Here is a 57,671-nt window from a genome sequence, read left to right as displayed (position 1 = left end):
ATATATTTTGTTATTTAATTATTTACTTTGTTTAGGGGTTAGGGATATCGGACTTATCTGACTTTATAATGCTAATTGTCAATTGTCAATTATCAATTGTTAAAGCTTTCTCTTCCCCAAAAGAAAGGCGGTTCGATACCCAAAGCACGGAGGTAAGTATACCCTTGTCCGCGATGGTGACTCTCGTTTTCAATGAAGTATAATATCCATTGGGCAAAGCTGAAAGTCATTTGATAAATAGTGAATGGTTGGGTATAATCACCTACTTTTTGCCATTCACGGTCGAGAATTTCAGTAGCTCTATCCCACAAAGCCAATACTTCTGCTTTGGTAGTAGGAAAGGCTCCTTTTAAGAAAAGCGTGTGTTGCTCCTGAAATCTCTCTTTAAAAAGATAGTCCATAACTCTCAAAAACTCTTCTACCATTCCTGAAAACGGACGTAGGTTTGCAATGTTGAACTCAAAGAGGTCTTTCTCGGGGAAAGCCTCAATCACCTTGCGAGTGAGACCACGTACATCTTTTAGGTTAGTGAGCAATGCTTCGGGTGTAAGTAATTCTTTCATATTAATTGTTAGTGTTTAGTCCTTAGTTTTTAGCCTATATTTTATACTCTTCTTATCCTTTTCACGGCTTGTCCCTCTTCGGGGGTTCGGGGGTAATTTTCTAATTTTCACATTTTCTAATTCTCCAATTGCTTCACAAATTGGTCGAACAAATACGTCGCATCATTAGGACCAGGTGCGGCTTCAGGGTGATACTGCACACTGAAACACTTCTTGCCTTTCACTCGTAAACCCATCACAGTATTGTCGTTCAGGTGGGTATGCGTGATTTCCACATTAGGATTAGCTTCTGCCTCTGCTCTATTCACAGCAAACCCGTGATTCTGAGAGGTAATCTCGTCCTTACCTGTAAGCAAATTTTTCACAGGGTGATTAATACCACGGTGACCGTTGTGCATTTTGTAAGTGCTAATGCCGTTTGCCAGTGCAATAATCTGATGTCCTAAGCAAATGCCGAAGATAGGCAAATCTTCTGCTATCATCTGCTTTACTTGGGCAATCACCTCGGTGAGCGGTTCGGGGTCGCCAGGACCATTAGACAAGAAATAGCCATTGGGGTTCCACGCTTTAAGCTCAGCCAAAGGCGTGTTGTACGGAAATACTTTGATGTACATATCACGGGCTGCCAAGTTGCGCAAGATATTTTTCTTGATGCCGAAATCGAGTGCTGCTACTTTGTACTTCGCTTCTGGATTGCCAAAAAAATAAGGTTCAGTAACCGACACTTTCGATGCCAATTCTAAACCTTTCATATTAGGAATCTCATTTAAGCGAGCTTTGAGCAGTGCTAAATCGTCAGTTTCTGTGGAAATAACAGCGTTCATCGAGCCATTATCACGAATATAACTCACCAAAGCGCGGGTATCTACTTCACAAATGGCTACCAAGTGGTTACGGTCTAAAAAGTCTTTCAAGGTTTCCTCGGCAACAGCACGGGAGGCATCATAACTAAAATTTCTACATACCAGCCCTGCAATTTTCATACCATTCGATTCGTTGTCGTCTTCACAGATACCGTAATTGCCGATATGAGCATTGGTCATCACCATAATCTGACCAAAGTACGAAGGGTCAGTAAATATTTCCTGATAGCCCGTCATACCCGTATTGAAACACACTTCACCAAAAGCAGTACCTTCATAGCCAACGCTTTTACCATAAAAGGCAGTGCCATCAGCAAGGAGTAATACCGCTTTTTTCTTTTGTTGATACTTCATTGTGCTATTTCCTTAAATCGACTGCAAAGGTACAAAATATTTTTGAAATATAAATAATCAATGATATTTTTTAGCCTAAACCTATTAAAATTATTTCAATATTACCCTGAAATACAATCAATATTCATCTTATCTCCATCTTATCTCCTTCTTATCTTCACCTTATCTCCATTCATCGTTCGTTCATTCTTCGTTTATTGTTCGTTCTTTGTTCGTTCTTTGTTCATTTGCCCGTGCGGCTCGCACCGTTTTTTGTTCGTTCATTGTTCGTTGTAGAACCACTGTAGACCCACTGTAGACCCACTGTAGAGCCACTGTAGAGCCACTGAAAGACCACTCATTGTTCGATTATCCCATAAGCTTTGTATAATCCTCCCCCAATTTCACCATTAATCATTAACCATTATTTAAATATTCATAAAAAAAAGTTCCTATTTCCAAAAAAATATTATACCTTTGTCATTATTTTAAATTCTAAAGCTATGAAACAACTATTTATTGCATTTCTCATTGTGTTAGGATTGAGTGCTTGTACCAATCCTGAAGAAGCTATAAAAGCGTATCAGCAACAAAAAGAAGCTATAGGTTTGCAAACTCCCGAAAAGCAAAATGAACTTTTAGGGCAGAACCCCGTTGCTTTTCAGCAGAACCTACAAGCCATAAGTAAACAATGCGCTGAGGTATTAACTAACGCTAAAGGATTACCTTCTGATTTTATAGTTAAAGAAGAGAAAGAGAACCAATACGAACTCTTGTCTCTTACTTCTGCTTATTTACTGAATCATCGTAAATATACCGAAGAAGAAGCCCCTGTTATGAAAGCCTTGGAAGAATCTCTTAAAGATGTAGATTTAGATAACGCTACCGATTTCGATGCGTATAATGCTTATAAAACCTTAGTACATAATTGCTTCCAACTGAAAATCTATCGCTATCAAGTGCAATATGAGTTCAACGACCCGTGGGGTAAGATTTTAGCCGATTTCAATACGCTCAAATCACAAAATATTAAAGAAGACCTTACCCCTTTGCTCATCGAAGGCGTATCAGCAACCTCCGCTGAGACTACCAATGAACAGATTATAGCCTTAGTGCAAAAGGCAGTAAAAGACGACGAACTGTTAAACGCTCTTTCAGGACGCATTGCTACAGTAAACCGACTTAAAGCAGGACAACCTTTCCCTCTTTTTAAAGGTCTTACCGACCTAAACGATAAAGAAGTGAAATATGAGAGTTTACCCCTCAAAGGCAAATTGCTATTTGTAGATATATGGGCTACTTATTGCCCTGATTGCCGTAAAGAGTTGCCCGCCTTAGAAGCCTTACAGCAATCCTATAAAGGTAAGCCTATTGTCTTTCTCAGTATTTCAGTAGACCGTGATAAAGAAGCGTGGAAAGAGATGGTAAAGAATGATAAACTAAGCGGTATTCATCTGTATACCACCCCAGAAGTGAAAGATACTTATAAGTTTTTGTACGACTTGCGAAGTATCCCTCGCTATATGCTTATCGATGCGCAGGGTAATATCATCAACAGCAATGCACCAATGCCTTCCGATGAGAATTTAAAGAAACTCATAGATACCCATTTGATGGCTATTAACAATCCCAAAGCCAAGTAACTTTTTTAAACCATAAACATAACATAAAATGAAAAGAATTCTATTTTTAGTAGCTTTATTGATGGCAATTCCTGCCTCAGCTCAGTTGCTTCGTCATAATTTCGACGAAGAAGGCGACACTTTTATTCAAGGTATTGTGCGTGGACAGTTTTGGGCTCGCCTTACCGAAACAAACCCTGGTACTACCGTACAAGGTGAACCTGCCGATAAGGTATTCGACCTTTCTGTAAGGCGTTATCGCTTAGGCTTCTTCGCCCAAGTAGAAAAGAAATGGTTGTTCTATATCCTAATGGGAAATAATAATCTCAACCAAAGTACCCTCCAAAGCTCCGATTTTCGTCTGCTCGACGTGCTCGGTCAGTATACTTTTAGCGAAAAATTGAGCATTGGGGTAGCCAAGACCACCTTTGCAGGAGCTGGTCGTTTTTCCAACGCTTTCTCTAACGGCTCTATGCTCACTCTCGACCCTTCCGTTTATTATCTTAACACCCTTAATCATTTCGATGATATGGGGCGTAGGATAGGTGTTTACGCCAAAGGACAGTTAGGAAAGATTGATTATTTCGTGTCTTTGCAAAATTCACCTGCCCCCTCTGATAATGTTCGTACAGCTTTTAATTATAGCAAAGGGCAACCCAAAGTGCTTACTTCCTCTTACCTAAAATATGAGTTTTGGGACGATGAGAGCAACAAATTGCCTACTAGCGGAGGTAATGGCACTTATTTAGGAACTAAACACATAATGAATCTCGGTATTGGCTATGAATATCAAGCTAAAATGAGAGAAATTACTGATGGGACTAATACTTCCTATCGCGATTACTTCAATTTAGGAATCGACTTCTTTATAGATACTCCTATTTCTGAACGCAACGACGCTATTACCGCTTATTTAGGCTTTAACAGCACTCATTTTGGTAGTGATTATGTGAGAAGTGTGGGTGCTAATAGCATTTTTGGAGGAGGAACCTCTCTTAATGGGGCTGGTAATGCTACTCCCGCCATAGGTACAGGTAGTACCTTATTCTTGCAATTAGGCTATCTGCTTCCTAAGTGGGAAAATTGTAATATCCGTGTACAACCCAATGCAGGCTGGCGATTTGCTAACTATAAAGCCCTCAACAGCAACGTGAATATCTATTCAGTAGGCGTGAATACTTATTTTAACGGACAAAAAAGCAAACTCTCCTTAGGCTATGAGAACCGCCCTATCTTCGATGCTACTGATAAAAAGGTAAGTACTCGCTTAGGTACTTTTGTGTTGCAATACCAAATAGAGCTTTAAGAGAGAATATTGGATAGTGAAAAGTCGTTTTTCTATCATATATTCTCCCTTCCAATTATTTAATTTGCATTGTATATCACCTCCTAAAAAATAAAAGAAGGCTGTCTGTTTTATATCAGACAGCCTTCTTTATATTAATATTGACATTAACCACTAATCATTAATCATTAAAAAAAGTGTTTTTTACTTTCTCTACAAAGTCTAACTTTTCCCAAGTAAAAAGCTCTACTTCTATCGTTTTTGTCTTGTGATAAGGTGACGAGAACACTTTGGTTACCACCTTAGGTGTACGTCCCATATGTCCGTAAGATGCTGTTTCGCTATAGATAGGATTGCGTAGTTTCAGGCGTTGTTCTATATCATACGGGCGCAAAGGGAAGATTTCTTGTATCTTCTTCGCTATTTCACCATCAGTGAGGTTTACCTTAGCTGTACCATAAGTATTTACGTACACGCCCGTAGGTTCGGCTACCCCTATGGCGTAACTTACTTGCACCAATATCTCATCGGCTACTCCTGCGGCTACTAAGTTCTTAGCGATGTGCCGCATAGCATAAGCTGCACTGCGGTCTACCTTGCTCGGGTCTTTGCCGGAGAAAGCGCCTCCGCCGTGAGCTCCTTTACCGCCATACGTATCTACGATGATTTTACGACCAGTCAAGCCTGTATCGCCGTGAGGGCCTCCTATCACGAAGATACCCGTAGGGTTGATGTGGTAAATAATCTTGTCGTCAAAGAATGGTGCATATTGAGGATACTTTTTAATCACACGCGGTATGAGAATGTTCACAATGTCTTCTTTTATCTTTTGAAGCATCTTCTTTTCCGTGTCGAATTCGTCGTGTTGGGTAGAAATCACAATCGTATTTACGCGCAGCGGTTTGTTATCATCGCTGTATTCAAGGGTTACTTGGCTTTTCGCATCGGGGCGCAAATAGGTAATCTCTTTGTTTTCACGACGTAAATCGGCTAATTCTCTCAGCAAAGCGTGCGAGAGGTCTAAGGCAAGAGGCATATAGTTTTCGGTTTCGTTTACCGCATAACCAAACATCATTCCTTGGTCGCCAGCCCCTTGTTCTTCGGGGTTACCGCGGTCTACCCCCTGATTGATATCGGGCGATTGTTCGTGAATTGCCGAAAGCACACCACACGATTTGGCTTCAAACATATAGTCGCTTTTAGTATAGCCAATTTTCTCAATCACGTTGCGCGCAATTTGTTGTACATCTATGTAGGTGTTCGATTTTACTTCCCCAGCCAATATTACCTGACCGGTAGTAACTAAAGTCTCGCACGCCACCTTCGAATGAGGGTCGAAAGCAAGAAAGTTGTCGATTAGAGCATCGCTTATTTGGTCTGCGATTTTGTCGGGGTGTCCTTCAGAAACGGACTCAGAGGTGAATAAATATCCCATTGGTAATTATGATTTAGTAGAGGACGCAATTGTAAAGAAGAATGGGGAACCGACGTGAAAAGCAAGTAAAGATTACTGTTTTAGCATTTTTCGGGGAGTACCCCAAGAGGTTGCAATCAGTACAAATTTGTCCTCTTGTTATGTTTTTCGGTGCAAAGGTATAAAATAATTATAAATGAACAATTATAAATAAATAAATTTCTCTACTGTTCATTCGCTCACACCTGTTTGTCGTGCTAATTGCCTGTGTGGCTCGCACTTCACTGTGTGGCTCACACTAAAGTCCTATCACTATCCCAACACTCGGTATAAAACCACTACTGAAAACACTTTTGTCCTTCTTGTAGAGCACATTGTAGCTCACACCTATCTGTATATACACATTACCCCCCACATTTTGCATATAACCAGCTCCCACATACAAGGCGTCTTCCTCAGTATTGTATTTGTAATTGGTGCTTTTATGCTTCTGAGAGATAAAATAATGCTGATAAGAACTACTCACATACGCCACCCTACCTATGTAATAGGTTAAAGCAGGGCCTACGCCCACTAACAAACTGCGGTAGTATTCCGAGTTTTGAAAAGAACCATTCACTACAGCAGCAAGCTCCAAATCCTCAGTGATTTTGTACCCCAGGCGTGGCGATATATCAATCCCCAATCCATAAGTGGAGTAGCCAATGCCTATATTTCCCCCATAAGTCCAAGAGTTAGGACGGCTGTTTTGGTAATCAGGGTCTAAAATGTTAGGACTTTGTGACCAAGCTAAGTGGCTCATAACAAGGAGTGTGATAGCTGATAAAAAGCGCTTCATATTCATATGTTTATATTTTTCGGCAAAGATAATAAATAATTGCAAATAGCCAAATCTTACCTTATCAATAAGCAATGGCGTATTTTTCTATAAGATAATACTTTTTTAGAAAAACCAATAACAGAACATAAGTGTAACTACCTTATAGCGCTCAGTCAAGGTGTACAAAGGCTTTCAGTAACATTCCTATATCTATCTTCCAAGATTCGTTCAAGCTTCCTATAAGCTTCCTATAAGCTCCATATAAAAATTTTTTTACCTCAAAAAACGCTCATAAAAAATATATTCATCACATTTTCAGTATATAAACTCTCAAAGTTCTAAAAACGCCATTTTGTCAATAAATAGGCTATAAAACATATTTATTTTCTGTTTTGAGTTCTATTTTTAGAAAAATATTCTAAATGAAGAATCTCTTTTTTCTTTTGTTTGTTTTTTTCATTTTTTTTTAGAAAACTTTGCACTGAAAAATAAAGCGATTTATGAATTTGAAAAATTTATTAGTTTTTGTAGGTATTTTCCTTTGGGTATTACCTTCCTTAGCGCAAAATGTAACAATTAAGGGCTCGGTGAAAGACACTAAAGGTGAACCTATGATGGGTGCTTTTGTCTTTATAAAAGGCACCCAACACGGTACTTCTACTGACTTTGATGGCAACTATACTCTCAATGCCCAAGTAGGCGATGTACTCAAATATTCATTCTTGGGAATGAAATCCGTCGAAAAGAAAGTAACGGCAGGTGTAACCCAAATAGATATCGTCCTCCAAGACGATATTCAGCAATTAGAAGGTACAGTGGTAACTGGCTATGGAGGCAAAAAAATAGCCAGTCGCACGGTGGCTTCGGTAGCTACTGTAAAAGGCAAAGATTTTGCCGAAACTCCTAATGCTAATATCACCGATGCACTACAAGGTAAAGTGGCAGGTATGGTGGTAACTACCGAGTCCGGAAGACCAGGAGCAAGCTCTTCGGTACTCATTCACGGACTCAACACATTTATGTCAGTTTTTGATAAGACGATAGTCTCAGAACCTTTGTATATAATAGATGGTGCCCCTGTAAGTGGCGATATAATGACGATGTATAACCCTACCGATATAGAAAGCGTAACAGTACTCAAAGATGCTGCTTCTACTTCTATCTATGGAGCTCGTGCTGCCAATGGGGTGATTTTAATTACTACCAAAAGAGGTAAACGCAATGAGCGCACTCATATTACTATTAATCATCAGTTGGGCTTCTCAATGCGCACCAATGTAACTCGCAAATTTTTTGATAATATGGCGAGCCCACAAGAGTATATGGACTTTTGGGTAAAAAAAGACCCCAATGCTATTGTAGCTTTCGGTAGGCGTTCGGGCTACACTCAAACTACGGCAAGAGCTATCGCCGATAGTATCTTGGCGGCAAATCCTTATAATACACGTTGGGATAAAGTTTTCTTTCGCGATTTCGCTCCTATCTCACGTACCGATGTGTCTATTTCGGGAGGAAGTAATACTACTTCTTATTACATTTCGTTGGGCTACTTAGACCAACAGGGTATAAAGGCGCGTTCGGACTACAAGCGCTATAATCTCAATACTAATTTAGACACACAAATAACCGATTGGCTTAAAGCAGGACTTTCAATCTCCTTAGGAACTACCACTGCCGAAGGAGTATCGAATGCTGGTAGTGAAACCGATATATTGTCGCTTCCTATTTATTCTCCCAAAGAGAGCGATGGAAAGAGAAAGAATTACATTCCTTCTTTTATTAATCGTCAAAATGGCTTTTTTCACCCTGATTATATGGCTGAAAAATACCCTTCTATTGATTATACTGAGGATATATTGCCTATAGGGTATTTATTAATAGAACCTATCAAGAACCTGACATTTAAAAGCCAAGTAGGGATACAGTATAATGTAAATGAAACTGAAAGCAAAGGACCTCTGCCTTCTTATATAGATTATCGTTATAGTAATGATAGTAGCAAAACGGTAGCACAAACCTTTCGCTATCTCAATAAATACATACAGCGTACTTATACTAACCTATTGCAATACAAATGGAATATAAAGAACGTACACGATTTTGACTTTTTATTGGGGCAAGAATCTATCGAAACGCTGTGGCGCTCGTTCAACGCATCGTCTAAGGGGCAACCTTCTGATGCTTTATCAATGCTCAGTCACGGAACTAAAGAATATAATGTAGGAGATAGCCAGTCTGAATCAGGATTTAATTCCTATTTTGCCCGTTTGGAATACTCTTATAAATACCGTTATTTTATAGACCTATCAGCACGCCGTGATGGTTCATCAGCCTTTGGTTCAAATAATCGCTATGCCAATTTCTGGGCGATAGGAGGAATGTGGAAACTCAAAGAAGAGAAGTTTTTGCAAAAGGTAAATTGGCTTACCAGCTTAGATTTGCGTTTTAGCACTGGTATTTCGGGTAACTCTTCTATTGGTGATTATCGCAATAGAACCTTGGTAGATGCTTCAAAATTATATAAACAAACACCAGGTTATTTTATTGCGATGCTCGGTAATCCCGATATTATGTGGGAAGAACAACAGAAAACAACACTCGGCTTGCACATCGGTATCGCCAAAGGTACTACTATCAATTTTGAAGTGTATGAGCGTAATACCCATAAAACTCTTGCACAACGTTATATAAACTCAGCGTCGGGTTTTACTTCTATTCCGGATAATATAGGTGATATGCAAAATAGAGGTTTTGACCTTACTATTTCAACGATTGCGTATAGAAGTAAGAATAATGATTTAAGCATACGTCCTTATTTCAATATGAATTACAATGAACAGAAGGTAACCTCGCTATTCTTGAGCAAAGATAATTTTGTGAATAGACTTTTTAATAATGGATATAGGCTAAATGAACCATTACAATGGGCATTGCCAATATTTAAGGGTATCAATAAAGACGGAGATGCCGAATGGTATCAACGAAACGAAGATAACCCTATGATACAACAAAAAGACGACTCCAAAGTTACAACCCAATTCAGTGAAGACCTAATACAAACTACAGGCAAGAAAATGTTTGCACCTATCAATGGTGGTTTTGGGCTAAGTGCTACTTATAAGAATGTATCACTCGATTTGGCATTTTCTTATGCTTTGGGCAAATGGCTTATCAATGAAGACCGATACTATACTTTAAACCAAAGCACTTTTGGAGGTAAGAATTTCAATAGAGAATTGTTTAACTATTGGAAACAAGAAGGCGATGATACAGAGTTGCCTAAACTCAGTAGTGCTTATTATATGCGCAAAGATACCCGCTTACTCGAAAATGCCTCTTATATGCGCTTGAAGAGTATAAGTTTAAGTTATGCGCTTCCTCAGGAGGTAATAGACCAAATGAGATTCTTTTCAGGGGTACGCCTATATGCATCGGCACGTAATATTTTTACCATTACCAAATATTCAGGAGCCGACCCTGAGTTTTCTAATACGTTATCAAGAGGAGGTTATCCGCCTGCTCGTCAATTTACTATAGGTGTAGAACTTAAATTCTAAAAAGGGAAAATGAAAAAAATAATATATATAGCACTTTTATGTTCTTTTTTGGTGTCGTTGCCTACGGGTTGTGCTCGTTTGGATTTAGACCCCTATAATTACGCCAGTGAGAATACTAGCTTTAAAAATAAACGCGATGCCGAGATGTGGGTAAATGGGATGTATAACGCTTTGCGTGATTACAATCAGGGGCAACAGATGTATGCCTCAGACCTCCAAGCCGATTATCTCAACGCAGCTGCGGGAGCGATGGAAAAGTTGCCCGATATGCATCGGTGGTCTACGTTTGCTTCTTCAGAGCACGCTACTGCCTCTATATGGAAAGAACGCTTTCTTATCATTCAAGATATAAACACGGGTATTAAGGGCTTCCCTAATATACCTGAGCAATCAGAAATACAAGAACTTACAGGAGCTCTCTACTTAGGGCGAGCCTATTGCTTTACCTATTTGGTTACGCACTTTTGCAAACCTTATAACAGTAGTACAGCAACTACCGATTTAGGTTTACCTCTGCTTACAGCTCCTACGCTCAAGAACTTTCCTCCGCGAAGTAGTGTAGCCGAAACCTATGATTTTATACTCAGTGATATTCAGAAAGCCGAAACCTTATTGACAAACCAAACAGGAGTAGCAGGAGCTGATACTTTCACCCTCGATGCTGCCAGAGCTCTCAAAGCAAGAGTCTTGCTCTATAAAAATGACTGGGCACAAGCCTACCAAGTAGCAGTAGCACTTATCAATACTAATCGCTATCCATTGGCTACCTCTGCCGATGCTTTCAAGAAAATATGGACAGAAGATGATAATACCGAGAGTATTATCCAGTTATACGCAGCTGTCAATGCAGGAGTTTATGAAACTTCCGATAATACCAATGAGCTCTATTTAGGCGAAAGTGAAAGTTTCTTTTTCCCAGGACAGATAGACGCCAATCCTAATGTATTGCCCACTCAGGATTTTATAGATTTATTTACTACTGACGACTGGCGAAAAGATGTTTTCTTGAAAGAAGTAACCATAGGGTTTAGCTCTCTTTATGCTGTAAACAAGTATCCTCGAAATAGAGAATTAGAACCTATTGATAGTTATAATTTTTATTATGGGCATAAGGCTAAGCTTTTCCGCATAGCTGAAACTTACCTTATAGCAGCCGAAGCTGCCTATAAAAACAATGATGAAACTAATGCTAAAAAGTACTTAAACCTATTACGTGCTGCAAGAGGGCTCAGTGCTATTACTACCTCAGGAAGCAACCTTTTTGCCGACATACAAAACGAGCGCAATAGAGAGTTAGCTTTTGAAGATTTCCGCCTGTATGACCTTAATCGCTGGGGATTGCCTGTAAAAAGAGGCACTCCTCAGGATGTAACGGCTATTAGGAATACTCCTGCCTCTGATTATAGTGAACTCAATATTCAGGTAGGAAGTAATTACTATTACAAAATAGTATGGCCTATACCAGTAGATGATATAGACTACGAACAAGGCAATTGGAAACAAAATCCTAATTGGTAATCCTATAATTAGCAAATTAGTAAATGTGAAAATTTGCTAATTTGCTAATTTTCTAATTTATAAAAATATGGAATATTACGAATTATACAAAAAACTAAAAACAGTTTTCGATACCCAGCGCGATACCGAATTACCCGAGCTGGGTATTCGTATTTTGCATAATAGCTTCTTCTCCGAAGGGGCTAAGTATTACCTGCCAGGAAGTCCGCATTTGTTTTGTCAAGAACATAACTTATCGTTTCCTTCTCAGCTTAATGATGCGCAAGACGACCTTCATTGGGCTGACTATGATGTGGATTGTAATATTCATTTCCAGTATCATATAATACAACCTTTAGGAACTCCAAAAGCTGAAGGGGTGATTATTGTATTCCACGGACTCAACGAAAAGAAATGGGATAAATACTTACCGTGGGCTTATGGATTGGCAACACAAACAGGTAAGGCAGTAATGCTCTTCCCAATAGCCTTCCATATGAGTCGTGCCCCTGAGCGATGGAGCTCTCGCCAAGAAATGTACATTATTGCACAAAAGCGTATGAATGAGTTTCCGGATAATTCCGAAACCTCTTATGTGAATGCGGCGACTTCTACGCGTTTAGATGCCTTTCCTCAACGTCTCTTTTGGTCGGGGTTGCAAACATATAACGATATAGTACAGCTCATCACTGACCTAAAAGCGGGCTTGCTCCCTACCATTGCACCTACGGCTACGGTAGACCTCTTTGGGTATTCCATAGGCTCTTTCCTTTCTGTAATATTGATGATGGCAAATCCCCAAGGCTATTTTGCTAATTCCAAGCTCTTTTGCTTCTGCGGAGGTATGACTATCGACCGTATGTTCCCCATTTCTAAATACATAATGGACGGACGTGCAGCGATAACAATGCAGAAAACCTTTGCAGAACTGCTCAGCACCAATTTCAAAAACGACGACCGCCTAAGACATTATCAAGACAGTAACCTTCATTTTGGTGAGGGTTGGTTCAAAACGATGTTGCGCTACAACTATTACCAGAAAGAACGTGAACAGCGCTTTTTGCAGTTGGAGAAGCAAATCAAAGCTTTAGTATTGGAGAAGGACGAGGTAACACCTCCTATTGAGGCACTTAACACCCTTAAAGGAGGCTACAGAAATATCAATATAGAGGTACAAATAGAAGATTTTCCTTATCCGTATACCCATATGAGTCCGTTTGCTCTCACTACCAAGAATGCCCCCCAAGTAACCGAGGCTTTTGAGAGGTTTGTAACATCGGCAGTAGCGTTTTATTTAGGTAAAAGATAAAAGGTAAAAGGTAAAAGGTAAAAGGGAAGTACAGGAATAACGAATGACGAACAAAAGACGGTGCGAGGTCGTAGCACGACAGGCAGGTGCGAGCCACACGGGCAGATAAACAAAAGACGAAGGAAAGGTGAACGAAGAGTGGGTCTACAGTGGGTCTACAGTGGGTCTACAGTGGGTCTACAGTGGCTAAAGGACGAACAAAAGACGAACAATGAACGAACAAAAGACGAAGGAAAGACGAACAAATGACGAATCTATACCGAAAATAAGGCGAAGAAAGGTTATAGAAATATTGGCTATTAGGAGTTGCTCTTGTGATGTATTTAACCTATATAATTGTAAATAACTACTAAACACTAACGGCTGACAACCGATGATAGATACACATACACACTTATATTCAGAAGAATTTGATGCTGACCGTACTGAGATGATCGCACGAGCCAAAGCAGCTGGCGTAACCCGTTGTTTTATCCCAGCTATTGATGCGAGCTATACCCAGCGAATGTTTCAGCTGAAAAACGATTATCCTGACTACGTTTTCCTAATGAACGGTCTGCACCCTTGTAGCGTAAAAGAAAACTATCAGGAGGAACTTGCGCACATTGAGAATTTGATGCAATCGCATTTCTTTTGCGCTATTGGCGAAATAGGCATCGACCTTTATTGGGATAAAACTTTTCTCAAAGAGCAACAAGAGGCTTTTCAGTGGCAAATACAGTTGGCTAAAAAACATCAGTTGCCTATTGTTATTCACTGTCGGGAGGCTTTCGACGAAGTGTTTGAGATTTTAGAAACTGAAAAAAGCGACGACCTTTTTGGCATTTTTCACTGCTTTACGGGTACAGAAGCGCAAGCTCAGCGCGCTATTGCCTACGGCTTACATTTAGGTATTGGCGGAGTGGTAACTTTTAAGAACGGAAAGATAGACCAGTTTTTAAAAAATATAGATTTACAGCATATCGTTTTAGAAACCGATTCACCTTATTTGGCACCAGTACCTTACCGCGGGAAACGCAACGAAAGTGCTTATATAGTGAAAGTTGTAGAGAAATTATCGGATATATATGCTTTGCCCGAAAGCGAGATTATACGCCTTACTGACGAAAATGCTACAAATATATTTAAGATTTAATTAGGTATTATCAAATATATTTCGTTACTTTGCCTTTCGTTATCCAAAACAAGAGAATATAGAGTATCTGAAATGACCGATTATTTCAAGTCCATACGTCCGTTTAACGACAACGAAGTAGCACGTGCCTTGTCGCAAATTAAAGATAATCCTTTGATTCGAGCGATGATGGCTTACGCATTTCCTGATGAAACTCCTGAGGAGCGAGAGCGACGACTGCTTGCCTGCCAAAAGGTGTCCGATTTTCAGGAGGATATAATGTATCAAGTGGTTACTAAGGCGATTGAGAAAAGTATTTCGGAATTTACCTGTGATGGGTTTGACGGTTTAGACCCGCGCAAAGCTTATGTATTTGTTTCCAATCACCGCGATATTGTTTTAGATACTTCCTTATTAAACGTTGCCCTATACGATAATCACCTCTCGATGACGGCTTCGGCTATGGGTGATAATTTGCTCAGGAAAAAGTATTTGAAGATATTGGCGATGCTCAACAGAAATATCATTATATATAGGAGTCTGCCCCCACGAGAGGCTTTGGAGCATTCTAAATTGGTATCGGAATACATTTACCACTGCATTACAGAAGAGCATCGCAATGTGTGGATTGCGCAACGAGAAGGGCGTACTAAGAACGGCGACGACCGTACCCAGCAAGGGGTTTTGAAGATGCTCACCCTTAATGCTCCCGAAGATATATCACCTTTGCAGTACCTGAAGACACTTAATTTAGTACCGATGTCGATTTCCTATGAGTTTGACCCCACTGATGTGTTGAAGTTGCCCGCACTTATTGCCCAACATAACGGGGTAGAATACGTGAAATCTAAAAAAGAGGATTTTGAGAACATCATTCAAGGCTTGTTGGGACAAAAAGGACGTGTGCATATTTCGGTAGGACAACCGCTGTACGACCAGATAGACACAATAGAAGCCACACATCAGCATCTTAACAAGCAATTGCAAGCCTTAGCTGAATGTTTAGACAGAGCTATTCATCAACAGTACAAGTTGTTTCCTGCGAATTATATTGCTTATGATTTGCTGAACGACACCTCTATATATAAGGAATACTACAACGAAAAAGATTTCCGACGTTTTGAACGCCGAATGAACAACCGAAGCAATTCTGAAGACCTTTCACAAAAGAAGTTCTTAGAGATGTACGCTAATCCTGTAAAGAACAAATTCGATGGAAACCAATAATTCAAAAGTGCTCCTCATCTATACGGGGGGTACTATCGGGATGATAAAGGACTACCAAACAGGAGCCTTGCGTGCTTTCGAGTTTGATAATCTTTACAAGCGTATTCCTGAGCTCTCGCACTTAGATTGTGAAATCTCGGTGCACTCGTTTGAGAAAGTGATAGACTCCTCGGATATGAACCCCCAGCATTGGATTGAAATTGCTGAGGTGATTGAAAGAGAGTATAATCACTACGATGGTTTTGTAGTGCTTCACGGCAGTGATACGATGAGCTACTCGGCTTCGGCTTTAAGTTTTATGCTACAAGGACTTACTAAACCTGTAATATTTACCGGTTCGCAACTGCCGATAGGCGATTTGCGCACCGATGCCAAAGAGAACCTCATTACCTCTATACAGCTGGCAGCCCTAAAAGAAAATGGCGAGCCGGTGATACAAGAAGTAGGACTCTATTTCGAGTACAAGCTCTACCGAGGTAACCGCACTACCAAAATAAACGCCGAGCACTTTCAAGCTTTTGCCTCGCTGAACTACCCGCTGTTAGTAGAAAGTGGTGTACATTTAAAGGTAATGAAAGAGAACCTTTTACCCCGCAAGCAAAAGCAACACTTAAAAGTGTGGAAAGATTTTGAAACTAATGTAGCGATTATCAAGATGTTCCCAGGCATTACTGCATCTATACTGAATGGTATTTTCAATATCTCAAATCTGAAAGGGGTAGTGTTAGAAACCTACGGTTCAGGTAATGCTCCTACTGATGCTTGGTTTGTAGAGAGTTTGCAGAGTGCTATTGATAAAGAAATACACATAGTGAATGTTACCCAGTGTTCTGGAGGTAGTGTGATGATGGGCAAATATGAAGCGAGTGAAGCCCTCAAAAAGATGGGAGTGATAGACGGAAAAGACCTCACAACCGAGTCGGCAATCACAAAATTGATGCTTTTGCTTAAAAAAAATATTTCTCATAAACTATTCAAAATCAAGTTTGAAGAAAATATAGCTGGAGAAATTTAGCAAAAAATTAAGAAAAAACTTGTGGGATAGAAAAATAATTTGTTACTTTGGCATTCAGAAACAGCATAGAGAGAGGTGTCCGAGTGGTCGAAGGAGTACGCCTGGAAAGTGTATATACGCCACAAGCGTATCGAGGGTTCGAATCCCTTCCTCTCTGCTTCTTTCTAAAAAAAACAGAATAATTATTAAACATTAAATTATCAACTAACAATTTAAAAAGATTAAACAAATGAAAAAAATGTCATCTAAGCTACTTCTAGTAGCAATGTTAATTTTAAACGTGGCTATGGTTAGCGCTCAGGAAGCAACTGAAACGATGCAACAAAGCAAAGGCTTCCACCAAGTATTTAAAGAGCGTTTTATTGAAGGGGGTCCTATGTATATGGCTCCTATCTTGCTCTGCTTGATTATTGGTTTGGCAGTAGCTATTGAGAGAATTATTTACCTCAATATGGCGACTACCAATTCTAAAAAGCTAATTGCCGATATTGAAGAGGCATTGGATAGCAAAGGTATTGAGGCAGCTAAAGAAGTGTGCCGTAATACAAAAGGTCCTGTTGCATCTATTTTCTATCAAGGTCTTGACCGTTCATCAGAAGGTATTGATATGGTTGAAAAATCAGTAGTATCTTACGGAGGTGTACAGATGGGGCAATTAGAAAAGAACGTATCTTGGATTTCGCTCTTTATTGCTATTGCACCGATGTTAGGGTTTATGGGTACGGTAATTGGTATGATTGAAGCGTTCGATAAGATTAGTTCAGCTGGTGGTTTGGACGCATCATTGATTGCTGGTGATATCAAGGTTGCCTTGCTTACTACAGTGTTTGGTTTGATTGTAGCGATGATACTACAAGTATTCTACAACTACATCATTGCTAAAATCGACGCTATCGTAAATGATATGGAAGATGCTTCTATCTCATTGATAGACCTTTTAGTAGCAAGAAAAATGAAATAATTTATTCACCCATTAAACAACTTTAAGTATGTATAAAATAGCAAAATATGGAGCTCTTGCTTTGGGCGTAATTGGGGTAGTTCTATGGATTGTTTTGTCTTTCTTTACAAACGCAGAGGATCCCAATAACGGTACTATGCAAGCTTTGTTTGTGCTCACATATGTTCTTTTAGGAATAGCTTTGTTAGCAGTAATCATATCAGCGGCACAAAACATTTTAGCTTCACCAAAAGCACTTAAGAAAACGCTTATCTATACAGGAGGATTTGTGGTAGTTCTTCTTTTAGCTTATATCTTCTCATCAGGAGCTGTAGAAGCTAATGCCAGTGACGAAGTGAAGAAAGCCAGCGAATCTGTAAGAAGATGGGTAAGCACAGGTTTAATCGCTTTGTACATATTGGTAGCGGTAGCCGTAGTAGCTCTTATAGCTTCCAATGTGAAAAAAGCACTAATGAAATAAGAAATTATGGCAAGACGTTCCGCACCCGAGGTAAATGCAGGTTCAATGGCTGATATTGCTTTCTTGTTGTTGATATTCTTTTTGGTAACAACAACTATTGAGAGCAACTCAGGGATTACTGTAAAGTTACCTCCTAAACCACAAGAAAATACGCCACCACCTCCACCAGTAAAAGAGAAAAACGTATTGGTAGTGGTAGTGAACAAGTACAACCAGTTGTTAATAAACAACGAAGTTAAGGAACTTAAAGACGTAAAAGAAACAGCACTTAATTTCTTGGATAACAATGGAGATGGTTCTTGTACTTACTGTAAAGGTAAAAGAGACCCTCTATCATCAGACAACCCAGATAAAGCAGTTATTTCTTTGCGCAACGACCGTGAAACTTCATATCACACTTATATAGCTGTACAAAATGAATTGATTAAGGCATATAATGAGTTACGTGAGCGTGAACGCAGACGTTTGTTTCCTAACGAAGTACCTTACGTTCAGATAGAGGAAGAATTTAACGCAGCTCGAACTCCTAAAGATAGGAAAGATGCGTTAGAACCTAAAATCGTGAAATTACAGGAGCTATTCCCAAGAAAATTGCTTGAAACAGCACCTAAGAAACACTAAAATTAGAAGGATATGTCAAAATTTACAAAAAAGAAAAGTGGCGAAACGCCCGCTGTTTCTACGGCTTCTTTGCCAGATATCATCTTTATGCTTTTGTTCTTCTTTATGACAGTAACAGAATCTAAAGATAGTGATTTGATGGTACAAAATAAGTTGCCAGTGGCAGACCAGGTACAAAAATTGGACAAGAAAGACCCAGTTGTGTACATTTATGCAGGGAAACCACTTCCTAAGTATCAGGCTAAGTTTGGTGTAAACGCTAAAATTCAAGTGAACGATAAATTCATTGATGTTTCGGAGGTAAGCCACTATATATTGAATTATAGAGAAGGTTTACGCGATGCACTAAAAGATGTATTTATGACCGCTTTGAAAGTAGATGCTGATACCAATATGGGATTAGTGAGTGATATTCGTGAGAAATTACAAGATGTTAATGCCTTGAAATTGACTTATATCGCTCGTGAAGGTTCTCCTTTGAATCAAAAATAAATAAGAAACATATTTCTGTGTTAAAAAGACTACCTTAAAAATTAGGGTAGTCTTTTTTTGTTATTATGAATAAAAATATTACCTTTGCATTATTAAAACAAGTTAATAGTAATTATTTATGAGAAAAATCGTTTTACTTTTTGGATTACTCCTCAGTGCAGGAGTAGCTTCAGCACAGTCGTTTGGTGCTGGTGATGTACAAATTAACGGAGGTTTAGGCGTTTCAACTCCAGGGGTTATGGTATATGGTTCAGTGGACGTTGGAATTAATGACCAAATAACCGTAGGGGGAGAGTTATTTTACCGTGGTAGAAACTACAATAGCGTAAAATACAATAATATAGGTGTTTTAGCTACGAGTAATTACCACTTCAATAAACTCATAAGAAGACTTCCTTCAAACGTAGATTTGTACGGTGGTTTAAGTTTGGGATATTACAATTGGAATAATGATTATAAATATGACAATTGGGATCCTTATTATGACTCAGGATTTGCAGTGCGTCTTCAAACAGGGGGGCGTTACTTCTTTACAGAAAACTTCGGTGTGAATGCTGAGTTGTTTGTAGAACACAACTCTTTTGCAACAGGAGGTTTTAAAGCAGGTGTTACTTATAGATTTTAATAACTTAAAAAATGAAAAAAGGGACTTCTGAGGAAGTCCCTTTTTTATTATGTTTTTTTAGCTTCTTTTAGTAAGTAGGCTCTGAATAAACGCAGTTCGTCCCAACTGTATCTTTCTTCTGTCTTTTCATAAAGACTTTTCAGGGTAGTAAGTTCTTCGTTTTCTTTGAAAATTGTATTCAGTTCATTGATGGTTTCCTCAGAGAGTACTTCAGTAATAGCAATTTTGTCTTGTTCTATGCATTTGGCTATGTGAGAATAGATAGTAGCCTGTGATAGTGTACGCTCTTTGGCTATTTCGGCTACTGTTTTACCTTCTTTCCAAAGCTGAAGTGTAATATCATAAGTAGAGCGTTTTTCCTTCTTGGGTTTATCATCTTTGGAGAGAGGATATTCGCTTATAAAGAGTTTTTCGTTCTTTAAAATATTATTAATTTTTCCGGTGAGTTCAGTATACAAAGTTTCTAATTTGGCTGAATGTATCTTTTCTTTATCAAAGGGTTGGTCGGATTGTGCTAATTGTATCATTTGTTCTAAGCGGAAGAGCTTCTTTAGCGTTTCGGAAAGGCTATTGTCTAACTCTTTTAGTTCGGTGAAAAATTGTTTAACTTTTTTCTGATTAGCTATCTTTCCTTCAACTAATAGCACTTCGTACCACAATTGTTCTAGAAGCGGTGTAAAATAAGTGATACCTTTGGCTACGCGTTCGAAAATATGCTGAACATCGGTTGCATTATTGAAAAGTGTTTTGAGTTGTTTGATGAATTTCTCGGAGACGGTTACGAGTTCTTGCACTCTTACCAACTGCTGTGATGCCCAATCTTTATATAGGTTCTTATTGCCAATTTCACCTGAATAACTATTGCGGTGTAGCACCCATTCTTCTAAAAGAGTATTCCATTGGAAAGTGTTTAGAATATTCTCCTGCAAAAATTCGGTTTTTCCTGTATAACAAGCGGTTTGTACTTCTTTTTCGGAGGCTTTGTTCTCGGCATAACCTATCACTTCGCCATTGTTGTTGATACCATTAGCACTTACTGAGGATAGCAATACCAAGCCGTCTAACGAACGCAGGCGCGAAAATGCTACATAGGCTTGACCTGAGGCAAATACGCTTGCCAAATCTAAGATAGCTTTCTCGAAAGTGAGCCCTTGACTTTTGTGTATGGTAATTGCCCACGCCAAACGCAATGGGTATTGGGTAAACGAACCCAGGCGTTCTTCTTCTATATCTTTGGTTGTTTCATTCAGTTTATATCGCACGTTTTCCCATTCGTAGCGTTCGACGTTTATGACCCTTCCACCGTCTAATTTCACGGTAATTTCACCTTCGGAAAGAGAGACCACTGTACCCATCTTTCCGTTGAAAAACAGGTGTTCTCCTGAAATGTCATTTTTGATGAACATTACTCTTGCGCCTTCTTTTAGCTGAATGACTTTTTCGATAGGGTAGAGGTATTCCGGAAAATCATCAACAATATCAGCCTGATAAGAGAATAGGGGAGAGGAGAGGTTACTCATTTCGCGTTGGTTCATTGCATCGGCTTTGGCGTTGTGAGTAGTAAGGGTGATATAATCTTTTAGGTGTTTTTTAGGGAAATCTGGCTGTACATACTTTTCTAACTGTTTGATATCCTCAGAGGTAAGTTGGTTTTCACGTAAGTGATTTAAAATGGAGATAAACAGCTTATCGGTTTGTCGGTAAATGGTTTCGAGTTCTACATATAGCAAAGGATTTTGAGTTATGACTTCGGACTGAAAGAAATACATTCCTTTATAATAATGTTTGAGCACTTCCCATTCCTCTTGTTTAACTACGGGGGGCAACTGTAACAAATCGCCGATGAAGAGCACTTGTACGCCTCCGAAGGGTCGTTTGTCTTTTCGGATAAATTGCAACATATAGTCCATAGCATCGAGCACATCGGCACGGAGCATACTCACTTCATCTACAATTAGCAATTCCATATTGCGGATAACCTGCTGTTTATTTTTGTGCATTTGGAAGTGTTTGCGCAAAGAAAATCGGTTTTCGAAGCGCAAGAATTCATTTACAATAGGGGGATTGCTGAGTGTTGGTAAGAAAGAAGCAAAAGGGAGTTGGAACATTGAATGAATGGTTACTCCGCTAGCATTGAGAGCAGCAATACCCGTAGGGGCAACTACCACCGTATTTTTATAACAAGTATTGATGATTTTGTGTAGCAGAGTAGTTTTACCTGTTCCTGCTTTCCCTGTGAGAAAAATATTTCTATTTGTTTGATTTACAAGTGTAAGTATGTACTCTTCCATACCATTTGTTTGGTTGTTATCATTTAAAACGCAAAGATACGAAACTTATTTTAATTAGCAAATTAACAAATTAGATGTGAACTACACAGCCAAATTTTGGTAGGAAGGAGGGTAGGTTTAGCTTATAGAAAGCTTATAGGAAGCTTATACGAATCTTGGACGATTGGTATAGAAAGGGTATATAAATAGTTGAAAGTGAATGGTTAAGAGTGAACGTTTTTTTGTAAAAAAAGTGCTAAGAAGTAATTGTACAGGAGTGGATAAATAAATCTTTTTTACTTTTCTTTTGTTACTATTAATTTTTTTTGCTACTTTTGTCACATTAATAATCAACCTTTAAAAATATTCACAGCTATGATTAAAAAAATCTATCAAGTAGCCATAGGCATTGCTGTATGTCTTGGCTTTGTGGCTTGTAACTGCAATCAAGCTACTTCTAATGAGAATAAGAGTAGAAGTTCTTATCAAATTAAAGTAACTACCCCCCTCGTCCAGCTGGGCAAACAGATGTGCTAAATCTTACTACACCTAAAATGGATACGGTGCGTATAGGAATCATCGGTCTTGGAATGCGCGGACATAGTGCGGTAGAACGTTATATGCACGTGCCCGGAGCGAAAGTTACAGCTATCTGCGATATACGTCCTGAAATGGTAGAAAAAGCGCAACAAGTAATTGAAAAAGCAGGGCATAAGCGTGTAGCCCAGTACACAGGTGATGAAAATGCTTGGAAAGCGCTATGTGAGCGCAAAGATGTAGATATTGTGTACATTGTAACTGACTGGAAACACCACGTACCAATGGCGCTTTATGCTATGGAACACGGTAAACACGTGGCGATAGAAGTGCCCGCAGCTCTTGATATGGAACAGATTTGGGCATTGATTAATATGAGTGAAAAGAAACGTTTACACTGTATGATGCTTGAGAACTGCGTGTATGACTATTTTGAAATTACTACTCTTAATATGGCACAACAAGGGCTCTTGGGTGAAGTGATTCACGGTGAAGGTTCTTATATTCATAACTTAGACGACTTTTGGACTGAGTATTGGAACAACTGGCGTTTAGACTACAATGCTAAAAATCGCGGAGATATATACCCTACGCACGGTATAGGTCCTGTATGCCAAGCGCTTAATATTCACCGAGGAGACAAGATGAACTATTTGGTTTCATTTGATACGCACGCTTTTAGAGGTAAAGAAGTCTACAAACGCGTAATGGGCAAAGAAGATCCTAACTTCCAAAACGGTGACCTTACTGTTACAATGATTAAGACAGAAAAAGGGAAAACCATACAAATACAACACGATGTGGTAACACCACGCCCATATTCACGTATGTATCAACTTACTGGAACGAATGGATTTGCGAATAAATATCCGATTGAGGGTTATCTTATTCAGCCAGAAAGTATAGCAAAAGATGAAGTGCCTAATCACGAAAATCTTTCGGCACACAGCTTTATGCCCGAAGAGGCTAAAAAAGCAATGATGGAAAAATACAAACCACGTATTCTTAGAGAATTGGAAACTAAAGCGAAAGAAGTGGGCGGTCACGGAGGTATGGATTTCATTATGGACTATCGCCTCATCTACTGTTTGCGCAATGGTTTACCTTTGGATATGGACGTGTATGACCTTGCTGAATGGTGTTGCTTAGCACCTCTTTCTAAACTATCATTAGAAAACGGTAGTGCTCCTGTACAAATACCCGATTTTACTCGCGGAGCTTGGAATAAACAAAAAGGTTACAAACACGCGTTTGCTAATTAGAATCCCCACCCCTTTCCCTCCCCCAAGGGGAGGGGGTAGGATAATATATTTTCTAACTATTTATATTGTATTCTCTCTTCCTTGGGAGGGGGTGAGGGAGGATTATATAACTTATGTCAAACGTATTACGTCTTCCTGCGGAACAACTATATGCAAAAGAATTAGAAGCTCTAAAAGAAGAGGATAAAAAACAAGAAAAGCCCATAGGCTGGCAATTGTCGCCTAAAGCTGTGCTGAAATTTGTAACTGGAGGTACTGCTAGTGGGGTAGAGATTACCCCTAAGTACATCGGTCATAACCGCTTGGTGGAAATCGCTATTGCTACACTCCTTACCGACCGCTCTCTACTGCTTATAGGCGAGCCAGGAACCGCCAAATCGTGGCTTTCCGAGAACCTTACAGCAGCCATTTGCGGTGATTCGGGCAAAGTGATTCAGGGTACTGCGGGTACCAGCGAAGAACACATTCGCTATTCGTGGAACTACGCAATGCTCTTGGCTAATGGGCCATCGCACGAAGCCTTACTTAAATCACCTATTTATCGCGCGATGGAAACAGGGACTGTCGCTCGTTTTGAGGAGATTTCACGCTGTGCTTCCGAAGTGCAAGACGCACTGATTTCTATTCTATCGGAGAAGAATATTGCCATTCCAGAACTCAGTGAAGAATTACCTGCTCAGCGTGGTTTCTCTATTATTGCCACAGCTAATACTCGCGATCGTGGTGTAAACGAGATGTCCTCAGCACTTAAAAGACGTTTCAACATCATCGTGCTACCAGCTCCTGCTACTTTAGAAACTGAAGTGTCTATCGTAACCAAGCGCGTAGCCGAGATTTCTAACAACTACAAACTGAAAGCTGCCTTGCCAAGCAATGAAGCTATAGAGAAGATTGTAACTATTTTCCGCGAATTGCGCAAAGGAGCTACTTTAGACGAAAAACAGAAACTCAAATCTCCTAGCGGAGTTATTTCTACTGCAGAAGCTATTTCGCTTATCACCAATAGTATGGCATTAGCAGGCAGTTTTGGCAACGGCACTGTTACCGATGAAGATTTAGCATCAGGATTGCAAGGAGCTGTAGTAAAAGATGAAGATAAAGATAAAATGGTGTGGAAGGAATACCTTGAAAATGTAATGAAGAAACGCGGAGCATCGTGGCGTGAACTTTATAACCAATGTTCAGCAATGAGCAATTGATAATTGACAATTGATAATTGACAATTGATAATTATCACATTGGCAAATTGGCAAAATTGCACATTTCCACATAGTAATAAATAAGCGAATTGTATTCAGGGTGTGCTTGAATCCACTGATGCAAGATAGGTATAAAGGTGGCGATAATCTCTTTATCGCCGCTTTCTAATATACGTCTGCTATAAGCGATATAGATTTGTTCTGCCAAAGGCATAATAAGTATACCTTGGTATGACTTAGGTGCGAAATCCTCAGCGCACAGAAACGGCATCACGTCAGTAATTACTTCCAAATATTCCTCACGATCTTTATACGCTTTGTGCAACTGCTCTGCTAAGGCAGAAAACGCTTTTGAAGGCATCGTGAAATACATACCTTTCAAACTCTCGTACAGCACATCAATAAGCGCTATTTTTCCTGTTTTGCGCAACTGTGCGAAGAACTTCACGTATTGCCAAAGCAGTTGGTCGGTGATGAGCACTTCTTCAATGCTAAAACGCAGGTCTTTGAGTGCTTGCACATATTGCAGAAAAGTGTCTAAGTCGTTTTCGACTACTGCCCTCTTGCAAAAATCGTAATACACCCAGCCCAACGAATATTTGTTGATACTGCTATCGTTTTCCTTAAATTCCTCAAGAGCGATGCGCAACGCCTCTTCTAAGTCACCTGCTTTGCGCAAAGCCGTTACCTCACTTATCATCATTTCTTTACAAGTCTAAAAAGGGTGATTTTCTCATTGCCCGAAGCAACCATAGTTTGCTCATCTACAAAGAGTAGCGCGTGATAGACTTTATCTGAAAGTTGTTGCCAGCTCCTGCCTTGGTCGTTAGAGAAGAAAAGACCATTAGGCGAAGTTGCCACCAGAGCATTTCCCTCACTATTAGGAATGTATTGCACACAACTTGCATAGCCAATAGCCTTGTCGGTCGCGATAGGCTGCCAAGTTTTACCCCCATCAAAAGTGAGTGCGCCAGAGCCTTTGCGCTCTGTAGGTTGTTCATAATCGCCACCGAGAACAATACCCTGCTGGTCGTTGTAGAAAGCTATGGTGAAAGCCCCTTGAGTAGCTTGCCCTTGGGCGAGAGGTAGGGTAGCGAGGTCTTGCCATTTATAGCCCTTGTTGTCCGAGAACAACACTCTGCTCTTACTGCCACCTGTTACTACCCATAGTTTGTTGCCATAGTGCGCCAAAGCCGAGTTGCTAGCGGCAAATACACTTTCACCCTCTTCGAGTTTGGGTGATTGTGACCACGTGAGTTTCGTCCATTGTTGTCCGCCATTGTGCGTTGTTACTACCGATAGGCGATTGTCGATAGGGTCGCCAATAGCGATGCCAAATTGGTCGTCCGTAAAGCGCAATACATCGTAGAATACATCGCGGTGTTCCTCGCGATACACTTCCTCCATACCACTTTGTTCTGCTTTGTAAAGCAATGCAGGTTTACCGATAGAGAGCATAAAAAAGTTCTGAGTCGTTGCTGCCACTGCGCGGAAATCCGAAATCACCCCGCGATTCTTCAAGTTAGAAGTCGCAATAGTTTGGTTTTGTGTGTTGATAAAACCAAAGGTAGCATCGGAGCCTGCAAAAGCCACGTTTTTCTCTAAGAGCACCATTGCTCGCACGCTTATCTTCTCCAACGGAAAAGACTTTACTTCTACCAATTCAATAGTAGTGTCCTTATAAGGATTAGAGTGCTTACACGCCCCAAGGCAAAGTAATATAAAAATAATAGCAATATGTTTCATATCTCAGTGATAAACAAAGGCAAAGATAATGTTTTTGGTTGGAATAACAAAGAAAGGATATGTTTATTTTTCAAAATGTTGTATCTTTGTCGCATCACATATTTAATAATTTTCTTATTTTCTAATTACTTATGTATATCCGTTCCTTAAATATTACCACTGATAGAGTGCAAGGATTTCCTTATAATACTGAAGCTGTGCGCTATGCTAAACATATCAATCTTGATCAGCCCGTAACTTTCATTGTAGGTGATAATGGGGTGGGTAAATCGTCTCTTATTGAAGCTATTGCCTACAAACTCCGCTTAGCTCGTATCAACAATACGTTAGGCTTTCAAGAAGAATCGTTTGAACCTATTGCTGAGCTCGCAGAAGATTTAGAACTCGATATGATACGTGATGGTCGTGGTTTTCTCTTTCGTTCAGAGGACTTTGGCGATTATGTGATCAAAGGTAATATTTTTGATTCGTTCAAAAGTCAGAATCCTACCTATCAGAATATGATGTTCAACTACGGACAAAATTTAGCATCTTTTTCTCACGGAGAAGCCTTTTTGCATATCATTACCCAACGTGTAAAACGACAAGGAATCTATATTTTTGATGAGCCTGAAAGTGCCCTTTCGCCCTTACACCAATTATCACTCATCTACCTCATACGTGAACACCTAAAGAAAGAGCGTTCACAGTTTATCATCGCTACCCATTCTCCAATCCTAATGGCAATGCCTGATGCACTAATCTATGAAGTTACCAAAAATGGAATGCAAGCTACCCCTTTGCAAGAAGTAGAGCATTATATCATTACTAAAACTTTTTTGAACAATCCTAAGGCGTATTTTAGAGAAGATTAGAGAATCTTTATCACTTCTCCTAAATCCAAATACACTAAATATTTTCCTTTTACTTGCCAGCCTATGGCTGTTAGGTTTTGTTGGTAATGCTGTAGTTGGGTACGGTATTGGTCGTTGGGTTGTCCGGTTTTGTAATCTATGATATAGACTTCGCGAGTACTTGGGTTGTAGGCAAGTCGGTCGGGACGGAAATAGTTGCCGTTAGTGTCTATAAACTCGCGTTCGGTAAAATGTTCGTAGTCCTTGCTAAAGAAAGGCGCTAAAATATTGTTGTTGAGCAAACGTACCATTTGTGGTTGCAATAGCTCATATTGTTCGGCAGTGAGTGTGCCCTCTTGTAGTGCATCGTTGAGCACAGTATCAAGGTCGGTGGCATAAGTGATTTTCGAGAATAATTCGTGAATAAGATTTCCGCGCTCCAAGGCTTCTTGTTGGTGAGTGTCCCATAGCAGGGAAGCCCCTGTAGCAATCTTGTAGTTCGGATACTGCCAACCTTTCTGGAAAGGAATAGGTGATTCTTCTGTAGCTTCTTTCTCTTTCTTCTTAGGAAATACAGCACTTCCAAAGGTATATTCCACTACATCGCTATTCCACTGCCCGTTTTCTTCTAAAAACTCTTTAAAGAGTGTGCCATAAGTCTCGGCACTGCTTTTGGAGAGTGAGGTGATTACATAGAGAAATGATTCGGGGCGCGTCATCGCTACATATAACACATTTAGCTGGTCGAGGAGGTTTTGTTCGTGTAGTTGCATTATAAGCTCTTCGGCTTGTGCGTCGTAATTCACTAAACTTTTATTACTGTTTACCAGCAGATAGTCAAAACCGTTAAACTGTTCGTGGTCTACGGGAAACCAAAGTTTTTCAGTGTGAGTATCAATGAGTTTGCTATCGGCGAAAGCGTAGATAATCACGGGGGCAGAAAGCCCTTTGCTCTTGTGTACCGTCATCACGGTAATAGCGTTTAACCCTTCGGGCGAACTGATACTCAGTTTTTCTTGCTGGTCGTCCCAAAACTCCAGAAAATCGGCTAAGCCTCCTTTGCGCGCGTTCTTAAAATCGAATACAATATCCATAAAGTGAGTGAGATAAGCATCAGAAGGACGAGCGAGGTCAAAGCAATTCACCGCCAAAGCTACTCCTTCGTATAAAGAATATTGGTTGAACAACTCTATAGAAAACTCAAAATCGGCAAGGAAAGTATTTACGGGTTCCTCTACATATTTGCTGAGGAATAGGTGAGGGTCTTTAGTTTCTTTAAAACGAAGATAATCAAAGAGTAATTGCAGTTTAAGTTCTTCACTTTCGGGGTGATAAAGCAAGCGTAATAGGGTGACGAGAAATTGTACCGATGCCACGTTTTTCAGCAATAGCGAATCGGGGGAAATCACATTTCTTTGGTGTTCTGAAAGGAAAGAGGCAACGGCAGCTCCTTCGCGGTTAGTGCGCACCAATATAGTAATATCCTTATCGGCTGCCCCTGCTCGGTTAGCGTGTTCTATTTTCTCTAAAATCGCTTCACAATAACTCCGTTCGCGCGGTGAAAGTGCTACAACATTGCTATTGTCTTCTTCTGTAGGCACTTCTTCTTCTCCAACTTCTATAAACGAAAGATTGAAATAGCCTTCAGGTAGGAATTGGTCTTTTTTGTTTTTGGGATATTCCTGTGTAGAGTTTTTGTAAAGTTCTTTGTAGGTCTCACTTTGGAAAAGGTCTCCAGCAAACTTAAAAAAATGGTTGTTAAAATCGATAATGGCTTCTAAACTGCGGAAGTTTTCATTGAGGTCTTTCACTTCTCCTTTGATGCGGAAAGGGTTTACTTCATTGTTATACAGACTCATAAACTGTTCCGCTTTTCCTCCTCGCCAACGGTAAATCGATTGTTTGGCATCGCCTACAAGTAATACCGACCCGCACTTATTGTTCACCTCACTTTGCACTGCATTGAGGATAAGCGGTATAAAGTTCTGCCATTGCAGTACTGAAGTGTCTTGAAACTCATCGATAAAATAGTGGCGGAATTTCTCACCTATACGTTCGTAGATAAAAGGTGCAGGCTGGTTGCTGAGCTCTGAGGAAATCACTCCGTTGAACTCCCATATAGGCAAGATGTTTTCTTCTTCTTTAATGGTCTCTATTTCTTTTTGTATACGGTTGAGCAAAGCCAAAGGCACAACATATCTCAGCGCGTTGTTCGCAAAGGCAAGGGCACCAAAAGCTTTTTTGATTGCCAAAAACAAGTTGGCAATCATCTCTTGCAAACTATCTATCAGGGCAGTGTCGTACTTCTTAGCCGCTGAACCAGAATAAAGAGGTTCGCCTTCTAATAGATTGTTTTGCCAACCACTGCCCCACGAAGGTTCCTTAGGGTTGTCGGCAGTGAGGTTATCGAAGAATTTGTATAAATGTCCTCCATTAAAAGCACCTTTATCCAAACCGTGCTCACACATCAGTTGCATAAAGTCTTGGGCAGAAGTTTTAATGCTTTTCAGGGCATTGTTGCGTTGTTTGAGTAAGGTATTTTTAAGGATTAGAAAATCAGGTATTTCCTTGTCTTTCAGTGATTGTAATTGCTCGTAATGGTTCTCATTAGTAAGCATTTCGGCTACGCCTAATAATTCTTTAGTAGTATCCCAACTCTTGTCGTCGTCTATCTTTTCATTGGCGAAATCAATGAGCAATTGGGTAAGCTCGGGGTCGTTTCCTGCCTGATTCATCAAATTATCAACCGCTCGCTCTAGTAAAGCCTTGCTGTCCAACTGTACTTCAAAGAAAGGATTGAGGTGCAAATCCTGTGAAAAGTGGCGTATCAGTTGGTGATTGAACCCATCGATAGTACTGATATTAAAAGCTGCGTAGTTGTGCAGTATATGCTCCAAAGCCTTAGCCGAACGCGTTCTCAATTCTTCGTCGGGGAGATTCAATTCCTTTGCTAATTCACTAAACATAGCGTGAGGTTGGGTGAGCATTTTGTCCTCACTGAATACCCCCAATAACTCTATAATGCGGTTCTTCATTTCAAAAACCGCCTTATTGGTAAAGGTAATAGCGAGTAACTGCCTAAACAAATCGGGTTGCTTACTGCCGAGAATAATTCTCAGATAAGCTTTCACCAGACTGTAGGTCTTTCCAGAACCTGCCGAAGCGTTGTATATAGTATAATTTGCTGAAGGTGTATTCATTTTTTACCTCTTACCTTAAAACTGTGCAGCAGGAGCGGTATCGTTGTTGAGCTTCTTGTCTACCGAATTGTTCTTTCCTTTGGAGAAATCGTAGCTAACCCCTAATACAAACATATTGCGGTTGTTCTCTATGTAGGTATAGCTATGCTGGTTTACCAAACCTTCGTAACTGCTTTTCATCTTGTATTCCGAAGGCATTCCTAACCAAAACACACCACCTTTAAGTGTCCAGCTACCTAACTGGTATTCTATAAAAATATCATTGTTATTTTCATAAGTGCTCATAGTGTTGCCGTCTATGTAATAAATAGGAAAGTTGAAACTGTAATCTACCCTCAAATCTTTATAGGTAAAAGTAAGTGATAGGTTGTTATCGATATAATTATTGCGAGCGCGTAGTCCAGCATCAGTAACCAAAGTCTCATGTGTAGGGGCTATATTAGCTGAAAATACAAATAAATCATTCCTTAATGGTTTAAAAGTACCATCTAATGAAAAACCAAACTCCTCGTGATATTTACTGTTTTCATAAGTGCTGAGTATTCCATTGCGTACGGGGTCTTTGATATAAATATCAGTAATTACTCGTTGGGTGTTTTTGTAGAAGGGTTGAAGGTTAAAATCGGTGTACTCATTGTTGAAAGTATAAGAGAGTCCAGTCCAAAATATATGTTGTGATTTTAGGTAAGGATTTCCTGTCTCCAAGATGTTTGGTGCTTGTTGCGCTATATTGCTACTGAGTTCTGCACTACGCGGACTGCGGGGTACATAGTAACTTGTGAGGCGCAAACTCTGGTTATTAGCGAGTTCATAACCCAACACTACCTTCGGCGTAAATACCCATTCGGTAAAAGTGTTTTCGGCACTACGATTGTGGGTGTGGGTAAGCCCAGCACTGGCTCTGTACATAAAATTAGCCTTTTTGCCTACAAACTCGGTGTACAAATACTGATTGGTATAGGTAACATCGTAAGCCGAAATACCTGCCAAGTTACGTAAATCGTTGTCGATAAAAGTACTGCTAATGCGGTAGCCCGAATTGAGTTTGCCTATAGTAAACTGATGAGTATGTGCTACTTCACCTACCCAACCGCGTTGCTTTACTTTCAAATCCATATCATCGTCGTACACATTCTGATGGGTTGCGGTCTCCCATTCCTTTGAGAGGTTCTCTTTGGTAGTGTTATAATAGCTCCCCACGACGTTTACGCTCAATTCATCGCGTTTGCCTAATTTTTTAGAGAAGTATAGGTCTAATTTGGGGCGCAACCAGTGGTCGTGATTTTTACCTGATAATGTGTGATGGCTAACCGTTGTTCCTTGTGTAAATAGGTTTACGCCATTGCTATGTGCAGAGCGATTCAAAAGTTCCATTTCGGCTTTAGCTTGGAAACTATAGTTTTGTGGTACTACTGCGCTATAACGCACTGAGGCGTTGTGCGCATTATAGCTAAACCCCGATTTTGACTGTTGGTCGTTTGCATAACGCACACCCGATAGTTCGTAATCGGAGTGTTTTTCATAGTATCTATCGTTGTAATTGCGAAACTCCAATTTGTATTCCACTCCCAACGTATGTTTGCCTTTGGTGTAGTTACCATAAGCCGAAGCATCTACAAAACCCGTAGTAAGTGCCGAAAGCGCATCCACCCCTACCGAATACCCCTCTTCAGCCGAACGTGTGATGATGTCCACCACTGTGTCAGCCCTATTGCTCCAGCGCGCAGGCGGAATATCGTAATAGTCTATGCGTGCCACGTTTTGAGGGGCAATACCGCGTATTTGCAAGTCAGTTGCCTCTACACCGTTTACCAATACCAAGAGCGTACCCCTTTTAAGGGTAGCAATCTGGTTGGTTACAGGATTGAGGTGCAGGTTGGGCAAACTGCGCAAGAGGTCTTTGGCATAGCGAGCTTGTTCCACAGCTTTCTTTTCAAAGGTAAAACTCGCCTTATCGGTATATTGTGTTTTGCGCTGTGCTTTTACAATTACCTCATTGAGCACAATCGTATCCAAAGGTGTTTCAGGCACTACTTCTTGCGCTGTAGTGGTCATAAAATAAACTAATAGTAAGCTGGTTAAAAGGAGTTTCATATTTTATCCTGCAAACTCGTCTAACATATCCAAAGATGGTACAAAGAAAAGTGTCCCTGTTTCGGCAGTGCTGAAATCTAATAGGCGGTCGTAATTGCCAGCAGGCTTGCCTATAAACATATTAGTGAGCATCTTTTCTACCGTGCTAAACGTATTGGCATAGCAGATGAAGTAAGTGCCCATTTGGTGACTTACGGGGTCGTGGAAAGGCATATTGTCTCTCACTACTTTCAAATCATCGCCTACATTGGCAAGTGCCGAGTGCGCATTGGTAGGCTTGGTATCCTCGTCCATTTCTATGTCCATTTCTTTGCTACGCCCTATTACTTTTTCTTGTTCGCTAACGGGGAGCACACGCCAAGCGTTCATATCGTGTACGTATTTTTGTACGAATAGATAACTTCCTCCTTGGTAATCGGGGTCTTCATCACCCACTACGGCAAACTGTTCGCGTTCTGCGCCACGCGGGTTTTCGGTACCGTCTACAAAACCAATGATAGCGCGTCCGTCCCAATATCTAAACCCTTGTACGTTTACAATACCATTGGCGATGGGTTGCATTACCTCGCTAATGGCAGCTGCCATATCGTAAGCCAAACTTTGGTTGTGCGCGCGGATATGAAAGTGTAAGTCGCCTTCGGTGGCTACAGCCGTGTGTTTACTACCTCTGATGGGCTCAAAATCTTTGAGTTCTTTGGGGAGCGGTTTGGGTAACCCCAAAGTAAGCCACGCTCTATGGCTAATGCCTATGGTTACACTAGCACGACCTTCAGGAAAGCGGTCGGCTACCGAGTTGTTGAGGTTTCCTACCAAACCACATACTTTTGCAAAAGTATTATTAAGCAATGTCTTGTCTATATCTTTTTTAAATGCCCATACCAAAAATATGGTATTGTTATTAGGCAAGTCTGTTACATTCTGATAATTCATTATATTAAGTACTTTTAATTTTTTAGGGATATTTCACGTGCTCTTTTCTTAACTTCAGTATAAGGTCTCAACAATCCGTTATTAGCTTGCTCAATACCTCTTTCTGTGGAAGCTAATTACCCTTTTGTGAAATAAGTTTTTCTTCTGTCAAAAGAAATCTGTTTTTCCTTGAGCCATTCTTTTACTAATAATTGCTCTTCGGTGTATAAAGGTTGTGTACTATGATGTTCATAGTTCATTCATTTTATAACTTCCTAAATTCACTGATGTTCTACCGAATAATCGTTTGAGTTCTATCAGGTCCCACCGATACTACTTTGATGGGCACTTCGAGTTCTTTCTCTAAGAAACTGATATAATCCAAAAGTTCTTTGGGTAGTTGCTGGTAATTAGTGAGTTTGGTAAGGTCTTGTTGCCAGCCTTTGAGTTCCGTATATACAGGCGTTACGTTCTGTTCTTCTATATTGTAAGGCAAGTGCTTGATTTCTTTTCCTTTATAAAGATATGATGTACATACTTTTAAAGTCTCAAAACCGCTGAGCACATCGGCTTTCATCATTGTAAGTTCGGTAACTCCGTTTACCTGTACAGCGTATTTAAGGGCTACCAAATCAAGCCAACCACAACGGCGACGCCTACCGGTAGTGGCTCCAAATTCGCGACCTACTTGGGTCATTGTTTCGCCCACTTCGTCGAACAGTTCGGTAGGGAAAGGCCCACTGCCCACACGGGTTGTATAAGCCTTAAAGATACCTATTACCTCACCAATACTGCGAGGGGCTACACCTAAGCCCGTACAAGCTCCAGCAGCCGTTGTGTTCGACGAGGTTACAAACGGATAGGTACCAAAATCAATGTCCAACATAGAACCTTGTGCTCCTTCGGCAAGTATTTTCTTACCCTTTTTGAGGGCTTGGTATAGGTATTCTTCACTGTCGATAAGCTGAAACTCTTTCAGCACTTTTATCGCTTCAAAAAACTCAGCTTCTAACTCTTGTAGGTTATACTGGATATCCACCTTGTAGTTAGCGAGCATTTCTTCGTGTTTATCGGTGAGGTTACGGTAACGCTCGTTAAAGTCACTGAGCTCTATATCGCCCACGCGCAAGCCGTTACGACCTGTCTTATCCATATAAGTAGGACCTATACCTTTAAGAGTAGAACCTATTTTAGCTTTACCTTTGGAAGCTTCCGAAGCAGCATCTAAGAGGCGGTGAGTAGGCAAGATAAGGTGTGCTTTGCGCGAGACGAGCAAATTCTGTTTCAGGTTTACCTCGTAAGGAGCGAGTGCCTCTATTTCTTTTTTGAAAATGATAGGGTCTATCACCACCCCATTGCCTATAATATTTACAGCACCCTTGTGGAAGATTCCCGACGGAATAGTGTGTAACACGTGTTTAATACTGTTAAATTCAAGAGTATGCCCTGCGTTAGGACCTCCTTGAAAGCGTGCGATAATGTCGTAGTTTTGCGTAAGGACATCTACTATTTTTCCTTTTCCTTCGTCTCCCCACTGAAGACCTAATAATAAATCTACTGCCATTTTTGTTTCTTTTATTTAGTTGCTCTCTCTTCTTTTGGGGCATCTGCTTTGCGTGTACCGTAAAAATAAAGAGAGTGATTGCTAATATTAATGTTAAAAACCTCTTCTATGGTTTTCTGTATTGCTTGAATACGAGGGTCGCAAAACTCCACAATCTCACCCGTATCGGTAAGGATTACGTGGTCGTGCTGACGGTCAAAATACGATTTCTCATAATACGCTTGGTTTTGTCCAAACTGATGTTTGCGTACCAAACCACATTCCAGCAAGAGTTCAATCGTGTTGTAGAGGGTCGCTCTACTCACCCGATATTTTTTCTTTTTCATATTTTCATAGAGGGTCTCTATGTCAAAATGGTCGTTGTATTCGTAAATCTCCTTCACAATCGCATAGCGTTCAGGGGTCTTACGGTGTCCGTTGTCTTCCAAATATTTGGTAAGCACCTTTTTTACAATCTCCAAGTTCTCTTCGGAGGTGTTTTTTTTATCTTTCTCAGCTATATTTTTCATATATTAAATATGTTTTTCAATAAAGGGCAAAAGTACTATTTATTTTTCAGAAAACAAAACACTGCTATTATTTTTCAAAGCAAACACACCTCAGCCTCGCTACATTCGCTGTCTTAGCATTGCTTCAATTCCCCCTTTGAAGGTAGCCAACGATAGCTGGGTATGTGTAAAGGGAGAGGTTTGTCACCTTTTCCAGCTTGTCCCCCTTCGGGGGTTCGGGGGCTTACCGAATAAGTGAGTCGCTACATTCGCCCTCTTAGCATAGCCTCAATTCCCCCTTTGAAGGTAGCCAGCAATAGCTGGGTATGTGTAAAGGGAGAGGTTTGTCACTTTTTTCAGCTTGTCCCCCTTTGGGGGTTCGGGGGCTTACTGAATAAGTGCCTCGCTACATTCGCCCTTTTCCTTCACACTCCCCCCTAGTGCCTATGCCCTAAGGCCTAGTGCCTCTTCTCTTTTCTTTCGCCTCGAAACCCTTATTTTAACATTTTTAGCCTTGTTGTATTGTACTATGAATCAATTATTTGTATACCCTTTCTATACCAATCGTCCAAGATTCGTATAAGCTTCCTATAAGTTCTCTATAAGCTAACCCCACCCTCCTTATAGTCTTTTTTCACCAAAATCTCTCCTACTCCTATTCCGAACTTCTCCGTTTTATTTCGCTCTCTATAACCTATCCGATTATCCGACAAGTCTCACCTATCAATAAACGATTTTTATCACTACTCATTTTCTAATTCTCTCATTTTCTAATTTCTGGCATTATTGGTATTAAAAAAATATTTCCTACCTTTGCAGTCTAAATTCATTGAACAGCATATATGAAACTTCAAAACATCATCATTACCATAGCCTCGCTATTCACATTGCAAAGCTGTATCAAAAGCGAAGCCCCAAATACCGAAGCCGATATCCTAACCTGTGAGGTCGACGGCAATCTGCTCATTCGTGAGCCTATAATCCAAAACACTGAGGTAAAACTCTACGTAACCGATTTAGATAAAGTAAAAAATCTCGCCCCTCGCTTCACCCTTACACAAGGGGCAACAATCAGTCCTACTAGCGGTACCGTACGCGACTTCTCTACCCCTCAAACTTATGTGGTAACCTCTGAGGACGGTAATTGGCAGAAAACTTATAAAGTGAGTTGTCTTACTAACGAAATTATCGCTCACTATCACTTCGAAAACGCTCGTATTACTGATGGTTACTACACTTTTTACGATACCTCAGTAAGCGGACAAGAAATCGCTTGGAGTAGCGGAAATGCAGGTTTTAAATTTACCAACAGTAATGCTAAACCCGATGAGTTCCCTACAAGTCAGAGTGAGAGTGGATACAGAGGGAAATGCGTGAAACTCGTAACACAAAGCACAGGGGTTTTAGGAAAAACTTTTGGTGCTCCTATCGCAGCTGGTAATCTCTTCACAGGAAGTTTTGAAATAAATTTGTTCACCCCTGCAAAATCTACCCATTTCGGGATTCCTTTCAAAAGAAAACCTACCCATCTCTCAGGATATTATAAATACAAAGCTGGTGAAAAACTCACCGATAAAAACGGCAATGTAATACCTAACCAAAAAGACAAATGTGATATTTATGCAGTGTTCTACGAGGTAACTTCTCAAGTACCTCATTTAGATGGTACTAACATTAAAACGCACAATAATATAGTGTTAATGGCACAACTAACCGACAAGAGAGAAACCGATAATTGGGTACAGTTCTCTATTCCTTTTAAAACAATAAAAGGTCGCTCTATCGATACTAAAAAATTAAAAGAAGGAAAGTATAGTCTCGCTATAGTACTTAGTTCCAGTGAAAAAGGTGCTGATTTTACAGCAGCCGTAGGTAGTACTCTTTATGTAGATGAAATGCAATTGTCTTATGAATAATGAAGTTATGAAAAAGAATATCGTTATTGTATGCTTAATGCTATTGAGCTGTTTTTCATACGCGCAAAACGAACGTACTGAAACGCTTGTACAATCAGAAGCTAAAGGTTGGGAATACGAACTAAAAGCTGGCGTAAATATAGGAGGTGCAAGCCCAATACCACTCCCTAAAGAAATACGGAAGATAAAGGGATATAGCCCAAAGTTTAATGGCTCATTTGAAGGAACTGTAACCAAATGGCTTACTCCTAAATGGGGTATCTCAGCTAGCTTACGATTGGAAGAAAAGGGTATGGAAACCGATGCAAATGTAAAGAACTACGGAATGGAGATTATAGAACAAGGTAACCACGTAGCGGGTTATTGGACGGGTGATGTACATACTACTTACAAAAGTTCATTTGTTACCCTGCCCATATCACTGAACTATCGCCTTGCCAATCGTTGGAAACTGCGCTTAGGTACATTTGTTTCTTACCGTATGGACGGCAATTTCTCAGGCTATGTTACCGAAGGTTATTTGCGAGAAGGTAGTCCTATCGGTGAGAAAGTAAGTTTCACTAACGGACAGATAGCCTCTTATGATTTTAGCAATCATCTCCGCCATTGGCATTGGGGCACACTGATAGGAGGCTCTTGGCAAGCGTTCAAGCATTTCAATATCAATGCTGAATTCACCTACGGAATAAATAATATCTTTAAAAAGGACTTTAAAACAATTACTTTTGATATGTATCCCATCTATATGAATATAGGTTTTGGGTATCACTTTTAAGCACTTTATAATATCTTAATTCTTAAAAGAAATATATGACAAAGTTATTTGTAAAAAATATGGTCTGCCATCGTTGTATAATAGTACTCGATGAACAGTTAAAAGCATTAGGCTTAACACCACAAAGCATCAATTTGGGTGAAATTACTTTTACACAGGAACTTTCGTCTGATGAGATACAAGCTATCAAACAAGCTCTCTTACCCTTAGGATTTGAGGTGATGAACGATAAGAAAAGTGTTGTTATTGAAAAAATTAAATCTATCATTATCAATTTGATACATAACCAAGACAACAAACTATCGTTTAACCTTTCTGAAATACTCAGCAGTGAATTAGGTCGAGATTACGGGGCTTTATCGCGTTTGTTTTCTGAGGTAGAAGGTAGAACAATTGAAAAATTCTTTATTGCTCAAAAGATTGAGAGAGTAAAGGAACTCTTAGTATATGACGAACTGACGCTTAGTGAAATAGCTTATCAACTCAACTATTCAAGTGTAGCGCACTTAAGCAATCAGTTTAAAAAAGTTACAGGACTCACTCCTAGCTTTTTCAAGCAGATAAAAGATAACAAACGTAAGTCTTTAGATGAGGTTTAAAATCTTACAAATTAAATACAAAATTGTGTAATATCCAAGTAGATGTTTTGCTGTATCTTTGCAGTGTAAAACAAATAACTTTTTAACATTTACAATTTATGGAATACAATATAGAAGGTATGGGGTGCACAGGTTGCGCCAATACCGTACAAAAAAAACTCTCTGAAGTAGCAGGCGTAACAGCTGTTACCGTAGATTTCGCTACTAAAAAAGCTACTGTCGAAACCGATAGAGAAATCCCTTTTGAAGCTCTTGAAAAAGCCTTAGAGGGTACTCATTATAGCATTCATCAGGCTTCAAATTCTGAGGGTTCTGGTGTTTTCTATTGTCCTATGCATTGCGAAGGCGATAAAACCTACGACCACCCTGGTGATTGTCCCGTATGTGGTATGCACTTGGTAGAACAAGTAGGAGGAGCTCAACAACAATATCATCACCACCACGAAGAATCCCCAAAAAAAGCTAAAGGCTCTGGTGTTTTCTATTGTCCTATGCACTGCGAAGGCGATAAAACCTACGACCACCCTGGTGATTGTCCCGTATGTGGTATGGATTTAGTAGAGCAAGTAGGAGGAGCTCAACAACATCATCACCACGAAGAATCTCCAAAAAAAACTAAAGGCTCTGGTGTTTTCTATTGTCCTATGCACTGCGAAGGCGATAAAACCTACGATCACCCCGGTGATTGTCCTATATGTGGTATGGATTTAGTAGAGCAAGTAAGCACAGAAGTAGCTTTTCCCCCTTCGGGGGGTAGGGGGCTAAGTGCAGAAGACCAAAAACGCAAAAAGTTACGTCGTCATTTTTGGGGTGCAGTAGCTTTTACACTCCCTATCTTTATCATCGCAATGAGCGGAATGTGGCACGACAATCCGCTGTATGAGCTAATGCCCGTAAGTGCTTGGAACTGGGTACAGTTTGCGTTATCACTACCCGTAGTGTTTTATTTCTGCTGGATATTCTTCGAAAGGGCTTGGCGCAGTATCAAGACCTTGCACTTCAATATGTTTACCCTCATAGGGATAGGTGCTGGCGTAGCTTGGCTTTTCAGTGTAGTAGGACTGTTAGTTCCTGATATGTTTCCTGAACAATTTAAAGAACACGGCTCAGTACACTTGTATTTCGAAGCAGCTACCGTCATTCTCACTTTGGTACTCTTAGGGCAAGTGCTCGAAGCCGATGCCCACAGTCGTACCCAAAGTGCTATCAAAAAACTATTGAACTTAGCGCCTAATGAAGCTACTAAAATTATTCACGGCAAAGAAGTAACCGTATCTATAGAAGAAGTGAAAAAAGGCGATTTGCTTCGGGTAAAACCTGGGGAGAAAATCCCTGTTGATGGTGTAATTACCGAAGGCAGTGCCAGCATAGACGAGAGTATGATTACGGGCGAACCTATTCCTGCGGAAAAAGAAGTGGGCAATAAGGTATCGGCAGGTACGCTCAATGGTATGCAGTCCTTTGTGATGCAAGCCGAAAAGGTAGGTAGCGATACCCTGCTCTCTCAAATCGTACAGTTGGTACAACAAGCCAGCAGTAGTAGGGCTCCTATTCAAAATTTAGCCGACAAGATAGCCTCTTACTTTGTACCTATTGTGATAGGTATTTCAGTGCTTACCTTTGTGATATGGTCGGTTTTTGGAGGTGAAAATGCTTACGTATACGCCCTGCTCAATGCCGTAGCAGTATTGATTATCGCTTGTCCTTGTGCACTCGGTTTAGCCACCCCTATGTCGGTAATGGTAGGCGTAGGCAAAGGGGCTCAAAACGGCATCTTGATACGCAATGCCGAAGCCTTAGAAGTGATGAACCGCGTTAATACTTTGGTTGTAGATAAAACGGGTACCCTCACCGAAGGTAAACCCAGTGTGAGTCGTGTGCTCACTTTTGGCAATACTACCGAAAAAGACTTGCTACAAACGCTTTACAGTCTTAACAAGCAAAGCGAACACCCGCTTGCCAAAGCTACCAATACATATGCTCAAGCACAAGGCATTACTCCCTTACCTTTCACCCACTTTGAAGCCATAGCGGGCAGAGGAGTAAAAGCCTCTTTTGAAGGAAAAGATTATTTCTTTGGCAACGAACGCCTAATAGAAGAACTCAATATAGCTTTGCCCGAAGAAGTAAGCACTGCTGTAAAAGCGGAACAGGAGCAAGGAAAGACCGTTTCGCTCGTAGTCGTAGAAAACCAAGTGATAGGAGCAGTCGCCATAACCGATAAAGTAAAAGCTTCTACTGCTGAAGCGATACAAGAGTTACAAGATTTAGGGGTAGAAATCGTGATGCTCACCGGTGATAATCCGCTTACAGCTGAGGCAGTAGCCAAAGAAATAGGTATCACTCAGTACAAAGCGGGAATGCTTCCTCAAAACAAGCAAGAGGAAGTAGTGCGTTTGCAAGCGGAAGGTAAAATCGTAGCAATGGCAGGCGATGGTATCAACGATGCTCCTGCTTTAGCACAAGCCAATGTGGGTATCGCAATGGGTAACGGAACTGATATTGCGATAGAAAGTGCTAAAATCACTTTGGTAAAAGGCGACTTGAGCGGAATTGTCAAAGCCAAAAAACTCAGCAAAGCGGTGGTGAAAAACATACGCGAAAATCTTTTCTTTGCGTTAGTGTATAACAGCGTAGGTATTCCCGTTGCAGCAGGGGTACTATACCCTATCTTTGGTATCCTTCTTTCTCCTATGTTGGGTGCCTTAGCAATGAGCTTTAGCTCTGTAAGTGTTATAAGTAATGCTTTAAGATTGAGAAGAACGAAATTATAAAGAATAAAAAAAGCGATACAGAATGTTAATCTCCTCTTAATAAATCAATTTCAGCTACTAACTCTTATTTCCTTCTTTAAACCGAATATAAATTAAGGTTTTTGTACATTTTTTATTGTACAACTGATAAAAATGCCGTACTTTTGTAGCGAAATTGTTTAACGTAATATATACATATATAAAACTATAAAACGAATGGCAGGATTATTTAAAACATCTGTTGCAAGGAAGGTGACGATGGCTCTTTCGGCACTCTTTCTCATTCTCTTTCTAATCATTCACTTTGCGGTAAACTTCACCTCTGTGATTAGCGAGAGTACTTTCAACGAGCTATCTCATTTTATGGGCACCAATCCTCTTATTCAGTTTGCTATGCAACCTGTATTGCTCGCTGGGGTGTTGTTCCACTTCATTATGGGATTTGTCTTGGAAATCCAAAACAAAAAAGCTCGTGGTAGTGAGGCATATTACAGCTATAATGGGGGGGCTAACTCCACTTGGATGTCTCGTAATATGATTATCACAGGAGTGGTGATTCTTCTCTTCTTAGGGTTGCACCTCTATGATTTTTGGGTAGGCGAAATGAACTACAAGTACATCGAGCAATTACCTCCAAACCCCGACCGCTACTACGAAGAATTAGTAGAGAAATTCCACAACCCTGTGCGTGTGGGTATTTATGTGTTAGCCTTTATCGCTTTGGCTTTGCACTTGCTACACGGCTTTCAATCATCTTTCCAATCTATGGGCTGGAAAGACGATGAGCGCAAAAAGTTTATCAGCTGCGTTGGCAATTGGTATTCTTACATTATCTGTGGAGGCTTTATCTTCATCGCCCTCTTCCATTACATTAAATTTTTAACAGCTTAATCTTATGAGTACATTAGATTCTAAAATTCCTGAAGGTCCTATAGCGGACAAATGGACGAAATATAAAGACCATATCAACCTCGTAAACCCTGCTAACAAGCGTAATATCGATGTGATTGTGGTAGGTACTGGCTTGGCAGGAGGTTCGGCTGCAGCTACCCTCGCTGAATTAGGCTACAACGTGAAAGCATTTGCTTACCAAGATTCTCCTCGTCGTGCACACTCTATCGCTGCTCAAGGGGTATCAATGCCGCTAAAAACTATATGGGCGATGGCGACTCTATCTATCGCTTGTTCTACGATACTGTAAAAGGAGGTGACTACCGCGCTCGTGAGGCAAACGTATACCGTCTTGCTGAAGTATCTGGCAACATCATCGACCAATGTGTGGCGCAAGGCGTACCTTTCGCTCGTGATTACGGCGGACTCTTAGACAACCGTTCTTTCGGTGGGGTATTGGTTTCTCGTACTTTCTATGCCAAAGGTCAAACAGGACAACAGCTCTTGCTCGGTTGCTATGCCGCAATGAACCGCCAAATCGCTCGTGGTAAAATTGATATGTACAACCGCCACGAAATGCTCGATGTGGTAATCGTAGACGGTAAAGCTCGTGGTATCATCGCTCGTAACCTTGTTACTGGTGAAATTGAACGCCACTCTGCTCACGCGGTGGTTATCGCTTCTGGTGGTTATGGTAACGTATACTTCCTTTCAACCAATGCGATGGGCTCTAACGCTACCGCAGCTTGGAAAATCCACAAAAAAGGTGCTTACTTTGCTAACCCTTGCTTCACTCAAATTCACCCTACTTGTATTCCTCGTTCGGGTGACTATCAGTCTAAATTAACTTTGATGTCCGAATCATTGCGTAACGACGGACGTATTTGGGTACCTAAGAAAATGGAAGATGCTGTAGCGATACGCGAAAAACGCAAAAAACCTACTGAAATTCCCGAAGAAGACCGCGATTACTACTTGGAACGCCGTTACCCTGCTTTCGGTAACCTCGTGCCTCGTGACGTGGCTTCACGTGCTGCTAAAGAGCGTTGCGATGCAGGCTATGGAGTAAACGAAACAGGTGAAGCTGTTTATTTGGATTTCTCTTCTGCTATCGAACGTTACGGTAAAGAACAATGTAAAATCCACGGTGTAGAACCTACTAAAGAAGAAGTTACAAAACGCGGTGAAAAAATCGTAGAAGCTAAATACGGCAACCTTTTCCAAATGTACGAAAAGATTGTAGCCGAAAACCCTTATAAAACACCAATGATGATTTATCCTGCTACTCACTACACTATGGGTGGTATTTGGGTAGATTACAACTTGATGACCACTATCCCTGGTTGTTATGCTATTGGTGAGGCAAACTTCTCCGACCACGGAGCAAACCGCTTAGGAGCTTCTGCCTTGATGCAAGGTTTAGCCGATGGTTACTTCGTATTACCTTACACTATTGGCGATTACTTAGCCGCTGATATCCGTACTGGTAAAATCCCTACTGATACTCCTGAGTTTGACGAAGCAGAACGCATCGTAAAAGAGCGTTTGGCTTACTTCATCAACAATAAGGGTACGCACTCTGTAGATTACTTCCACAAGAAACTTGGTAAAGTGATGTGGGATAAAGTAGGTATGGCACGTAATGCAGAAGGCTTGAAAGAAGCTATCAAAGAAATACGCGAAATACGCGAAGATTTCTGGAAAAACGTAAAAGTACCTGGTGAACTCACTGGTATGAATGTAGAGCTTGAAAAAGCGGGTCGTGTAGCCGACTTCCTTGAACTTGGTGAGTTATTTGCTAAAGATGCTTTAGAGCGTAATGAGTCTTGTGGTGGTCACTTCCGCGAAGAGTATCAAACTCCTGATGGTGAAGCCCTCCGCGACGACAAAAACTATGCTTATGTAGCCGCTTGGCAATACACTGGTAATCCTAAAGAAGTAGTGAATACCTACAACCCTAGTGAAGAGGTAATGCATAAAGAATTTCTTGTATTTAAAGATATTGAATTGAAACAACGTAGTTATAAATAGAAAGATATGGCAACGATGAACCTAACACTCAAAGTGTGGCGACAAAAAAACTCGCAAGAGAAAGGTCGTATGGTAGATTATAAAGTAACCAACATTTCAGACCATATGTCTTTTTTGGAAATGTTGGATGTACTCAACGAACAACTCATTGAAAAAGGAGAAGAACCTGTAGCATTCGACCACGATTGCCGTGAAGGTATTTGCGGTATGTGCTCTCTCTTCATCAATGGGGAAGCTCACGGACCCGACCGTGGGGTAACTACTTGTCAGTTGCATATGCGTATGTTCAAAGATGGTGATACCATCACTATTGAACCTTGGCGCGCTACTGCTTTCCCTGTTATTAAAGACTTGATGGTAGATAGAACTGCTTTTGAACGCATTCAACAAGCAGGAGGATATATCTCTGTGAACACTTCTGGTAATACGCAAGATGCCAACGCTATTCCTATCCCTAAACGCGATGCCGACCGCTCTATGGACGCTGCGGCTTGTATAGGTTGTGGAGCTTGTGTGGCTACTTGTAAAAACTCTTCGGCTATGCTGTTTGTGGCTGCCAAAGTATCGCAATTTGCCCTCCTTCCTCAAGGTCGTGTAGAGGCTACCGAGCGCGTACTCAATATGGTAAACCAAATGGAACACGAAGGTTTTGGTAACTGTACCAACACTGGTGCCTGCGAAGTAGAATGCCCTAAAGGTATTTCACTTGAAAATATCGCACGCCTCAATAGAGAATACCTCAAAGCAAGTATTCGTTAATTAGCAAATTTGAAAATTAGCAAATAAAAAACTGTCTCAAAATTTTTGAGGCAGTTTTTATTATCTCTTATTTACTTCCTCTCAGTACTGGGTTCAACTCATCATCATTGTACATTTTCATTTGTTTATACACCTTCATATACTTTCTGCCAGTGGCGATATCGTCTAAAAGCTGGTCAAGAGCGGTAGAGAGGTCTTTTTTCTGTTCGAGGAGAACATTCAGTTTTTCTTGGCATTTAGCGCGATGCTCAGGAGTGGCATCGGGGCGGTTCACTTCTTCCTTCATATGGTAAATTTTCAGTGCTAAAATCGAAAGCCTATCCACTGCCCAAGCAGGACTCTCGGTGTTGATAGTAGCCTCAGGAACTGGTTTCACCTCCTTATACAAGTCTAAAAAATAGCTATCAATATACTCTACCATATCAGTGCGATCTTGGTTAGAAGCATCAATTTTGCGTTTGAGGTCGAGGGCAGCCACTGGGTCGATGTTCGGGTCGCGAATGATATCCTCGTAATGCCATTGCACGGTGTCAATCCAGTTCTTGCGATAAAGCAAGTGATTGAGCAAGTCGGTTGATGGATAAGGGTTTGTAAAAGACTGATATACATCGTCGGCAATGTGGTATTGCCCAATACTTTCTTCAAATATTTTAAAAGCTTTTTCTGAAAACATAGTCATTAATTTTTGGGCAAATATAAAGTTTTTCTTTAATAAATCAAACCTTTTACGTAACTTTGCCACAAATTTTAATTTTTCTATGAAATACTTCATTTTTATTATCACTTTATTCACCCTCATTATGGAAAACCTACAAGCACAAAACAACGCTGATAATCAAACTATTTATCAGTTTACTGTAGAAGATATCAATGGCAAACCCTTTGCCCTTGCCAACCTCAAAGGCAAGAAAGTAATGATTGTTAATACTGCCTCAAAATGCGGTCTCACCCCTCAATACAAAGAACTCGAAGCGCTTTATCAGCAGTATAAGGATAGAGATTTTATCATTATAGGGTTCCCCGCTAATAATTTCTTAGGACAAGAACCAGGTAGTAATGAACAAATCGCTTCATTTTGCAGTATCAACTATGGAGTAACATTCCCGATGATGAGCAAAATATCGGTAAAAGGAAAGAATATGCACCCTCTATATCAGTTTCTTACCCAGAAAGCGAAAAACGGTGTAGAAGATTCTAAAGTAAAATGGAATTTTCAAAAATACCTCATCGGACGAAACGGCAAATTAGAAAAGGTAATCGACCCTAAAACCTTACCTTCTAGCGATGAAGTGAAACAATGGATTGAAAAATAACACTGATAACAATGCTGAAAAAACTATTTGCAAATTACCGCTTTATCACAATACTATGGTTTGCCCTTGCGCTGGCGACTGTAGTGCAGAACGTATGGATAGCAGGCAAGTTCAACAACTACCTAATTTTTGACGGGGTATTTTGGCATACCTTCAAGCAATTGCCCTTATACCTCCCCTATCCTGACGAGTATTTTGATACAAACCATTACGGTATCTTATTCAGTGCGGTTATCGCTCCTTTTGCCTTGTTACCCAAGTGGATAGGTTGTACTTTGTGGATAATGGCAAATGCAGCTTTCTTATATTGGGCAATTAGGCAATTGCCTCTCTCTAAAAATGCAATTATAGCGGTACTGCTCATTGCTGCTCACGATATGTATACCGCAGCAGCTATGCAGCAGTTCAATATCAGTGTGATAGCACTATTAGTAGGTGCTTTTGTGTTTATAGAACGCAGGCAGAGTCATTGGGCAACCTTGCTTATTGTAATAGGTACACTCACTAAACTCTATGGCATTGTAGGCTTAGCATTTTTCTTCTTTGCTAAGGACAAATGGCGATTTATTTGGTCGGGGTTATTTTGGCTCATCATTTTATTTTGTTTGCCAATGTTCTACTCTTCACCCGATTATGTAGTTTCTCAATATTTTGATTGGTATGCTTCTTTAGCTGAAAAGAATGTATCCAACCTAAATACCACCACTTACAACTTGCAAAACCTATCACTTTTAGGCTTTTTGCAACGCACAGGCATTTATAACAACAACAGTATGGTTATTCTCCTCGGGTTAGGGCTATTTGCACTACCTTATTTGCGCATTCAGCAGTATAAAAATCTCAATTTTAGATTGCTGTTATTAGCTTCAGTGAGTATTTTCCTCTGTTTGTTTAGCACAGGTACTGAAAATAGCACTTATATAGTAGCTTATGTGGGGGTTGGGATATGGTTTATGGTAAGTGAGCTCCATCCTAAACTCAAAATAACCTTATTGGTATTGGCTATGTTAGGCTCACTCTCCCCTACTGATTTATTCAAGCCACTGAAAGAACCTTACATTATCCGATATTCGTTAAGAGCTGTACCCGTAACCTTGGTTTGGCTTGCAATAGTGTATGAAATGTTATTTATTCAGGTAAGAGATAAAAAAGATGAAAACAATAGAAATAATAGTACCGTGTTATAACGAAAGTGAAAATATACGTCCGTTATATGAGGCTATACAGCGTGTTTTTGCTGAAAAACTCCCTGATTATAGCTATACTTTGCTTTTTGTAAACGACGGCAGCAGCGATAATTCTCTTGAGGTGCTCAAATCTTTAGTTGAAAGTGATATGCGCGTGAAATATCTATCGTTTTCGCGTAACTTTGGTCACCAATTAGCAGTAAAAGCAGGATTAGACCACTCGTTTGCTGATGCTGTTATCTCTATGGATTGCGATTTGCAACACCCTCCTGCCCTTTTGCCCGAGCTCATTGCCAAATGGGAAGAAGGCTATCAAGTAGTGGCAACTTTGCGCACCTATCCGGCTGATACTCCTAAAAAGAAACAAAAAAGCTCTCAACAGTTTTACAAACTTCTCAATCTGCTTTCGGATATAGAAATCAAAGAAGGTTCAGCTGATTTTAGACTTTTAGACCAATCGGTGGTAAGGGTCATTCGCTCTATGAAAGAGAACGAACCTTTCTTGCGAGGCATCGTGCCTTGGGTAGGATTCCGCCAAACTTACATCCCTTACACTGCAGCTTCTCGTTTTGCAGGTGAAAGTAAATACACAGTTAAGAAGATGCTACAATTAGCGATTACAGGTGTTACGGCTTTCAGTATCAAACCCTTATATTTCGCTGTATTTTTAGGCTTTGCATTCTCTGCCCTATCACTATTATACATTCCTTATGTGATATACGCCTTTGCAAGTGGCACTGAAATATCGGGCTGGGCTTCACTGATTATGACGATTGTTTTCTTTGGTGGGTTACAACTCATCATTTTAGGTATCATAGGTATTTACATAGGAAAAATCTTTAAACAAACTAAAGACCGACCTTGTTATATTATTCAAGAACAAAAATTGTAAATAAAAACACATAAAAATGAGAAATCCGATTCTAATATTGCTAATACTTTTTAGCGCATTTATCCAAGCACAAGAGAAATATCAATTATCAAGTCATATTTTAGATATTTCACAAGGTAAACCTGCTCCAAATGTAAAGATAGCTCTATCTAAGCAAGATAAAAATCAAAACTGGGTATTGATAGATGAGAAATACACAGATAACAATGGGAGGATTAAAGATTTTTTGAAAGAAGAATCTAATAAAAATAATAATGGGGTTTATAAACTCACTTTTTATATCACTCCTTATTTTGAAAAGTTGAAACAAAAAACATTTTATCCCTTTATAGAAGTAGTTTTTGAGATAAAAGATGATCAACATTATCACATCCCGATTACATTATCTCCGTATGGTTATTCTACTTACAGAGGAAACTAATAACTATAAAAATGATTTATTTAAGTTTCGACATAGAAGAATTTGATATGCCCAAAGAATACGGCTACGACATCGCTTTCGAGCGACAAATAGCCATTTCACGCGAGGGGCTTACCGCTATATTAAACCTACTCAAAAAACGCAACGCCAAGGCTACTTTCTTTTCAACAGTAGTCTTTGCCCAGCAAGTCCCCGACCTTATAGAGAGACTCCTCAGTGAAGGGCACGAATTAGCCTCACACACTTATTATCATTCCGAATTTGAGATTGCACACCTCAAACGCTCTAAAGAGGCTTTAGAACAGCAATTTGGCGTAACTATTGAGGGATTGCGTATGCCGAGAATGCTCGAAGTAAGTACTGAGAAGGTAAAAAAAGCGGGCTATCAATACAATTCATCAGTAAATCCTACATTTTTACCAGGGAGATACAACAAATTACACGTACCAAAACGATTTTTCAACGAAAATGGCTTATGGCAAATCCCTACAGCGGTAAGTTGGTTTAGGATTCCTCTATTTTGGTTATCATTTCACAATTTTCCTTTGTGGATTTATAAGTTTTTGCTAAATGGATGTGTAGCCTCTACAGGCTATGCTACTTTGTACTTCCATCCTTGGGAATTTACAAATTTACACCAAAAAGAATTTAATTTTCCTGCTTATGTAATGCGTAACAGTGGTGAGCAGATGATCGCGCGTTTTGACCAATTGTTGCAATATATTGATAAAAAAGGCTGGAAAACGAGCCTCTATAAACAATTAACAATCGAGAATTAATGACGACAAGAGAACTACTACACGATGCTTTGGCTTTAACAGAACATAGTTTTGCCAACGAAAATCCTAAATACATCAAAAAACAAAAGAACAAGATACTCTTCCATACCTTGTTGAACATTCCGTTTGCTAAAAAATGGTTTAGTTTGATACAGTCAGAAGAGTATAAGTGGATACTTTTGCACCGTCCTCGTATTTATTTTAAGCCTTTTAGGGTGTATATGTCTACCAAATGGGGCAAGAACGAACGAACTAAAGCCTTGCTGAGTTGTTATGCTTTTATCAAGCAACAGCCTTTTTTGACGCGTGTTATCCAAGAAGAAAAGCCTATCAAATTGGCTGAGTTCACAATGAAATACAACGGCGAAAAGGGACAAATATACCTCGGATACAATGAACGTTTCCGCAAAGAGGGGGAATTAGTGGTCTCGTTGCATTGTGATAGTTATCAGGAGGCTATCTGTGAAGCTTCTTTTGTGATTGACAAAGAAAATGAGGAGTGGGTATGTCGTATAGGTTGTGTGCAAGGCAACAAAAGTGCCGAAACTGAGAATGCTATCAAAGAACTACAAAAACAGATGTATGCTCTTCGTCCTAAAGCTCTGATGATATTTATCATTCAGGAACTTAGCAGGCAATTAGGCTGTACCGCTTTGTATGGGGTAGGCAGTAAAATTCAGGCACATAACAAGAAACACTTTATTCATATAGAATGGTTGCACAAACTCAGTTTTAGTTATGACACGTTGTGGAAAGAAGCCGATGGCATTCCTGATAAAGATGGGTGGTTCAAGCTTCCTATTGAAATGCACCGCAAACCAATGGAAGAAATCAAATCGAGCAAGAGGTCACTCTACCGCTATAGGTATGAGATGTTGGACAAAATTGCAGCAGAAATAAAGGAGACAATTAACAAATAACAAGATGAAATTAGATATATTAGCTTTTGGGGCACACCCCGATGATGTAGAATTAGGGGCTGCAGGCACCATTGCCAAAGAGATTAGCTTAGGCAGAAGTGTGGGTATTATCGACCTAACACAAGGCGAATTGGGCACACGTGGCAGTGCTGAAATACGCCACCAAGAGGCAATCAAAGCCAAAGAGCTATTAGGGGTAACCATACGCGAGAATTTGAAGTTCCGTGATGGTTTTTTCATAAATAACGAAGCTCACCAAATGGAGATTATTAAAAAAATACGTCAATATCAGCCCGAGATAGTACTTTGCAATGCTGTAGACGACCGTCATATCGACCACGGCAAAGGTAGCAAACTCGTGAGTGATGCTTGTTTTCTCAGCGGTTTGCGACGCATCGAAACTACTCTCGATGGTGTAGCACAAACGGCTTGGCGTCCTAAAGTGGTGTATCACTACATTCAGTGGAAGAATATAGTCCCTGATTTTGTGGTAGATATCACAGGATTTATGGAAGCCAAAGTGAATGCTGTGTTGGCGTACAGCTCTCAGTTTTACGACAGTAATAGCAATGAGCCCACTACTCCAATTTCTGACAAGAACTTTTTAGATAGCGTTACTTACAGAGCACGAGATTTGGGTAGGCTAATTGGTACAGATTTTGCGGAAGGTTTTACATGTGAGAGAGTTCCCGCCGTGGAATCTCTTTTTAATCTTAAATAACTGAAAAATGAAATTAATATTATTAACTATTGGTATATTACTGCTATGTGTAGCAGGTATGGCAATTAAGATTTGGGGTAAAAAAGGCGGTAAATTTGCCGGTACTTGTGCAAGCCAAAATCCACATTTAAACCCTGAAGGGGAACCTTGCAGTTTCTGCGGTCGCTTACCCGACGAACAAGAGTGCAGAAATAAATAATGGCTGAAGCACTTGCTGAAAATATAGTCGCTGCAAAAGCAGGTAAACAACGAGCTTTTAGTTGGTTGTTGGACGAGTTTTGGACTGATGTGTACAACTTTCAGCTCAAGCGTGTGAATGATGAAGTTGAAGCAGAGGATATTAGCATACAAACATTTGCTAAAGCATTCGATAAGCTCCATACTTACGACGAGCGATACTCTTTCCGCACTTGGTTAATTGCTATTTCTAAAAATATTCACATAGATAACCTGAGAAAGCAAAATGAGTCGCTATTGCACTTAGATCGAGAGGAAAAGCAATCTAAAACACTGATAGATGAGACCCCCATCATAGAGGATAGCCTCATTATGGAACAGCAGTTCGACTACTTGTTAAAGAGTATAAAACAACTAAAAGAGCCTTACCGAACGGCAATACAACTGCGCTATTTGCACGAAAAAAGCTATAAAGAGATTGCCGAAGAGATGCAGTCACCGATGAGCAGTGTGAAGATTACTCTGCTAAGAGCTAAGAAAATGCTGGCAGAGATATTAAAGAAAAACAGATGAGACCTTTATGTTTCATCTGTTTTTTTATACTTGTTTTATAAAGCTACGTTCTTGCGGTGGATATCTATGACTTCGGAGATTTGGTATTCATCAAAAAGACTGAGAAGCTCATCTACACCTTCTTCTAATTTTAAATCCATTTCTTCTGGATAAATAGGCAAGATACAATAGAAATTGATAATTGTACCGTCTTTGGTGTGTAACTTTAAGAACTCCTGTGGTGCCGATAAGTAAGGGGGCATTAGCAGTATACAACCGAAATCGGTATTGGCAATAGGTTCAGCATCAGGACCGTTGGGAATAGTATGCCCTTCAGCCATCCACGTTTTGTACTGATGTGGGAAACGCGCTATCATTTTAAGGAAGTACACAGGCCAATAGTTATCGTCGTCTTTAAAAGCCTCATCGCTGATAGGCCAATCGGCGGGGAGGTAGACCATTAGCTCAGCGTGGCTGTAGTCGTTCGGGTCATCTAAGCCTTCGGGTAAGTACATAGGGTAATCGCTCATACCGGTAGTAAAGAGTACATTGTAAGGCGTTTCGGGGGTAGGTTTAATCCAATGTACATCTATATGCACATATTCTGAGACAATTTCGTGGAATACGCTGTCTATTTTGCCGATATATTTTTCAAAATGGTCGCAAATTTCGTCCATATACACACAAGTGCGGTCAGGCAATACAAAATCGCTTCTGTCTTTTTCGGAATAGTTATAAACGTTAGAGCCTCCTTCCGATACATAATCGGGGGTAGGAGCGAAGATATTAGGCAAATCGTTTTCTTCGTCATAAGAAACGGCTTCAATGAGCGAGTGCATCTCGTTGTCGTAGTACACGATTCCCTTTTCAATATCATCAGTAAGGAATTCGAGCCAATCTTCCATAGAGTCGTGGTGCAAATCCATAAAAGAGTCTTCTATAGAATCCAACACCAAATCTATTTCTCCTATCTGACCTATTACACCTTCTTCATCGGGGTCGAGGTCTATGAACATAAAGCGCGCCCCATTGGAGAGGAATGGAATCCATTTAGGATTATAAAATTGGTTTTTTATTACCTTATCCCAGCACATATCAATCGCTTCTTCTTCATCAAAACGGAGTGACTGCCAATTAGGCACACTCTCCAATTGCTCAAGCCAGTGTTCTTGGGTGCGTTTGATTTCTTCTAAAGGGATAAAGCGCAAACCGTTAAGGAAGAATACATCGTTTTCGCCTTCTTTTTGCCCGTTGAAAGTCTGGTATAGCTTTCTCACCTCAGAAGGCAAAGTAATACCCATTTCCCCCTCAAATACCGCTATTTGGGTATCCGAAACACCTTTGTTGAGACTTGCAATAAGAGGAGTTGCTTGTTCAAGTATTACGTCTAAAAAACGTTTGACAGTTTTTTCCATAGTCATTTTATACAATAGTTTTTCGCAACAAATGTACGACTTTTCTATTAAAAAACAAATATCATTTTATATTTTTTCGTTTCTATTTCTAAATATTAAAAATATGGCATATCTTTATGTCATATTTTAATTAAACAAAAGACGTATGGACACTGGAGTTACATCGGTTTTGAGCTATTTTGGCTTACTGTCTTTTTTTCGGTAAGAAAGGTCAGAAAAGTCTATCAATCACTTTTCACTCTTTACCACTCTCTCCTGGCGGTTGATAGATTCTTGGTGAATAGCCTTAAATACCTGAATCACTAAATCCTCACTTAGGTTGCGTTGTTCGCCTTCTGATATCATTTTGCCAAGAATTTCGTGCCAACGTTGGTTTTGCAAAATCGCTACATTATTCGCTTTTTTCAGCATTCCTATCTCATCGGCTACCTCCATACGTCTTTTGAGTAAATCCAATAATTTGTTGTCCAGTATATCAATGCGCGAACGTAAATTACTTAACTGACTCACATAGTCTTCTTCAGCTACCGAAGCCTCGCGAATGCGCAAATCTCTCATTATTTGTATGAGGCGTTCAGGGGTAATCTGTTGTGCTGCATCACTCCACGCAGCATCAGGGGTACAGTGCGTTTCAATCATTAAGCCATCGAAGTTTAAGTCGAGAGCCGTTTGCGATACATCAAAAATCATATCGCGTTTGCCGGTGATATGCGAAGGGTCGCAAATAAGTGGCAAGTTAGGGAACTTGTTTTGCAGTTCAATTACCAATTGCCATTCAGGAATATTGCGGTATTTGGTCTTTTCGTAAGTAGAAAATCCGCGATGTATCACCCCCAAGTTTCTGATGCCTGCGCGTTGTAATCGTTCCAAAGCTCCTATCCATAACGGAAGGTCGGGGTTTACAGGATTTTTTACCAAGATAATCTTATCAGTGCCTTTTAGCTCATCGGCTATTTCTTGAATAATAAACGGACTCACAGTAGAGCGCGCCCCTATCCACAACATATCAATATCGTGTTCCAAGGCAAGCTTCACGTGGTCTTTATTGGCTACTTCGGTAGCCGTTTTGAGTCCCGTTTCTTCTTTTACCCGTTGTAGCCATTTCAGACCTAACGCTCCTACGCCTTCAAACATACCTGGGCGGGTACGAGGTTTCCAAATACCTGCACGGAAGAAAGATACATCAGTATCTTTTAGGCTATGTGCTATTTTCAGCACTTGTTCTTCAGTCTCAGCACTGCAAGGTCCAGCAATTACTACGGGGTGGTTAAGGTGTAAGTCATCAAGCCACTGTCTATTTTCTTTGGTTATTTCCATTCTATGGGTCTTATTCTTTTAGTTGTCAAAGGGCAAAGATACAAAAAACTAGAGAATAAGTAATGAAAAACCAAAAAACTCTATATTATCAACTGATAAATCAGCAAAAAAGTAAAATATACCCATTTTCAAATCTTTAACAATTATCTTTATAATCACTTACCTTTACCTTAGTTTTTTCTTATTTTCGTTCATTCTTGATTTGCCCGTGCCACTCGCACTCTCATTTACTAATTCCCAAATTCGCTAATTTGCTAATTTTTTCATCTGCCTGTGTGGCTCACACCACCCGCCTGTGCGTCTCGCACCCTCTTTTGTTTTTCTTAGGCTTGATTCAGCTTCCCTCTATCTTCAAATAAGTCTTGTTTTTCAGACTGATAGCCTTCCCCAATTTCTCTTTAAGGCTTGTCCCCCTTCGGGGGTTCGGGGGCTTCTCACTCACCTATTTTCCTATCCGCCTGTGCGTCTCGCACCCTCTTTTGTTTTTCTTAGGCTTGATTCAGCTTCGCTCTATCTTCGAATAAGTCTTGTTTTTCAGACTGATAGCCTTCCCCAATTTCTCTTTAAGGCTTGTCCCCCTTCGGGGGTTCGGGGGCTTCTCACTCATCTTTTCCCTATCTGCCCGTGCGGCTCGCACCATCTGCCCGTGTGGCTCACACCCTCTTTTGTTTTTCTTAGGCTTGATTCAGCTTTCTTCTATTTTCAAATAAGTCTTGTTTTTCAGACCGATAGCCTTCACCAATTTCTCTTTAAAGCTTGTCCCCCTTCGGGGGTTCGGGGGCTTCTCACTCATCTTTTCCCTATCTGCCCGTGTGGCTCACACCATCTGCCCGTGCGTCTCGCACCCTCTTTTGTTTTTCTTAGGCTTGATTCAGCTTCGCTCTATCTTCAAATAAGTTTTGTTTTTCAGACTGATAGCCTTCACCAATTTCTCTTTAAGGCTTGTCCCCCTTCGGGGGTTCGGGGGCTTCTCACTCACCTTTTTTCTACCCGCCTGTGTGGCTCACACCATCTGTCCGTGCGGCTCGCACCTTTGGCAAAGTTGAAATCCACTAATAACCTTCTTTTTATGTCTGCCTTAGCTTCAACTTTCCTTCTACTTAGGTTCGTTATTCCTTCGTTCATTCTTCGTCTTTTGTTCATTGTAGAGCCACTGTAGAGCCACTGTAGAGCCACTGTAGAGCCACTGTAGAGTAGAGCCACTGTAGAGCCACTGTAAAACCACCCTTTGTTCGTATTAGTGTCGTTGTAGTTTCTTCTCAGCGAGAGGGGATAAAGAGGGTAGATTCCCTTTGTTCATTAATTATTTTCTTTAAGATTACTATAATTTTTAAATACACAAACGAAAATAATAGAAATTTCCTCCTATCACTTTTTGCTCATCTGCTATCAAAAATATTTAAATGTTTAATAGTTAGCCAATTAACTTTTATGTATTTTTCTTCATTATCAAAAATTAGCCACAATTTTGATAGTGTTTGACCGATTTTTGATAGTGCTATACTTTCTTTTGCCTTACCTTTGCCTCCGAAAAAACATCGTATTTTCATCAATGCGAAGAAAATAAAACCAATTGTTAAAAAACAAATACCAATATGATGAGTAGAAAGATAAACAAGCGCATTTTACTATCGCTTTTGCTCTGCAACTGTTCGGGTGCTCTTTTCGCCCAACAAGTAAAAGGAGTGGTGAAAGCAAAATCCGACAACAGCCCTATGATGGGTGTAAGTGTGGTGGTAAAGCACAAAACAGTAGGTGCTTCTACTGATTTCGACGGGAATTATACCCTTCAACCCGTTGCAGCCACCGATAGTTTGGTCTTTTCTTATATAGGCTACAAATCCCAAACCGTAGCCGTGAAAGGACGCAAGGAAATAAACGTAAGTTTAGAAGAAGAGGTGACTACTCTCGAAGGAGTTACCGTTTCTGTAGGGTATCGTACTGAACGTAAAACCGACCTTACCGGTGCAGTATCAGTAGTAAAGGTAAACGAGATGATGTCTACTGCCGAAAACAACCCTATGAAAGCCCTCCAAGGTCGTGTAGCAGGTATGCAAGTAACCGATAACGGTGGTCCTGCTGGTAAAGCTACCATTCGCATTCGCGGTATCGGTACGCTTAATAACAACGACCCTCTTTATATTATCGATGGAGTACCTACTCAGGGCGGTATGCACGAGCTGAACTCTAACGATATCGAGAGTATACAAGTGTTGCGTGACGCTTCGGCAGCAAGTATCTACGGGTCACGTGCTGCCAATGGGGTTATCGTTATTACTACCAAAAAAGGTAGAAACGGAGTGTTAAAGGTAGATTTCGACCATTATACTACCGTTTCGATGTTTCACTCTCGTATGAAGATGCTCAATGCTA

Annotated in this window: 48 protein-coding genes, 1 tRNA gene and 3 pseudogenes (2 of these 52 running past the window's edge); 34 read left to right on the top strand and 18 right to left on the bottom strand. The window is 40.2% G+C overall.

The annotated features are described in order from the left end of the window. The 4 genes from eno to HW278_RS12395 all read right to left on the bottom strand — a co-directional run. Positions 1-2: a 2-nt sliver of a phosphopyruvate hydratase gene (gene eno, locus HW278_RS02670; protein ID WP_016479086.1), read on the bottom strand. Its footprint begins 1,291 nt before the window's first position; only 2 of the gene's 1,293 nt are visible here; the start codon is cut by the window's left edge — 2 of its three bases fall inside, at positions 1-2; its stop codon lies beyond the left edge, outside the window. A gap of 90 nt (positions 3-92) precedes the next feature. Next, positions 93-563, bottom strand: coding sequence for a DinB family protein (locus HW278_RS02665; RefSeq protein ID WP_178976849.1), 471 nt, complete (start codon positions 561-563; stop codon positions 93-95). 116 nt (positions 564-679) lie between these two features. Beyond that, positions 680-1,780: a glutamine-hydrolyzing carbamoyl-phosphate synthase small subunit gene (gene carA, locus HW278_RS02660; protein ID WP_178976848.1), complete on the bottom strand. Its 1,101-nt coding sequence runs from the start codon at positions 1,778-1,780 to the stop codon at positions 680-682. Between the two features lie 183 nt (positions 1,781-1,963). Continuing rightward, positions 1,964-2,095, bottom strand: a complete 132-nt coding sequence (locus tag HW278_RS12395; protein WP_255493715.1) for a hypothetical protein — start codon at positions 2,093-2,095, stop codon at positions 1,964-1,966. 167 nt (positions 2,096-2,262) lie between these two features. Here HW278_RS12395 and HW278_RS02655 point away from each other — a divergent pair, with 167 nt between their 5' ends. Then, positions 2,263-3,402 carry a TlpA family protein disulfide reductase gene (locus HW278_RS02655; protein ID WP_178976847.1) on the top strand — a complete coding sequence of 380 codons (1,140 nt, stop codon included), beginning with the start codon at positions 2,263-2,265 and terminating at the stop codon, positions 3,400-3,402. Between the two features lie 28 nt (positions 3,403-3,430). Then, a complete protein-coding gene (locus HW278_RS02650) occupies positions 3,431-4,687 on the top strand; it encodes a hypothetical protein (protein ID WP_128091013.1) in 1,257 nt (418 codons plus the stop codon). Positions 4,688-4,847: 160 nt separating this feature from the next. Here the strand turns inward: HW278_RS02650 and metK are convergent, their stop codons facing one another. Next, the gene (metK, locus tag HW278_RS02645; protein ID WP_002673303.1) at positions 4,848-6,101 is read right to left on the bottom strand and encodes a methionine adenosyltransferase; all 1,254 of its coding nucleotides are present in this window, start codon (positions 6,099-6,101) and stop codon (positions 4,848-4,850) included. 277 nt (positions 6,102-6,378) lie between these two features. Next, entirely contained in the window at positions 6,379-6,993 is a 615-nt protein-coding gene (locus tag HW278_RS02640) for a hypothetical protein (protein ID WP_178976846.1), read from the bottom strand. 407 nt (positions 6,994-7,400) lie between these two features. Between HW278_RS02640 and HW278_RS02635 the strand changes: the two genes are divergently transcribed. From HW278_RS02635 to HW278_RS02575, 12 genes are all read left to right on the top strand, one after another. After that, a complete protein-coding gene (locus HW278_RS02635) occupies positions 7,401-10,457 on the top strand; it encodes a SusC/RagA family TonB-linked outer membrane protein (protein WP_178976845.1) in 3,057 nt (1,018 codons plus the stop codon). A gap of 9 nt (positions 10,458-10,466) precedes the next feature. Continuing rightward, positions 10,467-11,975 carry a RagB/SusD family nutrient uptake outer membrane protein gene (locus tag HW278_RS02630; RefSeq protein WP_178976844.1) on the top strand — a complete coding sequence of 503 codons (1,509 nt, stop codon included), beginning with the start codon at positions 10,467-10,469 and terminating at the stop codon, positions 11,973-11,975. A gap of 67 nt (positions 11,976-12,042) precedes the next feature. Further along, positions 12,043-13,263, top strand: a complete 1,221-nt coding sequence (locus HW278_RS02625; RefSeq protein ID WP_178976843.1) for a DUF6051 family protein — start codon at positions 12,043-12,045, stop codon at positions 13,261-13,263. A 373-nt stretch (positions 13,264-13,636) separates the two neighbouring features. Next, positions 13,637-14,398, top strand: coding sequence for a TatD family hydrolase (locus HW278_RS02615; protein ID WP_178976842.1), 762 nt, complete (start codon positions 13,637-13,639; stop codon positions 14,396-14,398). A 72-nt stretch (positions 14,399-14,470) separates the two neighbouring features. Continuing rightward, positions 14,471-15,604 (top strand): 1-acyl-sn-glycerol-3-phosphate acyltransferase, encoded by a 1,134-nt coding sequence (locus HW278_RS02610; protein WP_002673277.1) that lies wholly within the window; start codon positions 14,471-14,473, stop codon positions 15,602-15,604. Next, positions 15,591-16,619 (top strand): asparaginase, encoded by a 1,029-nt coding sequence (locus tag HW278_RS02605; RefSeq protein ID WP_009421704.1) that lies wholly within the window; start codon positions 15,591-15,593, stop codon positions 16,617-16,619. The genes HW278_RS02610 and HW278_RS02605 overlap by 14 nt, the downstream gene beginning before the upstream one ends. A 69-nt stretch (positions 16,620-16,688) precedes the next feature. Then, positions 16,689-16,776: transfer RNA gene (locus tag HW278_RS02600), tRNA-Ser, on the top strand. A 72-nt stretch (positions 16,777-16,848) separates the two neighbouring features. Beyond that, entirely contained in the window at positions 16,849-17,580 is a 732-nt protein-coding gene (locus tag HW278_RS02595) for a MotA/TolQ/ExbB proton channel family protein (RefSeq protein ID WP_009418843.1), read from the top strand. 28 nt (positions 17,581-17,608) lie between these two features. After that, the gene (locus tag HW278_RS02590) at positions 17,609-18,040 is read left to right on the top strand and encodes a hypothetical protein (RefSeq protein ID WP_009410901.1); all 432 of its coding nucleotides are present in this window, start codon (positions 17,609-17,611) and stop codon (positions 18,038-18,040) included. Positions 18,041-18,046: 6 nt separating this feature from the next. Beyond that, positions 18,047-18,661 (top strand): ExbD/TolR family protein, encoded by a 615-nt coding sequence (locus HW278_RS02585; protein ID WP_178976841.1) that lies wholly within the window; start codon positions 18,047-18,049, stop codon positions 18,659-18,661. A 12-nt stretch (positions 18,662-18,673) separates the two neighbouring features. Further along, positions 18,674-19,153: an ExbD/TolR family protein gene (locus HW278_RS02580; protein WP_002673265.1), complete on the top strand. Its 480-nt coding sequence runs from the start codon at positions 18,674-18,676 to the stop codon at positions 19,151-19,153. A 118-nt stretch (positions 19,154-19,271) separates the two neighbouring features. Further along, positions 19,272-19,778: an outer membrane beta-barrel protein gene (locus tag HW278_RS02575; RefSeq protein WP_012797016.1), complete on the top strand. Its 507-nt coding sequence runs from the start codon at positions 19,272-19,274 to the stop codon at positions 19,776-19,778. 47 nt (positions 19,779-19,825) lie between these two features. Here HW278_RS02575 and HW278_RS02570 read toward each other — a convergent pair. Next, a pseudogene (locus HW278_RS02570) lies at positions 19,826-22,072 on the bottom strand (helix-turn-helix domain-containing protein); the annotation flags it as partial. A gap of 351 nt (positions 22,073-22,423) precedes the next feature. Here HW278_RS02570 and HW278_RS02565 point away from each other — a divergent pair. Together HW278_RS02565 and HW278_RS02560 are read left to right on the top strand one after the other, a co-directional pair. Further along, a pseudogene (locus HW278_RS02565) lies at positions 22,424-23,847 on the top strand (Gfo/Idh/MocA family protein). A 113-nt stretch (positions 23,848-23,960) separates the two neighbouring features. Continuing rightward, complete coding sequence (locus HW278_RS02560) at positions 23,961-25,046, top strand: ATP-binding protein (RefSeq protein WP_178976839.1); 1,086 nt, start codon at positions 23,961-23,963, stop codon at positions 25,044-25,046. Between the two features lie 34 nt (positions 25,047-25,080). Here HW278_RS02560 and HW278_RS02555 read toward each other — a convergent pair whose 3' ends face one another. Together HW278_RS02555 and HW278_RS02550 are read right to left on the bottom strand one after the other, a co-directional pair. Further along, entirely contained in the window at positions 25,081-25,749 is a 669-nt protein-coding gene (locus HW278_RS02555) for a hypothetical protein (protein WP_178976838.1), read from the bottom strand. Then, complete coding sequence (locus HW278_RS02550; protein ID WP_178976837.1) at positions 25,746-26,792, bottom strand: WD40/YVTN/BNR-like repeat-containing protein; 1,047 nt, start codon at positions 26,790-26,792, stop codon at positions 25,746-25,748. The genes HW278_RS02555 and HW278_RS02550 overlap by 4 nt, the downstream gene beginning before the upstream one ends. A 131-nt stretch (positions 26,793-26,923) precedes the next feature. Here HW278_RS02550 and HW278_RS02545 point away from each other — a divergent pair, with 131 nt between their 5' ends. Beyond that, positions 26,924-27,646, top strand: coding sequence for an AAA family ATPase (locus tag HW278_RS02545; protein ID WP_178976836.1), 723 nt, complete (start codon positions 26,924-26,926; stop codon positions 27,644-27,646). Here the strand turns inward: HW278_RS02545 and HW278_RS02540 are convergent. The 5 genes from HW278_RS02540 to HW278_RS02515 form a co-directional block, all read right to left on the bottom strand. After that, positions 27,643-30,825, bottom strand: coding sequence for a UvrD-helicase domain-containing protein (locus tag HW278_RS02540; RefSeq protein ID WP_178976835.1), 3,183 nt, complete (start codon positions 30,823-30,825; stop codon positions 27,643-27,645). The genes HW278_RS02545 and HW278_RS02540 overlap by 4 nt on opposite strands. Before the next feature lie 15 nt (positions 30,826-30,840). Continuing rightward, positions 30,841-32,919, bottom strand: a complete 2,079-nt coding sequence (locus HW278_RS02535; RefSeq protein ID WP_178976834.1) for an outer membrane beta-barrel protein — start codon at positions 32,917-32,919, stop codon at positions 30,841-30,843. Between the two features lie 3 nt (positions 32,920-32,922). Continuing rightward, positions 32,923-33,849 (bottom strand): Dyp-type peroxidase, encoded by a 927-nt coding sequence (locus tag HW278_RS02530; protein ID WP_178976833.1) that lies wholly within the window; start codon positions 33,847-33,849, stop codon positions 32,923-32,925. A gap of 271 nt (positions 33,850-34,120) precedes the next feature. After that, positions 34,121-35,392 (bottom strand): adenylosuccinate synthase, encoded by a 1,272-nt coding sequence (locus HW278_RS02520; protein ID WP_178976832.1) that lies wholly within the window; start codon positions 35,390-35,392, stop codon positions 34,121-34,123. Positions 35,393-35,403: 11 nt separating this feature from the next. Beyond that, positions 35,404-35,901: a Fur family transcriptional regulator gene (locus HW278_RS02515; RefSeq protein ID WP_002673241.1), complete on the bottom strand. Its 498-nt coding sequence runs from the start codon at positions 35,899-35,901 to the stop codon at positions 35,404-35,406. An 821-nt stretch (positions 35,902-36,722) separates the two neighbouring features. Here HW278_RS02515 and HW278_RS02510 point away from each other — a divergent pair. The 7 genes and pseudogenes from HW278_RS02510 to HW278_RS02480 all read left to right on the top strand — a co-directional run bounded on the left by HW278_RS02510 (position 36,723) and on the right by HW278_RS02480 (position 45,604). After that, a complete protein-coding gene (locus HW278_RS02510) occupies positions 36,723-37,796 on the top strand; it encodes a PCMD domain-containing protein (protein ID WP_178976831.1) in 1,074 nt (357 codons plus the stop codon). Beyond that, positions 37,789-38,571: a porin family protein gene (locus tag HW278_RS02505; RefSeq protein ID WP_178976830.1), complete on the top strand. Its 783-nt coding sequence runs from the start codon at positions 37,789-37,791 to the stop codon at positions 38,569-38,571. The genes HW278_RS02510 and HW278_RS02505 overlap by 8 nt, the downstream gene beginning before the upstream one ends. Positions 38,572-38,606: 35 nt before the next feature. After that, entirely contained in the window at positions 38,607-39,170 is a 564-nt protein-coding gene (locus HW278_RS02500; protein ID WP_009421255.1) for a helix-turn-helix domain-containing protein, read from the top strand. 98 nt (positions 39,171-39,268) lie between these two features. Then, the gene (locus tag HW278_RS02495) at positions 39,269-41,944 is read left to right on the top strand and encodes a heavy metal translocating P-type ATPase (RefSeq protein ID WP_178976829.1); all 2,676 of its coding nucleotides are present in this window, start codon (positions 39,269-39,271) and stop codon (positions 41,942-41,944) included. A 195-nt stretch (positions 41,945-42,139) separates the two neighbouring features. Then, positions 42,140-42,814 carry a succinate dehydrogenase cytochrome b subunit gene (locus tag HW278_RS02490; RefSeq protein ID WP_034554313.1) on the top strand — a complete coding sequence of 225 codons (675 nt, stop codon included), beginning with the start codon at positions 42,140-42,142 and terminating at the stop codon, positions 42,812-42,814. Between the two features lie 4 nt (positions 42,815-42,818). Further along, a pseudogene (locus HW278_RS02485) lies at positions 42,819-44,845 on the top strand (fumarate reductase/succinate dehydrogenase flavoprotein subunit). 6 nt (positions 44,846-44,851) lie between these two features. Next, on the top strand, positions 44,852-45,604 hold the full coding sequence (locus tag HW278_RS02480) for a succinate dehydrogenase/fumarate reductase iron-sulfur subunit (protein ID WP_002673219.1): 753 nt from the start codon (positions 44,852-44,854) through the stop codon (positions 45,602-45,604). 67 nt (positions 45,605-45,671) lie between these two features. On the opposite strand, the gene HW278_RS02475 is transcribed toward HW278_RS02480, so the two are convergent. Then, positions 45,672-46,277 carry a DUF4254 domain-containing protein gene (locus HW278_RS02475; RefSeq protein WP_178976828.1) on the bottom strand — a complete coding sequence of 202 codons (606 nt, stop codon included), beginning with the start codon at positions 46,275-46,277 and terminating at the stop codon, positions 45,672-45,674. An 85-nt stretch (positions 46,278-46,362) separates the two neighbouring features. On the opposite strand from HW278_RS02475, the gene HW278_RS02470 reads away from it, so the two are divergent. The 9 genes from HW278_RS02470 to HW278_RS02430 are packed head-to-tail and all read left to right on the top strand — an operon-like array spanning position 46,363 to position 52,587. Then, positions 46,363-46,917, top strand: a complete 555-nt coding sequence (locus HW278_RS02470; RefSeq protein ID WP_178976827.1) for a glutathione peroxidase — start codon at positions 46,363-46,365, stop codon at positions 46,915-46,917. 11 nt (positions 46,918-46,928) lie between these two features. Continuing rightward, positions 46,929-48,104, top strand: coding sequence for a glycosyltransferase family 87 protein (locus HW278_RS02465; RefSeq protein ID WP_178976826.1), 1,176 nt, complete (start codon positions 46,929-46,931; stop codon positions 48,102-48,104). After that, positions 48,070-48,996 carry a glycosyltransferase family 2 protein gene (locus HW278_RS02460; RefSeq protein ID WP_009418817.1) on the top strand — a complete coding sequence of 309 codons (927 nt, stop codon included), beginning with the start codon at positions 48,070-48,072 and terminating at the stop codon, positions 48,994-48,996. Before HW278_RS02465 ends, HW278_RS02460 begins: the two co-directional genes overlap by 35 nt. A 16-nt stretch (positions 48,997-49,012) precedes the next feature. Then, the gene (gene uraH, locus HW278_RS02455) at positions 49,013-49,417 is read left to right on the top strand and encodes a hydroxyisourate hydrolase (protein ID WP_178976825.1); all 405 of its coding nucleotides are present in this window, start codon (positions 49,013-49,015) and stop codon (positions 49,415-49,417) included. A gap of 11 nt (positions 49,418-49,428) precedes the next feature. Further along, on the top strand, positions 49,429-50,196 hold the full coding sequence (locus tag HW278_RS02450; protein ID WP_178976824.1) for a polysaccharide deacetylase family protein: 768 nt from the start codon (positions 49,429-49,431) through the stop codon (positions 50,194-50,196). Then, positions 50,196-51,116: a VirK/YbjX family protein gene (locus HW278_RS02445; RefSeq protein WP_178976823.1), complete on the top strand. Its 921-nt coding sequence runs from the start codon at positions 50,196-50,198 to the stop codon at positions 51,114-51,116. The genes HW278_RS02450 and HW278_RS02445 overlap by 1 nt, the downstream gene beginning before the upstream one ends. 4 nt (positions 51,117-51,120) lie before the next feature. Further along, on the top strand, positions 51,121-51,837 hold the full coding sequence (gene bshB1 / locus HW278_RS02440) for a bacillithiol biosynthesis deacetylase BshB1 (RefSeq protein WP_178976822.1): 717 nt from the start codon (positions 51,121-51,123) through the stop codon (positions 51,835-51,837). Between the two features lie 7 nt (positions 51,838-51,844). Continuing rightward, a complete protein-coding gene (locus HW278_RS02435) occupies positions 51,845-52,036 on the top strand; it encodes a hypothetical protein (RefSeq protein ID WP_002673203.1) in 192 nt (63 codons plus the stop codon). Further along, positions 52,036-52,587 (top strand): RNA polymerase sigma factor, encoded by a 552-nt coding sequence (locus HW278_RS02430; RefSeq protein WP_002673201.1) that lies wholly within the window; start codon positions 52,036-52,038, stop codon positions 52,585-52,587. Before HW278_RS02435 ends, HW278_RS02430 begins: the two co-directional genes overlap by 1 nt. 35 nt (positions 52,588-52,622) lie before the next feature. Here the strand turns inward: HW278_RS02430 and HW278_RS02425 are convergent, their stop codons facing one another. The 3 genes from HW278_RS02425 to HW278_RS12390 all read right to left on the bottom strand — a co-directional run bounded on the left by HW278_RS02425 (position 52,623) and on the right by HW278_RS12390 (position 56,523). Further along, positions 52,623-53,981 (bottom strand): suppressor of fused domain protein, encoded by a 1,359-nt coding sequence (locus HW278_RS02425; RefSeq protein WP_034542465.1) that lies wholly within the window; start codon positions 53,979-53,981, stop codon positions 52,623-52,625. A gap of 228 nt (positions 53,982-54,209) precedes the next feature. Further along, a complete protein-coding gene (locus tag HW278_RS02420; protein WP_178976821.1) occupies positions 54,210-55,298 on the bottom strand; it encodes a bifunctional 3-deoxy-7-phosphoheptulonate synthase/chorismate mutase type II in 1,089 nt (362 codons plus the stop codon). A gap of 1,096 nt (positions 55,299-56,394) precedes the next feature. Next, positions 56,395-56,523, bottom strand: a complete 129-nt coding sequence (locus HW278_RS12390) for a hypothetical protein (protein ID WP_255493709.1) — start codon at positions 56,521-56,523, stop codon at positions 56,395-56,397. A 370-nt stretch (positions 56,524-56,893) separates the two neighbouring features. Between HW278_RS12390 and HW278_RS02415 the strand changes: the two genes are divergently transcribed. Continuing rightward, positions 56,894-57,671, top strand: partial view of a SusC/RagA family TonB-linked outer membrane protein gene (locus tag HW278_RS02415; RefSeq protein WP_178976820.1) — the start only. 2,366 nt of this gene lie beyond the right edge of the window; 778 of the gene's 3,144 nt are visible here — the first part of the coding sequence; its start codon is at positions 56,894-56,896; the stop codon falls past the right edge of the window.

The organism is Capnocytophaga sp. oral taxon 902, assembly GCF_013394735.1.
Taxonomy (GTDB): Bacteria; Bacteroidota; Bacteroidia; order Flavobacteriales; family Flavobacteriaceae; genus Capnocytophaga; species Capnocytophaga ochracea.
Note: the sequence above shows the minus strand (reverse complement) of the source record. Positions and strands in the feature narration are given on the sequence as shown.

What these genes read in the sequence shown, in the direction of transcription:
- HW278_RS02435 (WP_002673203.1), top strand. Translation starts at nt 51,845, where the DNA reads ATGAAATTAATATTATTAACTATTGGTATATTACTGCTATGTGTAGCA.
- HW278_RS02470 (WP_178976827.1), top strand. Translation starts at nt 46,363, where the DNA reads ATGAAATACTTCATTTTTATTATCACTTTATTCACCCTCATTATGGAA.
- HW278_RS02535 (WP_178976834.1), bottom strand. Translation starts at nt 32,919, where the DNA reads ATGAAACTCCTTTTAACCAGCTTACTATTAGTTTATTTTATGACCACT.
- HW278_RS02560 (WP_178976839.1), top strand. Translation starts at nt 23,961, where the DNA reads ATGTCAAACGTATTACGTCTTCCTGCGGAACAACTATATGCAAAAGAA.
- HW278_RS02635 (WP_178976845.1), top strand. Translation starts at nt 7,401, where the DNA reads ATGAATTTGAAAAATTTATTAGTTTTTGTAGGTATTTTCCTTTGGGTA.
- HW278_RS02575 (WP_012797016.1), top strand. Translation starts at nt 19,272, where the DNA reads ATGAGAAAAATCGTTTTACTTTTTGGATTACTCCTCAGTGCAGGAGTA.
- HW278_RS02475 (WP_178976828.1), bottom strand. Translation starts at nt 46,277, where the DNA reads ATGTTTTCAGAAAAAGCTTTTAAAATATTTGAAGAAAGTATTGGGCAA.
- HW278_RS02500 (WP_009421255.1), top strand. Translation starts at nt 38,607, where the DNA reads ATGACAAAGTTATTTGTAAAAAATATGGTCTGCCATCGTTGTATAATA.
- HW278_RS02520 (WP_178976832.1), bottom strand. Translation starts at nt 35,392, where the DNA reads ATGGCAGTAGATTTATTATTAGGTCTTCAGTGGGGAGACGAAGGAAAA.
- HW278_RS02450 (WP_178976824.1), top strand. Translation starts at nt 49,429, where the DNA reads ATGATTTATTTAAGTTTCGACATAGAAGAATTTGATATGCCCAAAGAA.
- HW278_RS02595 (WP_009418843.1), top strand. Translation starts at nt 16,849, where the DNA reads ATGAAAAAAATGTCATCTAAGCTACTTCTAGTAGCAATGTTAATTTTA.
- HW278_RS02590 (WP_009410901.1), top strand. Translation starts at nt 17,609, where the DNA reads ATGTATAAAATAGCAAAATATGGAGCTCTTGCTTTGGGCGTAATTGGG.
- HW278_RS02530 (WP_178976833.1), bottom strand. Translation starts at nt 33,849, where the DNA reads ATGAATTATCAGAATGTAACAGACTTGCCTAATAACAATACCATATTT.
- HW278_RS02550 (WP_178976837.1), bottom strand. Translation starts at nt 26,792, where the DNA reads ATGAAACATATTGCTATTATTTTTATATTACTTTGCCTTGGGGCGTGT.
- HW278_RS02655 (WP_178976847.1), top strand. Translation starts at nt 2,263, where the DNA reads ATGAAACAACTATTTATTGCATTTCTCATTGTGTTAGGATTGAGTGCT.
- HW278_RS02430 (WP_002673201.1), top strand. Translation starts at nt 52,036, where the DNA reads ATGGCTGAAGCACTTGCTGAAAATATAGTCGCTGCAAAAGCAGGTAAA.
- HW278_RS02420 (WP_178976821.1), bottom strand. Translation starts at nt 55,298, where the DNA reads ATGGAAATAACCAAAGAAAATAGACAGTGGCTTGATGACTTACACCTT.
- metK (WP_002673303.1), bottom strand. Translation starts at nt 6,101, where the DNA reads ATGGGATATTTATTCACCTCTGAGTCCGTTTCTGAAGGACACCCCGAC.
- carA (WP_178976848.1), bottom strand. Translation starts at nt 1,780, where the DNA reads ATGAAGTATCAACAAAAGAAAAAAGCGGTATTACTCCTTGCTGATGGC.
- HW278_RS02545 (WP_178976836.1), top strand. Translation starts at nt 26,924, where the DNA reads ATGTATATCCGTTCCTTAAATATTACCACTGATAGAGTGCAAGGATTT.
- HW278_RS02460 (WP_009418817.1), top strand. Translation starts at nt 48,070, where the DNA reads ATGAAAACAATAGAAATAATAGTACCGTGTTATAACGAAAGTGAAAAT.
- HW278_RS02480 (WP_002673219.1), top strand. Translation starts at nt 44,852, where the DNA reads ATGGCAACGATGAACCTAACACTCAAAGTGTGGCGACAAAAAAACTCG.
- HW278_RS02585 (WP_178976841.1), top strand. Translation starts at nt 18,047, where the DNA reads ATGGCAAGACGTTCCGCACCCGAGGTAAATGCAGGTTCAATGGCTGAT.
- HW278_RS02505 (WP_178976830.1), top strand. Translation starts at nt 37,789, where the DNA reads ATGAATAATGAAGTTATGAAAAAGAATATCGTTATTGTATGCTTAATG.
- HW278_RS02615 (WP_178976842.1), top strand. Translation starts at nt 13,637, where the DNA reads ATGATAGATACACATACACACTTATATTCAGAAGAATTTGATGCTGAC.
- HW278_RS02540 (WP_178976835.1), bottom strand. Translation starts at nt 30,825, where the DNA reads ATGAATACACCTTCAGCAAATTATACTATATACAACGCTTCGGCAGGT.
- HW278_RS02630 (WP_178976844.1), top strand. Translation starts at nt 10,467, where the DNA reads ATGAAAAAAATAATATATATAGCACTTTTATGTTCTTTTTTGGTGTCG.
- bshB1 (WP_178976822.1), top strand. Translation starts at nt 51,121, where the DNA reads ATGAAATTAGATATATTAGCTTTTGGGGCACACCCCGATGATGTAGAA.
- HW278_RS02425 (WP_034542465.1), bottom strand. Translation starts at nt 53,981, where the DNA reads ATGGAAAAAACTGTCAAACGTTTTTTAGACGTAATACTTGAACAAGCA.
- HW278_RS02510 (WP_178976831.1), top strand. Translation starts at nt 36,723, where the DNA reads ATGAAACTTCAAAACATCATCATTACCATAGCCTCGCTATTCACATTG.
- HW278_RS02650 (WP_128091013.1), top strand. Translation starts at nt 3,431, where the DNA reads ATGAAAAGAATTCTATTTTTAGTAGCTTTATTGATGGCAATTCCTGCC.
- HW278_RS02465 (WP_178976826.1), top strand. Translation starts at nt 46,929, where the DNA reads ATGCTGAAAAAACTATTTGCAAATTACCGCTTTATCACAATACTATGG.
- HW278_RS02555 (WP_178976838.1), bottom strand. Translation starts at nt 25,749, where the DNA reads ATGATGATAAGTGAGGTAACGGCTTTGCGCAAAGCAGGTGACTTAGAA.
- HW278_RS02580 (WP_002673265.1), top strand. Translation starts at nt 18,674, where the DNA reads ATGTCAAAATTTACAAAAAAGAAAAGTGGCGAAACGCCCGCTGTTTCT.
- HW278_RS02605 (WP_009421704.1), top strand. Translation starts at nt 15,591, where the DNA reads ATGGAAACCAATAATTCAAAAGTGCTCCTCATCTATACGGGGGGTACT.
- HW278_RS02625 (WP_178976843.1), top strand. Translation starts at nt 12,043, where the DNA reads ATGGAATATTACGAATTATACAAAAAACTAAAAACAGTTTTCGATACC.
- HW278_RS02665 (WP_178976849.1), bottom strand. Translation starts at nt 563, where the DNA reads ATGAAAGAATTACTTACACCCGAAGCATTGCTCACTAACCTAAAAGAT.
- HW278_RS02495 (WP_178976829.1), top strand. Translation starts at nt 39,269, where the DNA reads ATGGAATACAATATAGAAGGTATGGGGTGCACAGGTTGCGCCAATACC.
- HW278_RS02610 (WP_002673277.1), top strand. Translation starts at nt 14,471, where the DNA reads ATGACCGATTATTTCAAGTCCATACGTCCGTTTAACGACAACGAAGTA.
- HW278_RS02515 (WP_002673241.1), bottom strand. Translation starts at nt 35,901, where the DNA reads ATGAAAAATATAGCTGAGAAAGATAAAAAAAACACCTCCGAAGAGAAC.
- HW278_RS02490 (WP_034554313.1), top strand. Translation starts at nt 42,140, where the DNA reads ATGGCAGGATTATTTAAAACATCTGTTGCAAGGAAGGTGACGATGGCT.
- HW278_RS02445 (WP_178976823.1), top strand. Translation starts at nt 50,196, where the DNA reads ATGACGACAAGAGAACTACTACACGATGCTTTGGCTTTAACAGAACAT.
- uraH (WP_178976825.1), top strand. Translation starts at nt 49,013, where the DNA reads ATGAGAAATCCGATTCTAATATTGCTAATACTTTTTAGCGCATTTATC.